At 67.6% G+C, this 55475-nt stretch carries 57 protein-coding genes (2 of these 57 running past the window's edge); 26 read left to right on the top strand and 31 right to left on the bottom strand.

Annotated features, from left to right (window positions below):
- The 7 genes from DVW87_RS01085 to DVW87_RS01055 all read left to right on the top strand — a co-directional run.
- A protein-coding gene (locus DVW87_RS01085; protein WP_114685936.1) for a heavy-metal-associated domain-containing protein crosses the window boundary here: on the top strand, nt 1–1131 show its 3' portion. It extends 132 nt beyond the left edge of the window; only the last 1131 of its 1263 coding nucleotides appear in the window; its start codon lies off the left edge, out of view; the stop codon is at nt 1129–1131.
- On the top strand, nt 1128–1739 hold the full coding sequence (locus DVW87_RS01080; RefSeq protein WP_114685935.1) for an HdaA/DnaA family protein: 612 nt from the start codon (nt 1128–1130) through the stop codon (nt 1737–1739). The genes DVW87_RS01085 and DVW87_RS01080 overlap by 4 nt, the downstream gene beginning before the upstream one ends.
- Before the next feature lies 1 nt (nt 1740).
- Complete coding sequence (locus DVW87_RS01075; RefSeq protein WP_114685934.1) at nt 1741–3912, top strand: RNA degradosome polyphosphate kinase; 2172 nt, start codon at nt 1741–1743, stop codon at nt 3910–3912.
- Nucleotides 3912–5384 carry a Ppx/GppA family phosphatase gene (locus DVW87_RS01070; RefSeq protein ID WP_114685933.1) on the top strand — a complete coding sequence of 491 codons (1473 nt, stop codon included), beginning with the start codon at nt 3912–3914 and terminating at the stop codon, nt 5382–5384. The genes DVW87_RS01075 and DVW87_RS01070 overlap by 1 nt, the downstream gene beginning before the upstream one ends.
- An 86-nt stretch (nt 5385–5470) precedes the next feature.
- Entirely contained in the window at nt 5471–5917 is a 447-nt protein-coding gene (queF, locus tag DVW87_RS01065) for a preQ(1) synthase (protein ID WP_114685932.1), read from the top strand.
- A gap of 128 nt (nt 5918–6045) precedes the next feature.
- The gene (locus DVW87_RS01060) at nt 6046–8313 is read left to right on the top strand and encodes a glycosyltransferase family 4 protein (protein ID WP_114685931.1); all 2268 of its coding nucleotides are present in this window, start codon (nt 6046–6048) and stop codon (nt 8311–8313) included.
- Nucleotides 8314–8358: 45 nt separating this feature from the next.
- Nucleotides 8359–9663: a glycoside hydrolase family 130 protein gene (locus DVW87_RS01055; protein ID WP_114685930.1), complete on the top strand. Its 1305-nt coding sequence runs from the start codon at nt 8359–8361 to the stop codon at nt 9661–9663.
- A gap of 49 nt (nt 9664–9712) precedes the next feature.
- Here the strand turns inward: DVW87_RS01055 and DVW87_RS01050 are convergent, their stop codons facing one another.
- On the bottom strand, nt 9713–10003 hold the full coding sequence (locus DVW87_RS01050) for a hypothetical protein (protein ID WP_114685929.1): 291 nt from the start codon (nt 10001–10003) through the stop codon (nt 9713–9715).
- Nucleotides 10004–10155: 152 nt separating this feature from the next.
- Between DVW87_RS01050 and DVW87_RS01045 the strand changes: the two genes are divergently transcribed.
- Both DVW87_RS01045 and DVW87_RS18570 read left to right on the top strand, forming a co-directional pair.
- Nucleotides 10156–10416, top strand: coding sequence for a hypothetical protein (locus DVW87_RS01045; RefSeq protein ID WP_114685928.1), 261 nt, complete (start codon nt 10156–10158; stop codon nt 10414–10416).
- 405 nt (nt 10417–10821) lie between these two features.
- Nucleotides 10822–11061 carry a DUF2256 domain-containing protein gene (locus tag DVW87_RS18570; RefSeq protein WP_420822307.1) on the top strand — a complete coding sequence of 80 codons (240 nt, stop codon included), beginning with the start codon at nt 10822–10824 and terminating at the stop codon, nt 11059–11061.
- Nucleotides 11062–11064: 3 nt separating this feature from the next.
- Here DVW87_RS18570 and DVW87_RS01030 read toward each other — a convergent pair whose 3' ends face one another.
- Nucleotides 11065–13044 carry an OPT family oligopeptide transporter gene (locus DVW87_RS01030; protein ID WP_114685926.1) on the bottom strand — a complete coding sequence of 660 codons (1980 nt, stop codon included), beginning with the start codon at nt 13042–13044 and terminating at the stop codon, nt 11065–11067.
- Between the two features lie 117 nt (nt 13045–13161).
- Between DVW87_RS01030 and DVW87_RS01025 the strand changes: the two genes are divergently transcribed.
- Nucleotides 13162–14916 carry a DUF885 domain-containing protein gene (locus DVW87_RS01025; protein ID WP_114685925.1) on the top strand — a complete coding sequence of 585 codons (1755 nt, stop codon included), beginning with the start codon at nt 13162–13164 and terminating at the stop codon, nt 14914–14916.
- 122 nt (nt 14917–15038) lie between these two features.
- On the top strand, nt 15039–15227 hold the full coding sequence (locus DVW87_RS01020; RefSeq protein WP_114685924.1) for a hypothetical protein: 189 nt from the start codon (nt 15039–15041) through the stop codon (nt 15225–15227).
- Nucleotides 15228–15264: 37 nt separating this feature from the next.
- Here DVW87_RS01020 and DVW87_RS01015 read toward each other — a convergent pair whose 3' ends face one another.
- Genes DVW87_RS01015 through DVW87_RS01000 form a run of 4 tightly spaced genes read right to left on the bottom strand, consistent with a single transcriptional unit; the run spans nt 15265 to nt 18314 of the window.
- A complete protein-coding gene (locus DVW87_RS01015) occupies nt 15265–16638 on the bottom strand; it encodes a glutamate--cysteine ligase (RefSeq protein ID WP_114685923.1) in 1374 nt (457 codons plus the stop codon).
- A 44-nt stretch (nt 16639–16682) separates the two neighbouring features.
- Complete coding sequence (locus tag DVW87_RS01010) at nt 16683–17105, bottom strand: nuclear transport factor 2 family protein (RefSeq protein WP_239017704.1); 423 nt, start codon at nt 17103–17105, stop codon at nt 16683–16685.
- A 46-nt stretch (nt 17106–17151) separates the two neighbouring features.
- A complete protein-coding gene (locus DVW87_RS01005; protein ID WP_114686986.1) occupies nt 17152–17895 on the bottom strand; it encodes a 16S rRNA (uracil(1498)-N(3))-methyltransferase in 744 nt (247 codons plus the stop codon).
- Complete coding sequence (locus tag DVW87_RS01000; protein WP_114685922.1) at nt 17895–18314, bottom strand: DUF2147 domain-containing protein; 420 nt, start codon at nt 18312–18314, stop codon at nt 17895–17897. The genes DVW87_RS01005 and DVW87_RS01000 overlap by 1 nt, the downstream gene beginning before the upstream one ends.
- Before the next feature lie 93 nt (nt 18315–18407).
- Here DVW87_RS01000 and DVW87_RS00995 point away from each other — a divergent pair, with 93 nt between their 5' ends.
- Nucleotides 18408–18743 carry a DMT family protein gene (locus tag DVW87_RS00995; protein WP_114685921.1) on the top strand — a complete coding sequence of 112 codons (336 nt, stop codon included), beginning with the start codon at nt 18408–18410 and terminating at the stop codon, nt 18741–18743.
- Here DVW87_RS00995 and DVW87_RS00990 read toward each other — a convergent pair.
- The 14 genes from DVW87_RS00990 to DVW87_RS00925 all read right to left on the bottom strand — a co-directional run bounded on the left by DVW87_RS00990 (nt 18740) and on the right by DVW87_RS00925 (nt 30342).
- Nucleotides 18740–19399, bottom strand: a complete 660-nt coding sequence (locus DVW87_RS00990) for a L,D-transpeptidase family protein (RefSeq protein ID WP_114685920.1) — start codon at nt 19397–19399, stop codon at nt 18740–18742. The genes DVW87_RS00995 and DVW87_RS00990 overlap by 4 nt on opposite strands.
- Before the next feature lie 80 nt (nt 19400–19479).
- Nucleotides 19480–21129 carry a thiamine pyrophosphate-dependent enzyme gene (locus DVW87_RS00985; RefSeq protein WP_114685919.1) on the bottom strand — a complete coding sequence of 550 codons (1650 nt, stop codon included), beginning with the start codon at nt 21127–21129 and terminating at the stop codon, nt 19480–19482.
- A 213-nt stretch (nt 21130–21342) separates the two neighbouring features.
- Nucleotides 21343–22611, bottom strand: coding sequence for a glycosyltransferase (locus DVW87_RS00980; protein ID WP_239017703.1), 1269 nt, complete (start codon nt 22609–22611; stop codon nt 21343–21345).
- A gap of 35 nt (nt 22612–22646) precedes the next feature.
- Nucleotides 22647–22970 (bottom strand): Grx4 family monothiol glutaredoxin, encoded by a 324-nt coding sequence (grxD, locus tag DVW87_RS00975; protein WP_114685918.1) that lies wholly within the window; start codon nt 22968–22970, stop codon nt 22647–22649.
- Nucleotides 22967–23215, bottom strand: a complete 249-nt coding sequence (locus tag DVW87_RS00970) for a BolA family protein (protein ID WP_114685917.1) — start codon at nt 23213–23215, stop codon at nt 22967–22969. Before DVW87_RS00970 ends, grxD begins: the two co-directional genes overlap by 4 nt.
- A 5-nt stretch (nt 23216–23220) precedes the next feature.
- Nucleotides 23221–23544: a DUF1476 domain-containing protein gene (locus tag DVW87_RS00965; protein WP_114685916.1), complete on the bottom strand. Its 324-nt coding sequence runs from the start codon at nt 23542–23544 to the stop codon at nt 23221–23223.
- Nucleotides 23545–23717: 173 nt separating this feature from the next.
- Entirely contained in the window at nt 23718–24719 is a 1002-nt protein-coding gene (locus DVW87_RS00960; protein WP_181814666.1) for an NADPH:quinone oxidoreductase family protein, read from the bottom strand.
- Nucleotides 24682–25311, bottom strand: a complete 630-nt coding sequence (leuD, locus tag DVW87_RS00955; protein ID WP_114686984.1) for a 3-isopropylmalate dehydratase small subunit — start codon at nt 25309–25311, stop codon at nt 24682–24684. The genes DVW87_RS00960 and leuD overlap by 38 nt, the downstream gene beginning before the upstream one ends.
- 209 nt (nt 25312–25520) lie before the next feature.
- Nucleotides 25521–26963: a 3-isopropylmalate dehydratase large subunit gene (gene leuC, locus DVW87_RS00950; RefSeq protein WP_114685914.1), complete on the bottom strand. Its 1443-nt coding sequence runs from the start codon at nt 26961–26963 to the stop codon at nt 25521–25523.
- A gap of 249 nt (nt 26964–27212) precedes the next feature.
- Nucleotides 27213–27524 carry a DUF5076 domain-containing protein gene (locus DVW87_RS00945; protein ID WP_114685913.1) on the bottom strand — a complete coding sequence of 104 codons (312 nt, stop codon included), beginning with the start codon at nt 27522–27524 and terminating at the stop codon, nt 27213–27215.
- Nucleotides 27521–28408: an HAD family acid phosphatase gene (locus tag DVW87_RS00940; RefSeq protein ID WP_114685912.1), complete on the bottom strand. Its 888-nt coding sequence runs from the start codon at nt 28406–28408 to the stop codon at nt 27521–27523. Before DVW87_RS00940 ends, DVW87_RS00945 begins: the two co-directional genes overlap by 4 nt.
- Nucleotides 28405–28779 carry a hypothetical protein gene (locus tag DVW87_RS00935; protein ID WP_147276173.1) on the bottom strand — a complete coding sequence of 125 codons (375 nt, stop codon included), beginning with the start codon at nt 28777–28779 and terminating at the stop codon, nt 28405–28407. The genes DVW87_RS00940 and DVW87_RS00935 overlap by 4 nt, the downstream gene beginning before the upstream one ends.
- Nucleotides 28780–28961: 182 nt before the next feature.
- On the bottom strand, nt 28962–29621 hold the full coding sequence (locus DVW87_RS00930; RefSeq protein ID WP_114685910.1) for an HAD-IA family hydrolase: 660 nt from the start codon (nt 29619–29621) through the stop codon (nt 28962–28964).
- 49 nt (nt 29622–29670) lie between these two features.
- Entirely contained in the window at nt 29671–30342 is a 672-nt protein-coding gene (locus DVW87_RS00925) for an RBBP9/YdeN family alpha/beta hydrolase (protein WP_114685909.1), read from the bottom strand.
- 576 nt (nt 30343–30918) lie between these two features.
- Here DVW87_RS00925 and DVW87_RS00920 point away from each other — a divergent pair.
- Both DVW87_RS00920 and DVW87_RS00915 read left to right on the top strand, forming a co-directional pair.
- Nucleotides 30919–32136, top strand: coding sequence for a glycosyltransferase family 4 protein (locus tag DVW87_RS00920; RefSeq protein WP_147276172.1), 1218 nt, complete (start codon nt 30919–30921; stop codon nt 32134–32136).
- A gap of 301 nt (nt 32137–32437) precedes the next feature.
- Entirely contained in the window at nt 32438–33037 is a 600-nt protein-coding gene (locus DVW87_RS00915) for a sugar transferase (protein WP_239017702.1), read from the top strand.
- 30 nt (nt 33038–33067) lie between these two features.
- Here DVW87_RS00915 and DVW87_RS00910 read toward each other — a convergent pair whose 3' ends face one another.
- Nucleotides 33068–33250, bottom strand: a complete 183-nt coding sequence (locus tag DVW87_RS00910; protein ID WP_114685906.1) for a hypothetical protein — start codon at nt 33248–33250, stop codon at nt 33068–33070.
- A 200-nt stretch (nt 33251–33450) separates the two neighbouring features.
- Here DVW87_RS00910 and DVW87_RS00905 point away from each other — a divergent pair, with 200 nt between their 5' ends.
- From DVW87_RS00905 to DVW87_RS00895, 3 genes are all read left to right on the top strand, one after another.
- Complete coding sequence (locus DVW87_RS00905; RefSeq protein WP_114685905.1) at nt 33451–33897, top strand: PilZ domain-containing protein; 447 nt, start codon at nt 33451–33453, stop codon at nt 33895–33897.
- Between the two features lie 488 nt (nt 33898–34385).
- Nucleotides 34386–35372, top strand: a complete 987-nt coding sequence (locus DVW87_RS00900) for an aldo/keto reductase (protein ID WP_114685904.1) — start codon at nt 34386–34388, stop codon at nt 35370–35372.
- A 140-nt stretch (nt 35373–35512) separates the two neighbouring features.
- On the top strand, nt 35513–36130 hold the full coding sequence (locus tag DVW87_RS00895; protein WP_114685903.1) for a trimeric intracellular cation channel family protein: 618 nt from the start codon (nt 35513–35515) through the stop codon (nt 36128–36130).
- Here the strand turns inward: DVW87_RS00895 and DVW87_RS00890 are convergent.
- Nucleotides 36127–37644, bottom strand: a complete 1518-nt coding sequence (locus DVW87_RS00890; protein WP_181814665.1) for an MFS transporter — start codon at nt 37642–37644, stop codon at nt 36127–36129. The two genes, DVW87_RS00895 and DVW87_RS00890, sit on opposite strands and share 4 nt — an antisense overlap.
- A gap of 200 nt (nt 37645–37844) precedes the next feature.
- Between DVW87_RS00890 and DVW87_RS00885 the strand changes: the two genes are divergently transcribed.
- The 7 genes from DVW87_RS00885 to DVW87_RS00855 all read left to right on the top strand — a co-directional run bounded on the left by DVW87_RS00885 (nt 37845) and on the right by DVW87_RS00855 (nt 44158).
- Nucleotides 37845–38072 carry a hypothetical protein gene (locus DVW87_RS00885; RefSeq protein ID WP_114685901.1) on the top strand — a complete coding sequence of 76 codons (228 nt, stop codon included), beginning with the start codon at nt 37845–37847 and terminating at the stop codon, nt 38070–38072.
- 182 nt (nt 38073–38254) lie between these two features.
- The gene (locus tag DVW87_RS00880) at nt 38255–39502 is read left to right on the top strand and encodes a helix-turn-helix transcriptional regulator (protein WP_147276171.1); all 1248 of its coding nucleotides are present in this window, start codon (nt 38255–38257) and stop codon (nt 39500–39502) included.
- 188 nt (nt 39503–39690) lie between these two features.
- Nucleotides 39691–40977, top strand: a complete 1287-nt coding sequence (locus DVW87_RS00875) for a hypothetical protein (protein ID WP_114685899.1) — start codon at nt 39691–39693, stop codon at nt 40975–40977.
- Between the two features lie 73 nt (nt 40978–41050).
- Nucleotides 41051–41425 carry a hypothetical protein gene (locus tag DVW87_RS00870; RefSeq protein WP_114685898.1) on the top strand — a complete coding sequence of 125 codons (375 nt, stop codon included), beginning with the start codon at nt 41051–41053 and terminating at the stop codon, nt 41423–41425.
- Nucleotides 41425–42129 (top strand): C39 family peptidase, encoded by a 705-nt coding sequence (locus DVW87_RS00865; RefSeq protein ID WP_114685897.1) that lies wholly within the window; start codon nt 41425–41427, stop codon nt 42127–42129. The genes DVW87_RS00870 and DVW87_RS00865 overlap by 1 nt, the downstream gene beginning before the upstream one ends.
- Entirely contained in the window at nt 42129–42827 is a 699-nt protein-coding gene (locus DVW87_RS00860) for a hypothetical protein (RefSeq protein WP_114685896.1), read from the top strand. Before DVW87_RS00865 ends, DVW87_RS00860 begins: the two co-directional genes overlap by 1 nt.
- A gap of 38 nt (nt 42828–42865) precedes the next feature.
- On the top strand, nt 42866–44158 hold the full coding sequence (locus DVW87_RS00855) for a transporter (RefSeq protein ID WP_114685895.1): 1293 nt from the start codon (nt 42866–42868) through the stop codon (nt 44156–44158).
- 36 nt (nt 44159–44194) lie between these two features.
- Here the strand turns inward: DVW87_RS00855 and DVW87_RS00850 are convergent, their stop codons facing one another.
- Complete coding sequence (locus DVW87_RS00850) at nt 44195–45724, bottom strand: oligosaccharide flippase family protein (RefSeq protein WP_181814664.1); 1530 nt, start codon at nt 45722–45724, stop codon at nt 44195–44197.
- A gap of 434 nt (nt 45725–46158) precedes the next feature.
- Here DVW87_RS00850 and DVW87_RS17665 point away from each other — a divergent pair, with 434 nt between their 5' ends.
- Nucleotides 46159–46452, top strand: a complete 294-nt coding sequence (locus DVW87_RS17665) for a hypothetical protein (RefSeq protein WP_147276170.1) — start codon at nt 46159–46161, stop codon at nt 46450–46452.
- Between the two features lie 30 nt (nt 46453–46482).
- Nucleotides 46483–47574, top strand: coding sequence for a GNAT family protein (locus tag DVW87_RS00845; RefSeq protein ID WP_147276169.1), 1092 nt, complete (start codon nt 46483–46485; stop codon nt 47572–47574).
- On the opposite strand, the gene DVW87_RS00840 is transcribed toward DVW87_RS00845, so the two are convergent.
- The 8 genes from DVW87_RS00840 to DVW87_RS00805 all read right to left on the bottom strand — a co-directional run.
- Complete coding sequence (locus tag DVW87_RS00840; RefSeq protein WP_114685892.1) at nt 47546–48847, bottom strand: glycoside hydrolase family 5 protein; 1302 nt, start codon at nt 48845–48847, stop codon at nt 47546–47548. The genes DVW87_RS00845 and DVW87_RS00840 overlap by 29 nt on opposite strands.
- Before the next feature lie 414 nt (nt 48848–49261).
- Nucleotides 49262–49798 carry a glycosyltransferase family protein gene (locus tag DVW87_RS00835; protein WP_114685891.1) on the bottom strand — a complete coding sequence of 179 codons (537 nt, stop codon included), beginning with the start codon at nt 49796–49798 and terminating at the stop codon, nt 49262–49264.
- A gap of 11 nt (nt 49799–49809) precedes the next feature.
- Nucleotides 49810–50367 carry a polysaccharide biosynthesis/export family protein gene (locus tag DVW87_RS00830; protein ID WP_147276168.1) on the bottom strand — a complete coding sequence of 186 codons (558 nt, stop codon included), beginning with the start codon at nt 50365–50367 and terminating at the stop codon, nt 49810–49812.
- A 5-nt stretch (nt 50368–50372) separates the two neighbouring features.
- Entirely contained in the window at nt 50373–51605 is a 1233-nt protein-coding gene (locus tag DVW87_RS00825) for a glycosyltransferase family 4 protein (protein WP_181814663.1), read from the bottom strand.
- The gene (locus DVW87_RS00820; protein ID WP_114685888.1) at nt 51595–52251 is read right to left on the bottom strand and encodes a sugar transferase; all 657 of its coding nucleotides are present in this window, start codon (nt 52249–52251) and stop codon (nt 51595–51597) included. Before DVW87_RS00820 ends, DVW87_RS00825 begins: the two co-directional genes overlap by 11 nt.
- Nucleotides 52252–52357: 106 nt before the next feature.
- Nucleotides 52358–53086 (bottom strand): P-loop NTPase family protein, encoded by a 729-nt coding sequence (locus DVW87_RS00815; protein WP_147276167.1) that lies wholly within the window; start codon nt 53084–53086, stop codon nt 52358–52360.
- The gene (locus tag DVW87_RS00810) at nt 53086–54444 is read right to left on the bottom strand and encodes a hypothetical protein (RefSeq protein ID WP_181814662.1); all 1359 of its coding nucleotides are present in this window, start codon (nt 54442–54444) and stop codon (nt 53086–53088) included. The genes DVW87_RS00815 and DVW87_RS00810 overlap by 1 nt, the downstream gene beginning before the upstream one ends.
- On the bottom strand, nt 54438–55475 hold the 3' portion of the coding sequence (locus tag DVW87_RS00805; RefSeq protein ID WP_181814661.1) for an ATP-binding protein. The gene runs 330 nt beyond the window's last position; 1038 of the gene's 1368 nt are visible here — the last part of the coding sequence; its start codon lies beyond the right edge, outside the window; its stop codon occupies nt 54438–54440. The genes DVW87_RS00810 and DVW87_RS00805 overlap by 7 nt, the downstream gene beginning before the upstream one ends.

The following is a 55475-nucleotide window of genomic DNA, read 5'->3' as shown; positions in this document are numbered from 1 at the left end:
GAGGTGGGCGGGGTCCAGGTCGACGTCACCGGCAAGACCGCCGAGGAGGCGCGCTATGCCGGTTGGCGGCTCGCGCAGCGGCGCGGCTGGCAGATGCTGACCAAGCGACTGGGCGGCGGGCCCATGCTGCCGGACGGCGCGCTGAATGCGCTGGTCACCGGCATTGTCGTGGAGCACGAGCAGATCGGGCCGACCCGCTACGTGGCGCGGCTGGGCGTGCTGTTCGATCGCGGGCGGGCGAGCTCGATCCTGGGTGTCGTGGACGGCAGCGCGCGATCGGCGCCGATGCTGGTCCTGCCGCTGGAAGTGTCGGGCGGCGCGGAAACCGTCTTCGAGCAACGCAGCCTCTGGCAGCAGGCATGGGCACGCTTTCGCACGGGAACCTCGGCGGTCGACTATGTCCGGCCCTCCGGAGGCGGGCCGGACGCCTTGCTGTTGAACGCCGGCCAGATCAGCCGGCCGAGCCGCGGCTGGTGGCGCACCGTGCTTGATCTATATGGTGCCGAGGACATGCTGTTCCCCGTGGTCCGGCTGCAGCGGCAATGGCCCGGCGGCCCGGTGATCGGGGTGTTCCAGGCACGCCATGGGCCGGATAACCGGGCGCTGGGCAGCTTCACCCTGCGTGTCTCCGGGCCGGAGGGCATCCCGGCGCTGCTGGACGCAGGCGTCAAGCGGCTCGATGCAATCTACTCCACCGCTTTGTCCTCGGGGCAGCTCGCCGTCGATCCCAGCCTGGCCTATGTGCCGCCGCCCATGCCGGTGGACGAGACGGTGACCGACGAGGCGGGCGACCTCGACAACCTGCTGTCCAGCCTGGGCGCGGATACCGGCACGGCCGCAGTAACGATCACCTTGCAGTACGAAACGCCCGCGGTCGGCGCCGTGACCTCGACGGAAGCGGCGGTTCGCTCGATCCCGGGCGTCAGCGCGGCGACCACGACGAGCCTGGCGCTGGGCGGGGTGTCGGTGATGCGGGTTACCTACGATGCCGACCCGGCCCTGCTGCGCACCTCGCTGGAGCAGCGGGGGTGGACGGTAAGCGGGCAGGGCGCCGCGTTGCGCATCCGGCGCGGAGCCGCGCCCACAATCGACCTGCCGGCCATCCCCGCGGACAACGCGACAGCCGGATGAGCCAGCTCGCGCTGCCGCTGCAATGGCCGGCCGATCCGCAGGACAACGAATTCCTGGTCACCTCCTCCAACGCCGCGGCGGTGCAGTTGCTGGAACATTGGGCGACCTGGCCGGTGCGGGCGGCGTTGCTGGTCGGCCCGCGCAAATCGGGTCGGTCGCTGCTGGCCCGCATCTTCGCCGCCAAGAGCGGGGGGACGCTGCTCGATGACGGCGATCGTGTGGCCGAGGCGACGGTCTTCCACGCCTGGAACATCGCGCAGGAAGGCCGGCGACCGCTGCTGATCGTCGCGGAGGCGCCGCCACCGGAGTGGAGCGTGCGGCTGCCGGACCTGCGCTCCCGCCTGGCCGCCAGTCCCCTGGCGAGGATCGGACCGCCGGACGAGGCGTTGATGGCGGCGTTGTTGCAGCGCTTGTTCCTGCGGCGTGGGCTGGATGCGCGGCTGGATCTCGTGGACTGGCTGGTGGCGCGGATCGAGCGGAGTCATCTGGCCGTCATGCGCGTGGTGGATGCGCTGGACGAAGCGGCGTTGGAACGGCGCCGGCGCTTGTCCATTCCACTGGCACGCACCGCGCTCGGCGCGGCCGGCCTGTTGAATCAAGAGGAATGACGTGACCCGTCCTGCCCATATCGCCCGCCTGGATGTCGACGACGATCCCTTCGCCGGCGCCACCACCACCAATCGCTACTTCAATCGCGAGCAATCGTGGCTGGCGTTCAACCACCGCGTTTTGGAAGAAGCGTGCAATGCGGCGCATCCTCTGCTGGAGCGGGTGCGGTTCCTGTCCATCTCGGGTTCGAACCTCGATGAATTCTTCATGGTCCGCGTTGCCGGCCTGAAGGGGCAGACGTTGCAGGACGTGGACCGCCGCTCGGCGGACGGGCTGTCGGCGACGCAGCAGCTGGCGGCCATCGTAGAGGGCGCCGACCGGCTGGTGCAGAGCCAGCGCAACGTCTGGCGGGACCTGCGCCAGGATCTTGGCGAGGCCGGGATCGACGTGCTCGGCTCGCGCACGATCGACGGCGCCGCCTCCTCTGACGAGATAGAGTGGCTTGAGCGGTATTTCCGCGAGCAGCTGTTTCCGGTCCTCACCCCGCAGGCGCTGGACCCGGCGCATCCGTTCCCGTTCATCCCCAATCAGGGCCTGGCCGTCATCTTCGACCTGGTCCGCCAGTCCGACGGGGAGCCGGTTCGCGAGCTGGTGATGTTGCCCGCGCGCACCCAGCGGTTCGTGCGGCTGCCCGGCGAGCGCGCGCGCTTTATCGCCATCGAATCGCTGGTGAAGCGCTTCGCCCCGGTGATCTTCCCCGGCTATTCGATCAACGGCGCGGCCGAGTTCCGCGTGCTGCGCGACAGCGATATCGAACTGGAGGAGGAGGCGGAAGACCTCGTCCGCTACTTCGCCAATGCCATCAAGCGGCGTCGCCGCGGCAGGGTGATCCGGCTGGAACTGGAGGCCGGCATGCCCGAGGATCTCGGCGCCTTGCTGCGTGGCGAGCTGGGCGGGGATGCCTTTGTCACGGAGTCGGCGGCCTTTCTCGGCGTCAACGATCTGGGCGAGATCGTGGAGGAGGATCGTCCCGAGTTGAAGTTCCTGCCGTTCACCGCGCGCTTTCCGGAGCGCATCCGGGAATTCGGCGGTGACTGCTTCGCGGCGATCCGGGCCAAGGACATCGTCGTCCACCACCCCTACGAGTCGTTCGACGTGGTGGTGGCGTTCCTCAAACAGGCCGCCAACGATCCCGACGTCGTCGCGATCAAGCAGACCCTCTACCGCGCCGGCAAGCAGTCGGCGATCATCAACGCCCTGATCGCCGCCGCGGAGGCCGGGAAGGCCGTCACCGCCGTGGTCGAGCTGAAGGCGCGGTTCGACGAGGAGCAGAACCTCCTCTGGGCGTCCGCGCTGGAACGCGCCGGGGTCCAGGTCGTCTACGGCTTCATCGACTGGAAGACGCACGCCAAGATCTCGATGGTCGTCCGCCGCGAGGGCGGGGCGTTCCGCACCTACTGCCATTTCGGCACCGGCAACTATCATCCGGTGACGGCGCGTATCTACACCGACCTCAGCTTCTTCACCGCCGACCCGCGTCTCGGCCGCGACGCAGCGCAGATGTTCAACTACGTCACCGGCTATGTCGAGCCCACCGACATGGCGCTCATCAGCCTGTCGCCGCGAGACCTGCGCCAGCGCCTGGTCGGGCTGATCGATGCCGAGATCGCCTTTGCCCGCGCGGGCAAGCCGGCGGCGATCTGGGCGAAGATGAACTCGGTGGTCGATCCCGCGGTGATCGAGAAGCTGTACGAGGCTTCGGGCGCGGGCGTTCAGATCGACCTCGTCATTCGCGGCATCTGCTGCCTGCGCCCCGGCGTGCCGGGCATGAGCGAGAACATCCGGGTCAAGTCGATCGTCGGGCGCTTCCTGGAGCACAGTCGCATCTGGGCCTTCGGCAACGGCGCGGCGCTGCCCAACGACGGCGCCAAGTTGTTTATCACGTCGGCAGACTGGATGCCGCGCAATTTCGACCGCCGGGTCGAGTTCATGCTGCCGATCGAGAACCCCACGGTGCACGAACAGGTTCTGGGGCAGGTGATGGTGGCCAATCTGATCGATGACGAACAGAGCTGGGAGCTGCAGCCGGACGGCAGCTATGTGCGCGACACGCCCGGGGACAAGCCGTTCAACCTGCATCGCTACTTCATGACCAACCCGTCGCTTTCGGGTCGCGGGGCACTGGCGGCGAGCGACACCGTCCCGAAGCTCGTGCTGCGCAGCCGCCGCTGATGTTCGGACGCAAGGAACGATCCGGCAAGCGTACCGCGATCATCGACATCGGCTCCAACTCCATTCGTCTCGTCGTCTACGAGGGACCGGAGCGGCTGCCGGCGATCCTGTTCAATGAAAAGGTGATGGCGGGCCTGGGCCGCGGCGTGGCCGAGGACGGGCGCTTGTCCGACGAAGGGCTTGCCGCGGCGCGCGACGCGCTGGCGCGCTTCGTGGCGGTGGCGCGGGAAATGGACGTCGCCGGCCTGCGGATCGTCGCCACCGCGGCGGTTCGCGATGCGGCCAATGGCGAGGAGCTGCTGTCCCATATCCGCGCGCTCGGACAGGAAGTGGAGCTGTTGTCCGGCGAGCAGGAGGCGCTTGGCGCCGGTTATGGTGTCCTGTCCGGCATCCCGGACGCAGACGGGATCGTCGGCGATCTGGGCGGTGGAAGCCTCGAACTGGTGCGTATCGCGGCAGGCACCGTGACGGACCGCGCCTCCTTCCCGCTCGGCGTGCTGCGGCTGCCGGCGATCCGCGAGCGCGGCAAGGAGGCGCTGGAGCGAACCGTTGCGAAGCTCCTGGGCGACGCAGGCTGGAAGGGGCGGGGCGAGGATCTGCCCTTCTACCTGGTCGGTGGATCGTGGCGGGCGCTGGCGCGGCTCGACATGCATCTCACCGATTACCCGCTGCCGGTCATGCACCAGTACGAGATCAACCGCGACGCGCTGTCCCGCCTGCGCCGCACGATCAGCCATGTGCCGAAAAGCGCGCTGCGCACCACCCCGGGCGTGTCCTCGGCGCGCGCGAACAACCTGGACGATGCGACGGCGTTGCTCAGCATCGTGCTGAAGCAGCTGAAATCGCGCACGGCGATCACCAGCGCTTTCGGCTTGCGCGAGGGCCTGTTGTACGGCGCCCTGGACTCGCGAACCCGGCAGCAGGATCCGCTGATCGTCGCCGCGCGCGAGGAGGGGCGGCAGCTGGGCCGCTTTCCGGAACATGGCGACCTGCTCGAACGGTGGATCGCGCCGCTGTTCGCGGGCGAGACGGCGGAAATGGCGCGTCTGCGGCATGCGGCGTGCCTGCTGGCGGACGTGGGCTGGCGCGCCAATCCCGAATTCCGGGCCGAACGCGGCATCGAGGTCGCGCTGCACGGCAATTGGGTGGCGATCGATGCGGCGGGCCGCGCGATCCTTGCCCAGGCGCTGTTCACCAGCCTGTGCGGAGAGGCGCGCAGCCCCGATCCGCTCGCCCGGCTGGCCGCCGCCGAGGATCTGGCACAGGCGGCCGCCTGGGGCTTCGCCATGCGTCTGGGGCAGCGATTGTCGGGCGGCGTGGCAGGCCCGCTGGAGCGGTCAACGGTGGCGCGGACGCAGAGCACGCTGCACCTCGATCTCACGAGCGGCGACCGCGCGCTCTACGGCGAGGCGGTGACCCGCCGGCACAAGGCGCTCGCAAGCTATCTCGGGTTGGAGCCGGCGGTAGGCTAAGCCGGCGGTGATGGATAACGCCACCACGCCTGTAACGCGGGTGCGAGATGGATGACGGACGCGCTCGCACTTCCTATGTGCCCCTCATGACACCGATGCATCTAGGCCAGCCCAGCGCGCTTCCTTCCTCGCCGGAGGAAGCGGTCCTGGATTATGTTCCCAATCCCCGCGCCGGGCAGCTGTACCTCGTGCGCTTCACCGCGCCGGAGTTCACGTCGCTGTGCCCCGTCACGGCGCAGCCCGACTTCGCGCACCTGGTGATCGACTATGCACCGGGCGAGACGATCGTTGAGTCGAAGTCGCTGAAGCTATTCCTCGGGGCGTTCCGCAATCATTGCGCATTTCACGAGGATTGCACCGTGGGCATCGGCGAGCGGCTGTTCCGCGAGATGGCCCCTCGCTGGCTGCGGATCGGCGGCTATTGGTATCCGCGGGGCGGCATTCCGATCGACGTCTTCTGGCAATCGGGCGCACCTCCGCAGGGTCTGTGGCTGCCCGATCAGGGTGTGGCGCCGTATCGCGGACGCGGTTGATCGCAGCTCCGCACCTTAACGCCGCATGAAGCCTGTTGCGCTGCAACATAGCTGCAACCATATTCCTCATGGATAGTTGCGTTGGCGAGGGTCGGGGTTCGCCGGCTTTCCCGAACAAGGATGGGCACATGGCGCGAGGGGCAAAGCAACCGGTGGAACACATTGCGCTGATCGGAAACTTCCTGCCGCGCAAATGTGGGTTGGCGACCTTCACGACCGACACGTATACCGCACTGCGGCATCGCTTTCCCGACGTGAAGGTGGATGTCTATGCCATGGACGACCACGCCGCGCCTTATGCGTATCCCGCCGAGGTGACGGCCAGCATCGCCGAGCAGGACCTGGCGGCCTATCTCGACACCGCCCGCCGGATCGAGGCAAGCGGCGCGCAGGCGGTGTGGGTTCAGCACGAATACGGAATTTACGGCGGCGCGGCGGGGGAGCACCTGCTGGCGCTGCTCGATCGGCTGACCCTGCCGGTGATCGTCACCCTGCACACCATCCTTGAAAAGCCCAATGCCGATCAGCGCCGCGTCATGGAGGGGCTGCTCCGCCGTGCCTCGCGCGTGATCGTCATGGCCGTGAAGGGCCGCGAGATCCTCCAGCGGGTATATGGCGCGTCGGCCAAGTCTATCGTGATGATCCCGCACGGCGTGCCGGATCGCGCGCTGGTGGACCCGGACACGCGCAAGGCGGCGTTCGGCTGGAAGGGCCGCAAGACCCTGCTAACCTTCGGCCTGCTTGCCCCCAACAAGGGCATCGAGACGATGATCGAGGCGCTGCCCGCCGTCGTCGCGCAGCATCCGGAAGTGCTCTATGCCGTGCTGGGTGCAACCCACCCCAATCTCGTCGCGCACGAGGGCGAGGCCTATCGCGACCGGTTGAAGGCTTTGGCCGCCGATCTTGGCGTGGCGAACAACATCGAGTTCATCGACGCCTTTCTCGAGCATGACGAACTGCTGTCCTACCTTGAGGCGGCGGACGTCTATGTGACGCCGTACAACAATCCGGCGCAGATCACCTCGGGCACGCTTTCCTATGCGATCGGCATCGGCAAGCCGGTGGTCTCGACGCCATACGTGCATGCCACCGAGATCCTGGCGGACGGCCACGGCGTGCTGGTGCCATTCGGCGACAGCGCCGCCTTTGCGCGCGAGATCAACACGCTGCTCGGCAACGATCGCGCCCGTCGGCGGCTCTCCGACCGGGCCTATGCCCGCGGACGGACCATGATCTGGCCGCACCTGGCCGAGGTGGCGATGCGGGAAATCGCGACGGTGGTCGCGGGCCGTCCCGCACGGCTCTCCGCCGGTGCCCTTGGTTTGTCGGCGCTGAAGCCGGATTTCGCGGCCGTGGAGCGGATGAGCGATTCCACCGGCATGCTGCAGCACTCGATCTATTCGGTGCCCGATCGTCGCCACGGCTATTGCATCGACGACAATGCCCGTGCGCTGATCCTGGTCACCCAGATGCGCGACATGCCCGAGGCGCAAGTCGACAAGTGGCTCACCGTCTATGCCTCGTTCCTGCAATATGCTTGGAACCCCGAGGCGCGGCGCTTCCGCAATTTCATGAACTTCGACCGTACCTGGTGCGAGGATTTCGGCTCAGAGGACTCGAACGGCCGCACGCTCTGGGCGCTCGGCATCTGCGCGCGCGATGCGCAATTGCGCAAGCACCGCGACTGGGCGATCGCGCTGTTCGACGCGACCGCCAGCCTGGCGCTCGAACTCGGCAGCCCGCGGGCGCACGCCTTCGCCATGCTGGGCGCGGTCGCCGTGCTGGAGGCCTTCCCCGGCCATGCGATGGCCCGCACCATCCTGGAGCGGTTCAGCGAGGAGTTGCTGACCCTGCTTGCCGAAGCGCGCCGTCCCGAATGGCAGTGGTTCGAAATCGTGCTCGCTTATGACAATGCGCGCCTTCCCGAGGCGATGATCCGCGCCGGTCGCGCGCTGGGGCGAAAGGATGTGGTCGCTTGCGGGCTGGAGACGCTTGCCTGGATCGTCGGACGGCAGACCTCGCCCGAGGGGCGGTTCCGGGCGGTAGGCACCGAAAGCTTCGGCCGGGTCTATGCCGATCCGCTGCCCTTCGACCAGCAGCCTCTTGAGGCGCAGGCGACGGTGGATGCCTGCGCCGCCGCGTTCGAGGCGACGGACGATCGCCGTTGGCTGGAGGAGGCGCAGCGCGCCTATCGCTGGTATCTCGGGCAGAACGACCTGGATCTTCCGCTCGCCACGCAGGCCGATGGCGGTTGCTTCGACGGGCTGATGCCGGGCGGGCTGAACCGCAACCAGGGCGCTGAATCGATTTTGGCGCTGCAATTGGCTTCATGCACCATTTCAGGGCTTTCAAAGCGCGCCGAAACCGTGAATGGACCGCGCAGCGCCGTCGCCTAGCCTGCTTGCGGCGTCACTTCCCGATCGTTCAGCGAAGGCCCACACGTGATCGACTTGTTCCACCACGCGCTGAGGCTGCACGCCGATCCCTCGCGGGTCGTGGTGCGGCCATTCCACCTTGCTTATTCCGGCAATGGCGGCAGCCGCACGGAGCGGCTCCTGCGCGAGGTGATGGCGCTGGATCGTGAGGAAACCCGCCGTGAGCTGGAGGTGGTCCTGCGCGACTTCGAGGCGCGGCACTGGCAGACGCGCCGCGTGTTCATGACCCGCTATGACGAGCTGGAGGACCAGCTCGGCCTGGACGGGACGGAGATCGGGGACGAGAAGCGGCAGCTGATCGGCGCCTATTTCTGCCACGAATACAGCTACGCCGCCGCCGCGCTGATGAACCCCAGCACGGTGCCGCATCCGGACCAGTCGGGCATGCCCGAAGGCTCCATGCGCATCCTGATGAGCCTGCGTGCGGTGGGCGAGGGGCACATCTCCTCCGTCGCTTTCCGCGAGGGGATCATCACCGAGGAGAACCAGCTGAAGCTGGCGCCCGAGCCCCCGTTCGCAACCGCGACCGACATGGTAGGCCGGATCGAGAACGAGATGCCCGAGGGGCCGGTGACGGTCTATCGCCATCGCGACTCCACGCTTTCCGGCACCGTGATCTTCCCCATCACCGGCGCGCAGTCCAAGGGGCTGGAGGACCTGCGCCTCGTTCACTTCACGCACGAGGATGGCCAGGTCGAGTGGCTGGGCACCTATACCGCCTATAATGGCTCGACCATCCAGTCCGAACTGCTGCGCACGCGCGATTTTCGTTCGTTCGAGCTCGTGCCGATGACCGGACCGGCCGCACGCAACAAGGGCATGGCGCTGTTTCCGCGCAAGGTGAACGGCCAGTACATGATGATCGGCCGGCAGGACGGCGAGAACGTGTTCCTGCTCAAATCCGACACGTTGACCCACTGGGAAGAGGGCGAGCGCCTGCTCACGCCGGTCTTCCCGTGGGAGCTCGTGCAGCTGGGCAATTGCGGCTCGCCGATCGAGGTGGACGAGGGCTGGCTGCTGCTGACGCACGGCGTGGGAGCGATGCGCAAATATTCGATCGGCGCGGTGCTGCTGGACAAGGACGATCCCTCGCGGGTGATCGGCCGCACGACCGAGCCGCTGCTCGCCGCGGCGGATCAGGACCGCGAGGGCTATGTTCCCAACGTCGTCTATACCTGCGGCGGGCAGCGGATCGGCGACAAGCTCTTCGTGCCCTATGGCGTAGCGGACAGCAGCGTGGCCTTCGCCTTTATCGGCATCGACAGCCTGGTGCAGGACATGCTCGCGGCAGGTCCGGGCCCGACGGCATAAGCAAAGGGCGCCGCCGGCGGCGACGCCCTTCTGCGTTCTTCTGCTCCGATCAGCCGCAGACGCGCACGCGGTGGTGGTAGCGATACTCGGTCCAGCAACGCTGCCTGCGGCCGCGATAGCCGTTCCAACCTTGGCGGCGCCCGCGATCCCAGCCGTAGTGGGGGCCGCGGTCCCCGCGATAGTCACGGTAGCCGCGATCCCCGCTCCGATCATAGCCGCGGTAATCGCGATCGTAGCTGCCGTAGCGATCCCCCCGCCAGTTCTGCGCCTCGGCAGCGGTGGCGGCACCCAGGCTGGCGACGACCAGGCCGGCGGCGGCGAACATCTGCATGATCTTCATGTCGTATCCTCTCTCCCGGACCATCCGGTATGCCGCCTTGTATTCGGGCCGACCAGCATCGGGCCTGAACCGGCTTGTAGGCTGCCGTACAGGTAGCGGAGCAACGGACCGTGCCGGTGCGCGTTTCTCCTCCACAGCGGAAAGGATGAAACATGGCGGACAGCGACGGCACTCACATCTATGGCGGCCCCGATCCGAAGGACACGGGCAACCCGCCTGTCGAGGGCTTGCGCGGCGAGCAGGCAGGAGCGGGCGATCGGCCGGATCTGCGCCGCACCACCATGTTGAGCGACGGGCGGACCGTGGAGATCGAGGAGACGTCCGGCGTGGCGGCGGCCGAGGAGAGGGGCGCCGGACAGGATGCGAACGCCGCCAACCATGGCGAGCAGGCTGCGGGCAAGTCGCAAGTCTGACTGCGGGGAGCCGGTGCGAGCGGTTGGGCTGATCCCGTGACGCTGTGCACACCGGAATGGCGGTGCCACAACCGGGCGCCGCGTGCGCCCGAGCGGCCCAGCGACGAGGCGTCCCTGGCTCAACGCAGCAAGGCCGGGTGGAGGCCGGCATCGAACATCAGGAGGGCGGCCGCCAGACAGCGGGTCTCTGCCGGGGTGCGATAGAGGGAGAGCTTGGTCGAACGCCCGTCGCGCACACGCGATCAGTTTTGTCGGAGGGCATAGCCTTGCTTGACGGACACCTTATCCGTCTCAAGCAGCAGCTCTCCATTCGTCGAGCGCGCCCAGCTCGATTGACCGGAGCGAGGGCGTTGCGCGCTCCACGCTGGCGATCCACGACGGCAAGAGCCCGTTCCATGGGTCGGTATGGACGGGGCGAGGCACCGCGGCGCGCCTGTCCGATCCAGGCTCATCCACGATGGTGCCTGGATCGGTCGCCGGCGCGTTGTGCGCTGCATGGTCCACAAGAAGCCCAACCTGCCTACCAAGATATGTGCGACCTGCGCACGTCCCTTTGCCTGGCGCAAGAAATGGGCGCGCGACTGGGAGGCGGTTCGTTTCTGCTCCGATCGATGCCGCGCTAACCGGTCGAAGGGCGGCGGCTGATGCTCAGCCGCCGCGCACCATCGCTCGCGTGCGCCCGTACAGCCACAGGATGCCGGTGAAGAACACGGCCGGGCCGGCCACCTCCGCGACGGTAGCGAAGCCGGACCCTACCACCGCGAGCGGCGCATCGATCGGCGGGGTAGGGGAGCCGCGATTGGCCCAGGCGACGATGCCGGCGAAAACGACGCCGAACAGGCTTTCGCCGACGATAAGGCCGGTCGCCGCCAGCACGCCCATCCGTTCCGCAAAGTCAGGCCGCGAGGAGCGCGCCGCCCAGCGATCATACAGCCGCCCGACCAGCGCGCCGATCGGGATCAGCAGCGTCAGGCTCATCGGCAGGTAGATGCCCATGCCCACGGCAAGCGGCGGCAGGCGCATCTTGCCCGCGCGGCCCAGCGCCTCATCCACCGCGATCACGACCGCGCCGATCGCCGCACCGGCGCCGATCATCGACCAGTCGATATCGCCGCCCAGCACGCCTTTGGCGAGGCTGGAGATCAGCGCGGCCTGCGGGGCGGACAGCGCGTTCGGGCCGGCGTTCGGCATGCCGACGAAACCGAGCGTGTTCTTGAGGAGATCCAGCACCAGCGGGATCACCAGGCTGCCGAACGCCACGCCCAGGATCAGCGCCACCTGCTGCTTCCACGGCGTCGCGCCGACCAGCTGGCCGGTCTTGAGGTCCTGAAGATTGTCGTTGGAGATCGTCGCCACCGAAAAGACGATGGCGGTCGTGAACAGCGCATAGGCGACCAGCGCGTTGGTCCGCGCCGGATCGTCGCTATGCCCGAAGAACGCCGCCAGCAGCAGCGATGCGCCCAGCACCGCCAGGATGCCGACGCCCGAAACCGGCGAGTTCGACGCGCCGATCAGTCCGGCCATGTAGCCGCAGATCGCGGCGATCAGCACGGCGGCGACCATCAGATAGACCACCGTGCCGCCGATCACCGCCACCGGGTTCTCGTGCACCGGTCCGCCGGCGGAGAAGCTCCACAGCAGCCAGGCGATCGGCAGGATCAGAAACACCGAAACGCCCGCCACCACGCCGATCGGCAGGTCGCGCTCGGTCAGTTCCAGAAGGCCGCCGCCGGCCCGCGCGCGCGAGGCGGCCATGGCAGAGCGGATGCCGCCGATGATCGGCCCGATGATGCGCAGCAGCGACCACAAGGCGGCCACGCCGATCGCGCCTGCACCGATGAAGCGGGATTGCTCGCGGAAGGTGGTGGAAACGAGCGCATCCACCGTGTCGGCCACGCCGTTGGCGGTCAGCACCGGCATGAGCCCCACCCAGGTGATGAGCAGGCCCACGAACATCGCCGCGCCGACCGATACGCCGACCAGATGCCCCACGCCGATCAGCGCCATGGACCAGCTCGCCGACACGCCGGTTGCGCCCGGGCCGATGCGGAAGTTGCGCGAGAACTCGGCGGCGACCAGCTTCATGGCGGCAAGCAGCGCATAGCCGGCGGAGATCAGCGAACCGATGATGATGACGCGCAGGCCGCGGGCGTTCTCCGCATCGCCTTCCCGGCCGTGTGCGCCCACCTTCAGCACCTCGGCCGCGGCGACGCCTTCGGGATAGGGCAGGTCCGATCCCGTCACCAGCGCACGGCGCAGCGGCACGGAGAACATCACGCCGAGCACGCCGCCGACGGCGCATACCGCAACGGTGGTCCAATAGGGAAAGCCGCTCCACCAGCCGACGAGGATCAGGCCGGGCAGCACGTAGATGATCGCCGCCAGCGTGCCCGCCGCGCTGGCGATCGTCTGGACGATGTTGTTCTCGAGGATGTTTGCCCCGGGAAAGAGCCGGAGCACCGCCATCGAGATCACGGCCGCGGGGATCGACGTCGCGAAGGTGAGCCCCACCTTCAGTCCCAGATAGACGTTCGCCGCAGTGAACAGCACGGTGATGACAGCGCCGAGGAGAACCCCTCGGACGGTAAGTTCGGGGAGCGGTCGGGCGGCGGTACGCGTGTCGGTCATCGGCGGGTGGTGCCACCGGCGGGCAGGTGTTGAAAAGCGAAATGTTGCGCCGGCATGCTTGCCACGTGCCGTCCGGCGTCCTTACCGTGCGGCGGACAGGGATATCGGGGGGTGACCATGCGAACGATGATGTTGACGGTGCTGCTTGCCGGAGTTTCCATTCCGGCGGTTGCGGCGCCGGAGCCGCCGCGCGCCTGGGTGGCGGCGAGCAACGCCAACACTCGTCTCGTGGTGGAGAGCAACGCGCAGTTCTCGCCGGAAGATGCCTCGCAATCCGGCCTCTCGCAATATGACGGGCTCGCCAGCGATCTCGGGCCGCGGCTCGACGAGCGCAAGGCGGCTGCGGCGGAGAAGCTGCTGGCGGAGCTGCGCCGGCGCGCCGCTGCCGAGAAGGACGCCAATGTGCGGCAGGACCTAGCCATTCTCATCCGCTCGGTCGAGGAAAGCATCGAAGGGCGCCGATTGCGGGGCAAGTATTTCGTCGCCTGGGTGGATGCGCCGGAGGCGATCTATTCCGGCCTGACAAGCTTGCTGGACGACCAGATCGCGCCCGCTCGCCGCAAAAAGGCGGTGGAACTGCTGCAGCGCTATGTCGGCGACTGGCCCGGCACCACGCCGCTGACGCAGTTGGCCAAGGCGCGCTTTGCGGAAACGAACCGCCCCGGACTGCTCGGCCCCGACAAGGTGGCCGTGGATGACGCGCTGAACGATGCCGCCACCTATGTGAAGGGCGTCCGCGAGCTGTTCGCCAAGTACAGGATCACCGGTGCGGACGCCGCCCTTGCCAAGCTGGACGCGCAGGCCGCCGATTATGTCGCATGGGAGCGGGCCAATGTTCTGCCGATCGCGCGCGCGGATTTCCGCCTGCCGCCGGAGGTCTATGCCTTCCGCCTCAAGCAGGTGGGCATCGACATTCCGCCCGAAGAATTGATCTCGCGCGCGCAGGTGGAGTTCGCGGAAACACGCGCCGCGCTCGCGGCGCTGGCGCCGCAAGTGGCCAGGACGAAGGGCTGGACCGAGATGGGCTACCCAGCGGTGATCCGCCGGCTGAAGCAAAGCCCGGTGCCGAACGACAAGCTCGAGGCAAGCTATGCCGAGGTGATCCGCACCCTGGAGACGGTGATCCGGCGCGAGCGTATCGTGAACCTTCCCGATCGCCCGATGCAGATGCGGCTCGGCACGGCCGCCGAGTCCGCGGCGAGCCCGGCGCCGCACATGGATCCGCCGGCCTTGCTCAACAATCAGGGCGAACACGGCACCTTCGTGCTGCCGATCGGCGTTGCTGGAAAAGGTGCCGCGGCCGCCTATGACGACTTCAACTTCCCGGCCGCCGAATGGACCGTGGCCGCGCATGAGGGGCGTCCGGGGCACGAACTGCAGTTCTCGGCGATGATCGAGCGCGGGGTCAGCCAGGCACGTGCGCTGTACGCCTTCAACAGCGTGAACGTGGAGGGCTGGGCGCTCTACGCCGAGGCGGAGGCCGCGCCGTACCACCCGCTGGAAGGGCAGATGATCGTGCTTCAGATGCGCCTGCTGCGCGCGGCCCGGGCGATGCTGGACCCCATGCTCAATCTCGGCCGCATCTCGATCGACGAGGCGCGGCGCGTGCTGCTGGAGGAGGTCTGCACCTCGCCGGCCATGGCGAAGCAGGAGCTGGACCGGTACACGTCCCGCTCGCCGGGACAGGCGGGCAGCTATTTCTACGGCTATACCCGGCTGCTGCAGCTGCGGGTCGAAACGGAACTGGCGCTGGGGCCGAAGTTCGACCGGCTGGCCTTCAACAACTTCGTGATCGATCAGGGACTGCTGCCTCCGGAACTGCTCGCCAAGGCGGTGCGGGAGGAGTTCGTGCCGGCACAGCGCGCCCGCTGACGGCTTCGCTTCGCCGCATCTCCTTGTCTTAACCACTTGATTGCGAGCGGCCGCTACGCTTTGGCGCTGCGGTGCGGCACGGAGGCGGGGGCGTCCGGCGAGCCGCACCTCTGGGGTGGGAAATGGCCGAGTTCGCGATCTTCACATATGGAATGCTGGCGACGTTTGTCCTGTCGGGGGCGTCGCGGAACAAGAAGCTGCAGCGCCGCAATCCGGCGGTGCTGGAATATCTCGGCTACCTGCTGTGCGGCGTCTCCGCCGGCGCCGGGATGTTGCTGCTCGGCTATGCCGCGGTGAGATCGGTTCTGTGATCCGGAGGGAGCGGGCGACCTGCCCGCTCCTCCACCGTCAGAAGGTCATCTCGCCGTAAACGCGCGAGATGTCGCCGTTCCAGGCAGTGTTGTAGCGATCGAGCAACAGCTCCGCCGGCGTCTTGCCGGAGCGGACGACCTCCCGCAGCGGATCGAGAAAGCCGGTTTCGTTGGAGCCGCCGGCATCCAGCCGGGCGCGGGCGGCAAGCCCGGCATGCGCGATCTCCAGTGCCTCGCCCGCCACGTCGCGCAGCCGCCGTCCGCCGGCGATCGGCGCGTCGAGGCCGAGTTTAGGCACGGAAGCGCGCAGCGTCTCGCGCTCCTCCATGGTCCAGTTCTTCACCACGTCCCACGCCGAGTCCAGCGCCGCGCCGTCGTACAGCAGCCCGACCCAAAGCGCGGGCAGCGCGCAGATCCGGCCCCACGGGCCGCCATCGGCGCCGCGCATCTCCAGGAACGTCTTCAGCCGCACTTCCGGAAAGGCGGTGGACAGATGGTCGTTCCAGTCGTCCAGCGTCGGCTTCTCGCCGGGCAGGACCGAAAGCTCGCCGCGCAGGAAGTCACGGAAGGAAAGGCCCGCCGCGTCGATGTACCGGCCGTCGCGGTAGACGAAGTACATCGGCACATCGAGCGCATAGTCGGCATAGCGTTCATAGCCGAAGCCGTCCTCGAACACGAACGGCAGCATGCCGGTGCGCGCCGGATCGGTGTCGGACCAGATGTGGCTGCGAAAGGAAAGGAAGCCGTTCGGCTTGCCCTCGGTGAACGGCGAATTGGCGAACAGGGCGGTGGCCAGCGGCTGGAGCGCAAGGCCCACGCGAAACTTCTTCGCCATGTCCGCCTCGCTGGCATAATCCAGGTTCACCTGGATCGTGCAGGTGCGCAGCATCATGTCCAGGCCCAGGCTGCCGACGCGCGGCATGTGCCGCAGCATGATGGCATAACGGCCCTTGGGCATGACGGGCAGTACATCGCGCGTCTTGTCCGGCCAGAAGCCCAGGCCGAGGAAACCGAGACCGAGCCGGTCGCCGATCGTCTTCACCTGCTCCAGGTGGCGGCCTGTTTCGGCGCAGGTCTGGTGCAGGTTTTCCAGCGGCGCGCCGGACAGCTCGAACTGCCCGGCGGGTTCCAGGCTGATCGATCCGTCCGCCCCGCTCATGGCGATGACGTTGCCGCCTTCCATCACCGGCTGCCAGCCGAACTCGGTCAGGCCGTTCAGCAGATCCCGGATGCCGCCGGGCTCGTCATAGGACGGCGCCGCGAAGTCTGCCGTGCGATAGACGAACTTCTCGTGCTCGGTGCCGATCCGCCACCGCTCCGCCGGCTTCTCGCCGCGCGCGAAGCTGGCAACGAGCTGGTCCTGCGACTCGATGACCGGGGAAGAGGTGTCCGAAGCGGTCTTGGTCGTCATTCCGCGCCCTTACGCGCGACGGAGCGGCCCTGCTAGAGGTTTGATTACTGCGCCGGCGGCGTGCGCACCGGAGTGAACTGCGCCGAGACGAGCCGCCACCCGGCCTTGTCCTTGTGCGCGACATAGCCGGCCCGCACCGCGCGAGGCCCGATCGCCAACCGGGCCGTGACGATGGCGGTGTCGCCGAGCATCACGACCTCACGCTCCGACACGGTGATCTCCGGCACCGGCTGCTTCTTGTCGGCCGCGTAGAAGCCGAGCATCTTCTCGCGCGGATCGAAGTCGCCGAGCGGCGAGATCTCGACATATTCCGGCGCGGTAAGGCGGGCGAGGGCCGCCTGATCGAAACTGCGCTGCGCCGCGATAAAGGCGTCGACGAGCTGTGCCGGGTCGCTGGCCTTCGCTTCCGCGGCAACGGCGGGGGAGGCGGCAAGCAGGGCAAGCGAGAGCGAGGCGGCGCGAATCACAGGCAATCTCCCTTCGAGGTGCTGGCGTGCTACGCAAATAACACACTCATCGCCAGTCCCCCGCCGCGGCCATCCACAACGACACGGCCGCCGCCGCCGCCGTGTCCGCGCGCAGGATGCGCGGGCCGAGGCTGACGCCCACCGCCTGCGGCAGCGCGCGGATCGCTTCCCGCTCTTCGGCATCGAAGCCGCCCTCTGGTCCGATCAGCACCGCGGCCGGTCCCGTGCGCTCGCGCATCGCCTCCATTGCCGGCTCGCCGCCGGTCTCGTCGGCGAAGAACAAGCTGCGCTCCGTCGGCCACTCGCGCAGCAGGGCGGGGAGCTTCACCGGATCGGCAAGGTCCGGCACCGCGGTGCGTCCGCATTGCTCCGCCGCCTCGATCATGTGCGCGCGCAACCGCTCATCCTTTGGCTTGTCTACCACCGTGCGGCGGGTCACGACCGGCACCAGCCGCGCGACGCCGAGCTCGCAGGCCTTCTCCGCCAGCCAGTCGATGCGTCCCTTCTTCAGCGGCGCGGCGCAGAGCCAGAAATTCGGCACCTGTTCCAGCGGGCGCAATTGCTCGGTCACGTCCAGCACCAGGTCGCGCTTGCCGACCGCCGCCGCCACGCCGAGCCATTCGCCGGACGCGCCATCGAACAGCTTGACGGGATCGCCCACCTTGGTGCGCATCACGCCGACAAGATAATGCGCTTGCGGCCCTTCGATCCTGCGCTGGCCCGGGCCGAGCGGGCCGTCCACGAACAGGCGCGGCGTCGATTGCGGGGGCCAGGCCGGCGTGGCGCCCATCAGCGCTTCTTCGGCGGCGCGCCGGCCACCCGCGTCCAAACCTGCGTCTTGCAGCCGAAATTGGCGAACAGGCAGCCGGTGCCGACCAGGGTGTCGGGGCCACGCTGCTCGATCGAGCCGGAGAAGCTGCGGTCGAGATCGGGGACGTAGACCTCGCCATACCAGAGCCCGTCGTCTTCCTGCTCGAACCCGGAGAACAGCTGCGCGCCGATCAGCGACCGTCCGCTGCCGGCCTCGGCATCGGCACGCGCCTTGGCGCTGGCGGAGGTGACGGTGCCGCACAGGCCGGGGCCACGGCATGGGGCGATCCGGATGCGCACAGAATCGGAGGCATTGCGCCAGGTGCCGGCAAGGCCCGGCCGAGGCCCCGGGGGATTAGGAGTGGCAACAAGCGCCGCCAACACGAGAAGTCGGATCATGAAAACGTCTCCAGCAGGGCCGAAGGACCATAAGGCCCGAACGTGGCGAAAAGGCGATGGCTCCGCGCCAGCGACGATGGCAGACCGGGCGCCATGCCGACCATCGCGCTGCTCACCCTGTCCAACCTGTTCATGACCACCGCCTGGTACTGGCATCTGAAGGGCGGCATGGCGCGCCCCCTGCCGCAGGTGATCGCAATCAGCTGGGGGATCGCCTTGTTCGAATATTGCCTTGCGGTGCCGGCCAACCGCCTGGGCTATGCCAGCGGCTGGAGCGCGGGGCAGTTGAAGGTCGTGCAGGAGGCAATCGCTCTCCTGGTGTTCGGAGGCTTTCTCGTCGCCGTTCTGGGCGAGCCGCTCACCTGGCGCCACGCCGGCGCCTTTGCCTGCCTGATGGGGGCCGTCGCGTTCCTGTTCGCCGGACGCTAGGCCGCGGTGATCTTCTGGCCGGGGGAGACCATCTCGCCGCGGGTCACGATCACCTTGTCGCCCAGCTTCGCCACCGCGAACAGCTTCTTGGCGAAAGCGGTCGGCACGCCGATGCAGCCGTGGGTGGCGCGGTCGATCGACACTTCGCTGCCGTGAATGGAGATGCCGTCATTGGTCAGGCGCAGCATGTACGGCATCGGCGCCCCGCCATAGAGGTTCGACCGGTGATCCGCATCCTTTTGCGTGATCGGAAACACACCAAGGGGCGTGGGCTTGTCCTCATAGCCGTCGATCATCGCCGCAGTGCCGATCTCGAAGCCGTCGCGAAAGACGGAGATCACGCCCGCCGCCAGGTCCACCGTGATGACCGTCTGACCCGAAGACGGCGCACCGCGTTCGTCCCAGAACCACTTGCCATAGGGGATCGGTCCGCCGGTATCGAGCACCGCCTTGACCACATAGCCGACATCCGCCGGCGGGGGCGCGGGCACTGCGGGGTGAGGGGCCGTGCGCGGGGCCGCGCGCGGCCTGGTCGGCGGCTTGGCCGCGAGTGCCGCCTTGGGCACGGGCGGGGTGAGCATGGCGCCGATCGCCGAGACGCCGGCGACCGTGGCGACGAGCAGGCCGGCAAGGCCGAGGATGCGAGGGCGAAGCATCCCCTGCGTCTTGCCTATCGCCTCCGGCTTGAGAACCCCCGGATGTGGCCCTGTTCCGTGCTGGGACGGCGCAGCGGCGGTTAACCTCCGGCGATCGCGCTGAGCGTGGTGCCTGCCGTGATCTGCTCCACATCGGTCTTCAGGTGCAACAAGCGCACGCCACCCCGTTCCTGCGCGCGGGCCAGCGCCGGGGCGAAGTCCTCCGTGCGCTCCACGGTTCCCGACCAGGCAGCGAAAGCGCGGGCGAGCGCCGCAAAATCGGGATTGGACAGCTGCGTCGAAGCACCCACCCGGCCAGGGAACTCCCGCTCCTGGTGCATGCGGATCGTGCCAAAGGCGCCGTTGTCGATCACCAGCACCAGCAGCGACACGCCCGCCTGCATCGCCGTCGCGAGCTCCTGTCCGTTCATCAGGAAATCGCCATCGCCGGCCAGCACCACCACCTGCCGCTCGGGATGGCGCAACGCCGCGGCGATCCCGGCGGGCAGGCCATAGCCCATCGCCCCCGCCGTGGGCGCCAGCTGCGTGCCCGGCCCGGCATAAGGCCAGTAGCGGTGCCACCAGCTGGAGAAATTGCCCGCGCCGTTGCAGATCACGCTGTCCGCCGGCAGCGCGGCGCGCATCGCGGCGACGCATGGGCCGAGATCGAGCATCACCCCGGCGCGCGGCTGCGGCGTGGACCAGGCGCGATAATCCGCATGCGCTGCCGGACCCGCCGCATGGGGCGGCCCGTCGATCGAAAGCAGGCTTTCGGCAAACTCCGCCATGCCCGCGCAGACGGCGAGGTCGGCGGCATAGGTGCGGTTGAGTTCGCTCGGGTCCGGATGAACATGCACCAGGCGCTGCCCGGGATGATCGGGCGTCACCAGCGTGTAGCCGTCGGTGGTTGCCTCGCCGAGCCGCGCGCCGATGACGAGCAACAGGTCCGCGTCCCGTACGCGCGCCACCAGCTTCGGGTTGGGGCCATAGCCCAGATTGCCGGCAAAAGCAGGGCAGCCGTTCGGCACCGCATCCTGCCGCCTGAACGCGGCAACGAGGGGCACGCCCGTGCGGGCGCCCCAGTCGGCGAGCGCGGTGGCGGCCGTGCCGTCCCACCCGGCGCCGCCGACGATCGCCAGCGGCCGCTCGGCCGTGGCCAGCATGTCGGTGAGGAGCGCCATCGCGTCAGGATCGGCAGCCTGGGGCAGGCGGTCGATGCGGGCACGGTCCACCGCCTCCACCTCGTCCAGCAGCATGTCTTCCGGCAGCGCGAGCACCACGGGTCCGGGCCGCCCGTTCATCGCCGTGGCATAGGCGCGGGCGATATATTCCGGAATGCGCCGAGCATCGTCGATGCGCGCCGCCCATTTGACGAGCGGCGCGAACATGGCGGCAAAATCCACCTCCTGGAACGCTTCCCGGTCCCGCGTGGCGCGATCCACATCGCCGACGAACAGGATCATCGGCTGCGAGTCCTGCTGCGCCACATGGACGCCGATCGCGGCGTTGGTGGCGCCCGGCCCGCGCGTGACGAAGGCGACACCCGGCCGATGCGTGAGCCCGCCGTCCGCACATGCCATGAACGCCGCGCCGCCTTCCTGGCGGCACGGCACCAGTTCGATCGCGGGCACATCCACCAGCGCGTCGAGCACGGCGAGAAAGCTCTCGCCCGGCACCGTGAAGATGCGGTCGCAGCCCTGCGCCAGGAGATTGTCGACCAGGATGCGGCCGCCGGTGCGTGTTGTCGTCATGCTGCCGGGTGTAACCCCGGTACGACCAGACGCCAAATGTCGAAAACTCTTACAAGGCGGCAGTGCGCCGTTGCGCCGTTAACCAGCGACGGCCGCAGCAAAGGGCGCTTGCGATGAAATGGCATGGCGCCTGCACCTATGCTGGCACCGCGAGGCGTTGCGACGCTTCAGCAGGACGGGCCTTCGCTTCTCCGATCTCGCGAAGGCCCGTCCTCACCCGGCCTTGGACAGCATCGTTCCGACCGGCGGCGATCCCGCCTGCGATGCCTGGCGCCGCGCCGCACTGGCCAGCGCCTTGGGATAGATCTCGCCCAGTAGCCGCTCAAACGTGCGCCGCCAGCTGAAGTTCGCATCGACATGCGCGCGTGCCGCACGGCCGATCCCGTCATGGTCGGAGCGCCACATCTGTAGAACGTTGTCGGCCATGGTGGCCATGTCGTCCACCGGCCCGAGCAGGCCAAGGCCCGGCGGCACTCGGTCCGGCATGGCGCCGCTCGCCACGCCGATCACGGGCAGGCCGGATGCCTGCGCCTCCAGCACCGAGATGCCGAAGGTCTCGTCGGCCATCGCCGATACGTAGAGGTCGGACGAGGCGAGCGCGCGGGCAAGACCGGCGCGGTCCTGCTCGAAGCCCGGCCAGGCGATCGGCAGGTCCGCGCTCTCGGCCACCAGTTGCTCGCGCAGCTTGCCATCGCCGATCATCACCAGCGAGGCGCCGAGTTCCGGGGGCAGGCGCCGCATCATCTCGACCAGCCGATCGGCCCGCTTCTCGTTGTCGATGCGACCGGCATAGACCAGCAGCGGCCCGTCTCCAGGCAGGCCCAGGCCGGCGCGATATGCGGGGTCGCGCGCCTCGGGAGTGAACACGTTGGTGTCCACGCCGAGCGGAAGCACCTCCGTGTGGCGGATGCCGCGCCGGCCCAATGCCGCACGAGCCTCCTCGCTAAGGGTATAGACCCAGTCGAATTCGCGATAGGTAAGCTCGGTATACCCGTAGCTCAGCCACTGGAAGCCGCGCCCGATCAGGTCGCCGAACAGGTGTTTGGCGACGCGATAGACATGCGCGTTGGGGAAGTCGGTACGATAGCCGGCGATCAGCGCAGTGTGCGGAAAGCGCCGCCGGTGATGGATCGCCGCCCACGGCAGAACCCAGGGGCAGAGCGATTCGATCGTCTGCGGCTGATATTCCTCCAGCAGGCGCCGCACCGCGCGCGTGCGCAGGATGAAGCGGTAATTGGGGCTTCCCTTCACCTGATCGGACGCGACCTCGGCGAAGATCTGCCGGCCGTTCACCGTCACCCTGTCCTCGGGACCGGGCACGATCTGCAACAGGGTGTGCGGCGTATGCTGCTGCACATAATCGCGCTTTTCACGCAGATAGGTGCTGATGCCGCCGCCGCCCGAGGGGGAATAGCTTTGCGTGAGGTCGCACAGCACAAGGGGCTTGGCGTCGCGCATCGCGCCGCCCTGCGTCATCAGCATCGTCCTGCCCCTGTTTGCGCGTACCGGCCGCGAGCTTACGCGGCCGCCTGGCCCTTCAGCACGTCGGCAAGCTCGCCGCTTTCGTACATCTCCATCATGATGTCCGAACCGCCGATGAACTCGCCGTTCACGTAGAGCTGCGGAATGGTCGGCCAGTCGGAGAACTGCTTGATGCCCTGGCGCACGCCCTGGTCCTGCAGCACGTCCACCGACTCGAACTCGGCACCGAGATGGTTGAGGATCGCCACCGCGCGGCTGGAGAAGCCGCATTGCGGGAACAGCGGCGTGCCCTTCATGAAGAGCACGACCGGGCTCTTCTGCACGATCTCGGCGATGCGGGCCTGGGTGTCGTCGGTCATCGGGTAACTCCTTGTTCGGGCGTAGCCGTGGTCAGTTGCAGCGCGTGAAGCTCCCCGCCCATGCGGCCGCCGAGCGCCGCATACACGCGACGCGTCCGTTCCACGCGGGTGATGCCGCGAAAGCTCTCCGCCACGACCCGCGCGGCATAGTGATCGCCGTCGCCGGCAAGGTCGGTGATCTCCACCCGGGCATCGGGGATGCCCGCCACGATCAACGCCTCGATCTCGGTCGCCGCCATCGGCATTGCGGTTACTTCGCCTCCAGGAGCTGCCGGCGCGCTTCGATCATCCGGTCGTCCAGCGCGCGACGCACGGCCGCCTCGTCGATGTCGACACTGGCCGCCGTGAGATCGCCCAGCAGCTTGCGCACCACGTCCTCGTCGCCCGCTTCCTCGAACTCAGCCTGCACCACCGCCTTTGCATAGGCGTCGGTTTCCTCCGGGGTCAGCGACATCAGCCCGGCCGCCCATTGGCCCAGCAGCTTGTTGCGACGTGCCGTGACGCGGAACGCCATCTCCTCGTCGAGCGCAAACTTGGTCTCAAAAGCGCGTTCGCGGTCTTCGAAGGTGGTCATGCAGGCTCCCCAGCGTTTGTCGGCAGCGGAGATAGGAGGGGCAGGGGCCGATGGCAACGGTCGGATACCGAACGCCCACGCGCCGCGCGGACTTGGTCCGGGGTCCGCCGGCCTGCGCGCCAGACGTACAATTGCCTGTCGCGCGGTGGACGGCGGAACGACAGTCAGGGAACCTAGGCCGAGACTTCCACCACGAGCTTCCCGATCGCGCCGCGTGCGGCCATCTTGGCGATCGCCTCGCCCCCGCGCTCGAACGGGAAGGTTTCCGTTACCCGCGGCGCGATCTTGCCCTCCCGCCAGAACGCGAACAGCTGTTCGACATGCGCTCGGTTCGCCTGCGGGTCGCGTGCTGCGAACGCACCCCAGAATACGCCGCAGACATCGCAGCTCTTCAGCAAGGTAAGGTTGAGGGGAAGCCGCGGGATTCCGGCGGGGAAGCCCACCACAAGGTAGCGGCCCTCCCAGCCGATCGCGCGGAGCGCCGGCTCGGCATAGTCGCCGCCCACCGGATCGTAGATCACGTCCGCGCCGTTCTTGCCCACCGCGGCCTTGAACTGCTCCGCCAGGGCCTTGGACTGCTCCTTGTCGAACGGCGCGCGGCCATAGATCACCACCTCGTCCGCGCCGGACTGACGCGCCGCAGCGGCTTTTTCTTCGGACGACACCGCGGCGACCACGCGTGCGCCAAAGGCCTTGCCCAGCTCGATCGCGGCCAGTCCCACGCCGCCGGCTGCGCCCAGTACCAGCAGCGTCTGCCCGGGCTTCAGACGCCCGCGATCCACCAGCGCGTGGATGCTCGTGCCATATGTGAGGATCAGCGCGGCACCCTCCGCGAAGCTGCGTTCGTCGGGCAGGCGGTACATGCCGGCGGCGGGGACGGCCATCTTCTCGGACAGGCCACCGTTGCCGACCGTGCCCAGCACGCGGTCACCGACCTGCCAGCCGCTCACGCCGTCGCCGATCGCTTCCACCACGCCGGCGATCTCGCCGCCCGGCGCGAAGGGGCGGGGCGGCTTGAACTGGTATTTGTCCTCGATGATGAGAACGTCGGGATAGTTGATCGAGCAGGCCTTAACCTGCACCAGCAACTGGCCCGGCCCGGCGACCGGATCGGGCAGCTCCTCCAGAACCAGAGTTTCAGGTCCGCCCGGTGCCTTCGACAGCAATGCCCGCATTTGCCCGCTCTCCCGCCATCCAGGGCCGGTGCTGCATGACGCCGGCCTCGTAATTCGAAATCGCGGTATCCCTTGCCAGTGTCAGGCCCACCTCGTCCAGCCCTTCCATCAGGCACTGGCGGCGGAACGGATCGAGCGCGAATTCGAAACGATCCTGAAACGGCGTGGTGACCGTCATCGTCTCGAGATCAACGGTGATCGGGTCGGTGCGGGCGACCTCCAGCAGCCGGTCCACCGCCTCCTGCGGCAGGACGACCGGCACGATGCCGTTCTTGAACGCATTGCCGGAGAAGATGTCGGAAAAGCTGGGCGCGATCACCGCCGTGATGCCCATGTCCCCCAGCGCCCAGGCGGCATGTTCCCGGCTGGAGCCGCACCCGAAATTGTCGCCGGCGATCAGGATGGGCGAGCCGGCAAAGCGTTCGTCGTCGAACAGGTTGCCGGGCTGGGCGCGCACCGTCTCGAACGCGCCGCGGCCCAGCCCTTCGCGGGTTACGGTCTTGAGCCAGTGGGCGGGAATGATGACGTCGGTATCGACGTTCTTCGCGCCCCACGGATAGGCGGTGCCGGTGACGGTGGTGACGGGGTTCATGCGATCCATCCCGTTCGCCCTGAGCGAAGGCCGAGGGCAGGTTGGCGAGAACCGTCGCTCGCTAAGCGGAGCGGGGCCTCACCTTCGCTCAGCCCGAAACGGTTGTGACTACTTGCTGGCCCGCACGGGCGGCTTCGCCGTGCTCGTCGCGGCATAGGCGGCCACGCCGCTGACAAGGGTGCCGAGCACCAGCAGGACAAGTACACGCTTCATTGCGATTGAGACCCCATCAGTTCGCGAACATCCGCCAGCCGCCCGGTCACCGCCGCCGCCGCCGCCATGGCGGGAGAGACGAGGTGGGTTCGTGCGCCCGGCCCCTGCCGCCCTACGAAATTGCGGTTCGAGGTGGAAGCGCATCTTTCGCCCGCCGGCACCTTGTCCGGGTTCATTGCTAGGCACATGGAGCAGCCGGGTTCGCGCCATTCGAAGCCGGCCGCGGTGAAGATCCGGTCCAGTCCTTCCGCCTCCGCCTGGCGCTTCACCAGGCCGGAGCCGGGCACCACCATGGCGCGCACGCTGTCGGGCACCCGGCGCCCGTTCGCCACCGCCGCGGCGGCGCGCAGATCCTCGATGCGGCTGTTGGTGCAGCTGCCGATGAACACATGTTCCACCGGCACGTCCTGCATCGCCGTGCCCGGGGTCAGCCCCATATAGTCCAGCGACTTACGCGCCGCCTCGCGCTTGGATGGATCGGCAAAACCGTCGGGATCGGGCACCTTTCCGGTGATCGGCACCACATCTTCCGGGCTGGTACCCCAGGTCAGGGAGGGGGCGATCTCATCCGCATGCAGCATGACCGTGTGATCGTAGCGCGCGCCCGGGTCGCTGGGCAGCGTCCGCCACCAGGCGAGGGCCTGGTCCCAGTCCTCGCCGGCCAGCGCCATCGGCCGGCCCTTGAGATAGGCAAAGGTAGTCTCGTCCGGCGCGATCAGGCCGGCACGGGCGCCGCCTTCGATCGACATGTTGGCCACCGTCAGGCGGCCTTCCAGCGACATGGCGCGGATCACCTCGCCGGTATATTCGATCACATAGCCGGTGCCGCCCGCCGCGCCAATGCGGCCGATGATCGCCAGGATCACGTCCTTGGGGCTGACGCCGAAGCCAAGCGTGCCGTCCACCCGCACTTCCATGGTCCTAGACTGTTTCAGCAGCAGCGTCTGCGTGGCGAACACATGTTCCACCTCGCTCGTGCCGATGCCAAAGGCCAGTGCGCCCAGCGCGCCATGCGCCGAGGTATGGCTGTCGCCGCAGACGAGGGTGGTGCCGGGCAGGGTGAAGCCCTGTTCCGGACCGACGACATGGACGATCCCCTGTTCGGGTGCGACCTCGTCGATATAGCGGATGCCGAACTCGGCGGTGTTCGCCGCCAGCGCCGCCAATTGCTGCGCGCTTTCCGGATCGGCGATCGGCAGACGGCGCCCGGCTGCGTCCATCCGCGCGGTGGTGGGCAGATTGTGGTCCGGCACCGCCAGGGTGAGGTCCGGCCGGCGCACCCGGCGCCCTGCCGCGCGCAGGCTGGCAAACGCCTGCGGACTGGTCACTTCATGGATGAGATGCCGGTCGATATAAAGGAGTGACGTGCCGTCGGGACGCTGCTCCACGACGTGCGCATTCCAGATTTTCTCGTACAGGGTGAGGGGACGGGAGGCCATGATGGCGCACCCCTTAGCGCGTTCATCCGCGCACGCAAAGCATAGTAAACATTGCCTCGCGTGAAATCTTCTGTCGTTCAGCGCGTGTGTTCATAACCGGCATCGGCCCGCCGCGCAGCGGTCGCCCGAGAAGGGCCGCCGAACAGCGTCGCTTGCTTGCGCGTAGCTGCAGCTACGCGACGGCGCTACGCTCCTCGTGGGCGGCCCTTCCCGGGCGATCACGACCATTGCCGGTCATGAGTACACGCCCTAGCTCGCTCCCCCGTCCTGCATGGTGACGATGTCGCCGTCCTGATCGCGCAAACCGTCGCTCAGGCCGCCTACGATCGCCTGCAGCATGTCGCGTTCGTCGCCGTCCCAGGTGCCGGCATAGGCGACCGCGGCATGGCGGACGACATCGGACATCAACCGTCCGAAGATCGCCGGATCGTCGAGGAGGTAGGCGGCAATCAGCACGCTCGCGCGGCCCTCGTCGTTGATCCACACGCGGGCGACCTCGGCTGCTTCCGAGCCGAGCGGCAGCCCTGGGTCGAGCAAGATGGCGCGGGGATGGTCGCTCATTTTCCTGCCTCCGGATCGGCCCAGCGCCGGTTGGCCGGGAACACCTCGTGATAGCCGCCCTTCAACTGCGGGCCATAGATCGGATTGGGGAGCATGAACCAGCGCGTGCCCCACATTGCCGCGATGGCCGGCGTCTGCACCGCTGCGCGCCGCGCAACCGGCAAGGCTATGGCGTTGAACTGATCGGAAAAGTCGCCAAGCTGGTCGCCCGCCATCGCCACCACGCAAAAACGGGCGGCGATCGCCGCACGGCGCGGGTCCTTGGCGGAGCCGGGCGCCACATCGCCCTTCAGGAACAGGGTCTGGCCCGGAACGAAGTCGCCCAATCCCGCTGCCTTCAGCGCGGCAACGGTGGCGGCGGCGTTCTTCGTGTCCCGGTTCGAGTTGACCACCACCGTCGCCCCTGCGCGGCGGATCGCCGCCACGGCCTCGACCGCGCCGGGAACGGCAACCACGGCATTGCCGCCGGTCTTCTCCCACCGGTCCCACTGCGCCGCGTCGAACGGCCCCGGGCGGCGCGCGGCCAGTTCCTCGATGCCGAGATTGAGGATCAGGGTTTCGTCTGCATCGAAGACGACCGCATGCGGCTTGTTGCCGCACGGCACCCATTGCGGTGCGGCGAGCGTGGCCGTGGACGCGAGCACCGCGCTGTTGCCGCCTTCGCGCGCGCTTTCGTTGGCGGCAACGAAGCCGAGCAGGCGATACGCCTGCACGCTGATCGCCGCGGCTTCGCCCGATCCATAGAGATATTGGAAGGGCGCCGCAGGCTCCGGGCCGCCCGCCGGGGCAGGTCCGGCCGACATCGCCGTCTTGACCGGGCCCGGCGCCGCGCAGGCTGACAGCAGGAGCGCGACCGCGGCCGCCAATAAAGGTCTATGTGTCATCGGTTCGCCCGCCAGAAATCGTCCGCCGCCGCGCCCGTCAGTGTCGCGGCGATCGTGCGGCCCGCCATTTGCGCGATCTCGGCGCCGGTGAACAGCCTTTGCGGCTCGCCGGCGAGCAACGCCGCCAATCCGTCCCAGCCGGCCGGATAGGGCTGCGCCTCCCGTGCGAGTTCGAGCGGCACGCGCCATCTTCGGCTGCGCCAGCTGTTGGGCTTGGTAAAGGCATCCGCTCCGATCAACGGCGACAGGCGCAAAGGCATGCGCAGATCGAAGCCATCCCGCGGGTTGGTCACGCGCAGGTTGGCGAGCGAGGCCGCCAGGATGCCCAACTGGAGCTGGGAGCATGGACGTTCCGGGTGCAGCAGGATCATGCCGTCTGCGACCTCGGCTCGCACGTGCGATGGGATTGGCGCCGGCCGGAGCCGAGCAAAGCGGGCCTGCCAATCCGCCCCCACGCCGGCACCTCGCAAAGCTCCGCATTGCGCATGCGGAAAAGGGCATAGCGTCCCACGGGGTAAGCTCGTGCACCTTTCGCCAACGGACGTCCGCCATGTCAGGGCAAGGTGCCGGCCGGCAGGTCCAGCGCCCGCTCCAGTTCGGCGAGCGCCTGGTCCGCACCCGTGACCTTGATCGCCGCCATCCCCATGGCCGCCGCCGGCTTGCAGTTGATGCCGAGGTCATCGAGGTACACGCAGTGTCCGGGTGCCTTGCCGAGCGTCTCGCACGCCAGAGCATAGATGCGCGGATCGGGCTTGCGTAGGCGGACCTTGCTGCTTTCCACCACATGGGAAAACCGATCGAGAACCGCGCGGGTGGCCTCGGCGCGTTCCTCGTCCGTCGACATCTGGGCGCCGTAGCCCGCAGGGACGTTGTTGGTGATGCAGGCGAGGGTGAAGCCGTGCGCCGTCAGCCAGTCGAGCGCCGCCACCATGCGCGGGCGGATGTCGCCGCCGAGCAGAGCGATCACGTCGCGGCCGGCCAGTTCGTGTCCCAGCGCGCGCGCTTCTGCGGCAAACAGCGCATCGAAAGCACCCGCGTCGATTTCGGCGCGTTCGAACCGGGCCCAGGCATTGGTGTCCGGTTCCGCCGCGTTGATCCTGCGGATAAGGCCGTGGGGCAGCCCGCGCTGTGCTTCGAGCCTGTTGAAAGCCTCAAACGGCGACGAGGTTATCACCCCGCCGAAATCGAAGATCACCGTGTCGCGCGCCGCCATGTCGGGGACGGTGGCGCAGGCGACCGTAAGAGGCAACAGCCCTGAGAGATCAGCGACGGAGATGAGGAGAGGGCGCCGCAGCCGCCGCAGGCACCGCCAGCAGCGCACGCGCCTCGCCGGGAGTGCGCGGGCTGCCATGGCCGTCCCCCGATGCATGGATGACCCGTTCCAGGAGCTCGCTGCCTTCCGCCCACCTGCCGAGCCCGCTTGCGGCATTGAGATGGCCTTGCGCACCGGCGTCAACGAAGTGGCTGCCCCAGCCCGCCGCCAGGCTTCGCGCCCGGTCGATGGCGATCCAGGGATCGTCCCGGCTCGCCACCAGCACCGAGGCGAACGGCAGCGGTGCAGCGGGCGTGGGGGCGAAGCCGCGCAGCTCGTCGGGCGCATTCTCCCGATCCACGTCGGCCGGCGCCACCAGCAGCGCGCCGGCGACCGGCCAGCCGAACGGCTGCGGGCTCATCTGCGCCCACCAGGCAACCGCCAGGCAGCCGAGGCTGTGCGCGACAAGGATCACCGGCGCCTGCGCCCCGCGGATCGCCTGGTCGAGCTTCGTGACCCAGCCATTGCGATGCGGCGTGTGCCACATGCCGAGCTCCACCCGCACCGTGTCGGGCCGGGCCTGTTCCCACAAGGTCTGCCAGTGCGAAGGCCCGGAGCCGCCGAGGCCGGGCACGGTCAAGATCGTCGGCTGCACCGCTTCGAACGGGGGAAAGCTGCCCATCGTCTCTCTCCACAAGATGGCGGAAGGAGTGGCCCGCGGCGCTCTAGGGAGGGCACGCCGCATAGCCACGCCTCCCGGAAGAGGAAGCTATGCCGATCAGTTTCCAGGGCAATCGCTTCTGCGCCGAGGTGAATACCCAGCGCGCCAGTATGAATTGGGCGGAAGGTTCCACTCACATGGTCGGAACCGCCATGCGCCTGAGCGCTCTCCCGGTGCGAAAGCGAAAGGCTGGGCGACATCGGCCAAGCCGCGATGCGGCGGATCGGAGGTCGCGGCCGAGTCGGGCCAGCAGGTCGGGCGCGCGGTTGCGCTGGCGGCACAGGCCGCGCTCGGCAAACGCGATTTCGGGACGGATCGGAGCCTCTTCCACATCCGCGACGCCCCCAGGCCGATCGGGACGACCAGCACGCCATCGGGCCGGCGTGTCTGTGCTGACAGAAGCGATATCGCCTCGGGGTTCATCGGCGCACGTCCGACGGTCGCGACCAGGACCGGGATCGCTTTATTCGACGTGTTCTCGCCCGATGCGTCGACCGGCTCTTGCTGCGGGCGGCCAACCCCCCGAGCCATACCTTCGTGCGAGAGCGGGACATTGCGCATCCGCGCGCGATTGACCGTTCTGCAACGATCAATTGCTTGCTAAGCGACCGCTGCCAGGGGGAGCATGTGGCGGTCGATCGATACCATCTTGTCATCAACGGCCGCTTCCTCACGCAGCCGACAACCGGCGTTCAGCGGGTTGCCCGTGAACTGACGCGCGAAATCGACCGCATGGTCGCGCGCGGCGAGGTCGACATGCGCGTGCGGCTGGTCTGCGAGCAGTTGGCGGACTTCACCGACATGGAGCTCGAGGCGGTGGAGGTGGAGAGGGTCGGCGCTAGCAGCGGCCACCTTTGGGAGCAAACGGTGCTGCCGCGTCATGTCGGCGATGCGCGTCTGCTATGCATGGGCAACACGGCGCCGATCGCGTCGCTGCTCGGCGGCGTGCCCGTCGCGCTGATGATGCACGACCTTTCCTATCGGCTGTTTCCCGACGCTTACACCCGGCGCTATCGCCTGGGCCATTCGCTGCTCATGCCGCTGCTGCTGCGACGAAGCGATCCGATCTTCACCGTGTCGGCGACGGAGAAGGCGATGTTGTCCAGCCTGGTGCCGGCCAGCCGGTCACGCATCGTGGTTGCCCAGAACGGCGGCTGGCGCGACGACCATGTCGCGCGCTTTGCCACGGACAGCGCTCGCCGGCGCGAATACGCACTCTATGTCGGCTCATTTTCGCGGCGGAAGAATTTCGACGGCGTGCTGGCGACGGCGATCCGGCTGGCGCGCGAGGACGGGCTGCCCACCCTGCTGGTGGGTGCTTCCGGCCACTTCCTGGCGCCGCCCGACGGCATCATCCCGTCCGATGTCGCCCCATTGATCCGCATGGTCGGCCAGGTTGAGGATATCGACGTCCTGGCCCGGCTCTACCTCGATGCGGCCTGTCTTATCTTCCCGTCCTTCTACGAAGCGTCACCCCTGCCGCCGGTCGAGGCCATGAGCCTGGGCTGCCCGGTGGTCGCGTCGGGGATCCCGTCCCTGCGCGAACGATGTGGCGAGGCGGCGGCGTATTGCGACCCCCATGACCCGGAGGACATGCTGCGCGCGGTCCGGCGTGTGGTCCACGACGAGGCATTTCGCGCGCAACTCGTCGCGGATGGCTACCGGCGCGCCGCGCGTTATTCGTGGCGCGAGCAGGCGCGCGTGATCGTGCATGCGCTCCTCAACCAGGATCGCGGCGGCGTTGTACAGAAATGATATATGCCCTGAGTTCAACGTGCTGTACCGACGATCGCACCGCGGGGGGCGGGCGGGCGCCTGTGCCGAAACAGGGCAGGAAGCGGCGAAGCTTCCGTGTGGGCGCACGGTAATCAACTTTGCGACGATGCTAACGTTCGTGTAACCAACGAACGCCACAAGGCGTCACATCGCTCTGACAAACAGGCACGGGGTCATGTCGGTAGAGCAGAATCAGGGGCATGCTATGCCGGCATTCACTTTGGCTCCAACGGGTCCGGACTCGATCGAGGGTCCGCTGGCGGCGGTACGAGGCGGTGCCTTGATCCGCACCTGCGACGTTGTGTTGTCCCTGGTCGCTTTGATCTTCTTCGGGCCGATCATGGTGCTGGTCGGCATTGCGGTGTTTATCGGCGATCCGGGGCCGATCTTCTTCGGCCACTCGCGCGTCGGCCGCGGGGGACGCATGTTCAAATGCTACAAGTTCCGCTCCATGGTGGTGGATGCCGAGGCGCGGCTGAAGCACCTGCTGGAACATGACGAGGCGGCCCGGGCGGAATGGGCACGCTTTCACAAGCTGTCCGTCGATCCGCGCATCAACCCGCTGGGTCGCTTTTTGCGCCTGTCCAGCCTGGACGAGCTGCCCCAGCTCTGGAACGTGCTCCGCGGCGACATGAGCCTTGTCGGGCCCCGTCCCGTGGTTCAGGCGGAACTGGAGCGGTATGGCCGATATGCTGCGGATTATATGGCGATCCGCCCCGGCGTCACTGGCCTGTGGCAGATCAGCGGTCGCAGCGACACGAGCTATCGTCGGCGAATCGCGTTGGATATCGCCTATGCGCGATCGCTGACGTTCGGCCTGTACCTGAAGATCATCGTACTGACCGTGCCCGCCGTGCTGCTGGCCCGCGGCTCGCGCTGACCCTTTCATCGTCGCGAGCCGCCGACGCGGTCATCTCACGACGAGGAACACGCCGGCCCAGAGCAGGGCGCTGACCGGAGCAGCGAGGATCGCCACCCGGCGGAAAGCCTCAAGGCTGCGGTTGCCGGCCGACGCGAACTTGCTCGCGTCCAGCAGGCGAGGGCTACCGACGACGTTATGGTGGCGCAGCTCGAAGCTGACAAAGTAAGCCATTCGACCTCTCTCTCCTGTTATTTTCTATTGCCGATTATGCTCAGGACGATTTGCAACGCAAGTTGGTTAACGAGCGCAATTGTAAAAAAATTGACGCTCGGCCACCGTGCGGTGCTGCAAATTCGTTCCTGAACAGCCGGCATTAGCAATTCAGTCACTCCCAACGCCCTAAATCTGCTTCGGTTGCAGAAGGATACGCGATGCGCTCGGCCCTGGCCTCGATTACCGTTGACTTTGACCGCCGCAGTGCGGAGCGGGGGGAAGTGCGCTGTTCCAGCACCGTGCGCAGCACCGCTGGCGTATCTCACGACGTCGTCGTCCACGACCTTTCCGCCTCCGGGCTGTCGTTCACTTCGGAACAGAGCTTTGCCGTCGGCACGCCTGTCACCGTGGGCCTGTCGGGCAGTGGAAGTGTTCCCGGCACGATCATCCGGCACGAGCGCACGCTGTATGGCTGCGCGTTCGATCGTCCGCTCACGACTGCCCAGCTTGTGGATGCGTTCTCCTCCCCGGGCGTCCTTATCGGCGATTTCGGCGGGGAGGCACGTCGGCCTGCTCCCGTGGCCGACCGCAAGCGAGCGGGAGCCCGATTGCTGGTCGTGCTCGCCGCCGCTGGATTGTGGGCGGCGATTTACGCGTTGATCTGATCGCGTCGTCTAGTCGCTCGCCGTCGCCCCTCCGGGCAACGTAGCATAAGCGACTGCCCGCGCCGCTCGACCAACGCTGTGCCTGACGATGCGCTATCCCCGGCATCGAAAGCGGCGACGCGCACCGATCAAGGCGCAAAGGCAGCGCTAAAGGCCTCCCCGCTTGCGCAGGCTGGTAATTCAAGCAAGTCCGGCCTGATAGCCGTCCAGCATCAGCTTCTCTCAGAGAAGCCCGGCCATCATGCTCGGGCACGCCCCATTCGGAGTCGCCGCGATATTCCGCCAGCAGCGAGTCGCCCTGCCTAAGGCAGCGGCGGCGGATGAGGAGATCGCAGCGCGTCCATGCGGCAGACCCTACCCGCATGTGCTGATCTGCAGAGTTCCTGCCCTCGCCCCGGGGCGGTACTGCAACCGTTCGCGCCGCGGGGAACCGCAGTCAGCTTCAACCGCTTTCCGGCAATCGGTTTCTCCAGACAGGATGTCCGGCAATGGAAATGCGCAAGCTCGGCTCGCAAGGGCTCGAAGTGTCCGCTCTCGGCCTCGGCTGCATGGGCATGTCCGAATTCTATTCCGGACGGGACGACGCGGAATCGGTCGCCACGATCAACCGCGCGATCGATCTCGGCGTCACCTTCCTGGATACGGCCGACATGTACGGCGTTGGCCGCAACGAGGAACTGGTCGGCCGCGTGGTGCGGGAGCGGCGCGAGTGGATCATCGTCGCCACCAAGTTCGGCAACGTGCGGGGGGCGGACGGGAGCTTTCAGGGTATCAACGGCCGGCCCGACTATGTCCGCCAGGCCTGTGACGCCAGCCTGAAGCGCACGGGACTCGACGTGTTCGATCTCTATTACCAGCACCGCGTCGATCCGGATGTGCCGATCGAGGAAACGGTTGGCGCCATGGTCGAGCTCGTGGCGGCAGGCAAGGTGAAGTATCTCGGCCTGTCGGAAGCCGGCCCGGAGACCATCCGCCGCGCGCATGCGGTGCACCCGATCACCGCGCTGCAGACCGAATATTCGCTTTGGAGCCGCGATCCGGAAGACGAGATCCTGCCCACCGTTCGCGAGCTCGGCATCGGCTTCGTGCCTTACAGCCCGCTCGGGCGGGGTTTCCTGACCGGCCAGTTCCGCACGCCCGACGACATCCCGGCCGACGATTACCGGCGCAACAGCCCGCGCTTCCAGGGCGAGGCCTTCGCGAAGAACCTCGAGCTCGTGCAGGAGATCGGGAACATGGCGCAGGAGAAAGGCTGCACTCCGGCCCAGCTCGCCCTTGCCTGGGTGCTGGCCCAGGGCAGCGACATCGTGCCGATCCCGGGCACCAAGCGCCGCAAGTATCTGGAGGAGAATGTCGGCGCGCTGGAAGTGACGCTCAGCGAGGACGACCGGGCGCGCATCGACCGGATCATGCCGCCGGGTGCTGCGACGGGCACGCGCTATGCCGCCCCGCAGATGGCGGCGCTCGGGCGGTAAAGCGGCGCTTGCCGGTGCAGCTTGGCGATCTTCGCTCTGATTGCCGGAATGAAGCGGGCGCGGCCGTGATCATCGCGCCGGCATGGTGCGATCGGCCGTCGACGGAGGACAGCCGCGTTCCGCGACGCTAAGCCGGCTGCATGCCGTTCTCGCTTTCTGCTGCGCTCCCCTGGCTGGATATCGCCGGCTTGTCCGTGTTTGCCGTCAGCGGCGCGCTCGCTGCGGCACGCCGCCGGCTCGATTTCGTCGGCGCGTGTTTCTTCGCCCTCGTCACGGCGACGGGCGGCGGGACGCTGCGCGACGTGCTGATCGGCACGCCCGTCTTCTGGATGACGAGCCCCGCGCCGGTGATCCTGTGCGTGGTGGTCGCCATCGCAACCTGGTGCGTTCCGCTTCGCTGGTGGCCCGAGCGCGCGCTCGACTGGTTCGATGCGGTCGGACTGGCGGCCTATGCCGTTTACGGTGCGGCAAAGGCGCTCGGTGCGGGCGTGCATCCGGTTCCTGCGATAGCCGCCGGAGTCGCGACAGCCTGCGTCGGCGGCGTCATGCGGGACGTGATCGCCGGGGCGCCTTCGGTGATGATGCGCCACGAACTCTACGTCACCGCCGCTCTGATCGCGGCGGCCACGTTTGTCTCGCTTGCCGGCTTCGGGCTGGCCGCGCCGGGGCCTGCGCTCTTCGGTTTCCTTGTCGGCTTCGCGGCGCGCGCGGCGGCCATCCACTGGCACCTTACCCTGCCGCCACACCGCGGACGCTAGGAGGTCGGGCGCCGGCGCCGTGCCTTCGCTTCCTGCGCGCGGCGCAGGCGTTTGCGCAGGCGCGCATCCCGCAGGAGGGACACCGGCAAATCCGTTGCGGCGCGCAGGCCGGCGACGCTGGAGATGTTGCGGATCGTGCGCCGCGCCTCCGCCAGCACCTGTCCCATCATCTCGCGCCGCTCGATCTCGCCATGTTCCTCGACCAGCGACAGCCGGTGGATCGCATAGGTCCCGATCAGGCCGGCGATGAGGAAGTAGAAATCCCATTGCGCCAGCACGACCGGCAGCACGAAGCTGCCGCCCGGCTCCGTCCAGCGGACGATCACCTCGAACTGGCGCACCGCGAACACCTGCGCGAGCAGGCCGCCGAGGATCGGTGCCAGCCCGGCGGCGATCGCCGTCACCAGGGCGTTGGTGGCGACATAGGCGGTGGCCGATCCCTTGGGCGACAATTTGAGGGCGATGTTGGTGCTGGTCAGCGTCACGCCGGCAATCGTCGCGCCCATCACTCCATGCAGCAGCACCAGCCACAGCTTCACGAGCGAGCGGTCGCCGATCTGCGACGCGCCGATCATCGCCACGATTGCCAGGATATAGGCCGGGGCGCAGACCGCCAGCACCGACTTGTTGGCGAAACGGTCGCTCAACGTCCCCCAGAGGCGCAATGCCAGGATGTTGGCCACCTGACTGACGACGCTCAACACCATGACGAAGCTGATGTTGAAGTGCAGCTGGCGGACGATGAACACGGTGAAGAAGGGCGTTGCGAAGTTCACCGCGAACTGCCAGCTGGCCACAAAGACGAGCAGGCGGGCGAAGTTCAGGTCGCCAAGCGGCTGACGCAGCAGTTCGAGCAGTCTGATCGGCCCCGTCGCCGGCGGCATCAGCGGCTCCGGCATCGCCGCGACGATGCGGGCGCTGACAAGGCCGGTAACACAGCCGGCCGCAAACATGCCCGCAAAGACGAGATCGCGCCCAAACGAGCCGGCGGGCGTGAGGTCCAATGCGAGGGCCGCCGCCAATCCCAGGACGAGGCTGATGCCCGTCAGCCAGATCGATCGCCGGGCAAAAACCGCGCCCAGCCTTTCCTCGGGCGCGAGGTCCCGCATCCAGGCGTTCCAGGCGCAGGCGCCGATCGCGCCCAAGCCGCACAGGATCAGCTGCGCCACAAGGAAGATCAACAGCGGGCCGGTGCCGGCGAAGAAGGCCAGCGCGGCCATCACTCCCAGCATCGCGCGTCCGGCCAGGCTGGTGAGCACCGCGATCCGCTTGCGGGTGCGCCACCGCTCGACCATGCCGATGGCGGGGAGCTGGACCAGCTGGGTCAGGAACGGCACGCTGGCCAGGACGCCCACCATCACGTTCGACGCGCCAAGGTGCAGCGCGAATGCCGTCAAGATGACGCCGGTGGTCAGCGCGGCCGTGCCGCCGGAAAAGGCGGCCTCCAGGACGAGCAGGCGCAGGCCATGCTCGCGTTCCTCACCGGTGACGGTCGCTTGCGGCTGTAAACTCATCGCGCCCGCAACGTGCGGCCGGTCACCCCGGTTTCGGCGAGCGGCACGCCGGGGCGGAAAAGCTCGTCCGCAGATCATGCCGGTACGTGCGTTCCGCATGTCGGCTGCTGCCCAGGGTTTGATACTGGCGGGGTAGGAGTAACTTACGTGATGGCGGCCCTGGCAGAGAAGACGTAGCGAAGGCCTGGGAAAGGTCTTCCATGCCGATGAGTGACGAGCAGTATTTCCTGGGCCGTGCGCAAACGGAACTGAGGATGGCACGCGCCGCGGGCGACCAATGCGCCGCCTGGTCGCATCAGATACTTGCTGCCCATTATCTCGACCGTGCGTCGATGAGCCAAGCTTCGGGCGTGGCGTCGAGCGTTCCGGCCCGCCGTTCGGTGCCCAACGCTCGACAACCGCTCCATCGGATCGACCGGGCCGGCTGATTCGATAGCCTGCTGCGGGCCCCGCCGCCTCACCGGGCCAAGACTTGCGGCTGACCGGCTGATAGCGACCCGAAGAGGCGAAGCTTTCCGTCCGTGGCCTTTGGCGCCGCTTAAAGCGACTCGGTCCGGCCGTCATGGGTACATCTTCGGGGCAGGGGGTTTCGGGGTCGAATACTCCTTAATTGGCCAGAGCAACCGCCGCGCTTTGTGGCAAACAGCCACCGCGAATCCTGAAAAATACAGAACGCCTGGCACAGGTGTTCGGGGAACCGTCGAGAGAAGCAAGGCCGGGTCAACACGGCAAACGGGGGAGAAGCATGGCAGGGATCACCAGCAACCCGGTTGTGACCTTGGTTCCGCCGGCCAAGGTCCCCGCCAGTCTGCCGCCGATCGCCAGGGATCGTCTCGTTTCCAGGCCGGAGCAGCAGGCGCTGCAGGCGCTTTCCGCCGTGATGCAGGCAAGTGGCATCACGATCCTCTCCCGTTCCGTGCAGGATGGAACGCTGGAAACCATCACGTCCAGCTCGGACGAAGCGGAGGGGGAGGAGACGCTCCTTTCCGCGGACGAGCACGGCTTCGTCGCGTTGCGGGAGCTGCGGTGGTTCGATCGCGGGCACGAGACGGCCGCCCTGGTCAAGCTAATCGAACGGCGCGAATTCGATGTCTGGGCCGTGCTCTCCTTCGCCGTGCCGATCGGCAGCATCCGGAGCGCCCTGATCGTGCAGATGCCGGCGTTCGTCTCCATGCTGGCGGCGCATGCCGCCATGCTGATGGACCTTGCGGAGGAGCGCACCCGCGCCCGGGCCGTGGCGGCCGCACTGGATCAGCAGGACGGCGCGGTGTTCGTCCTTCGCCGCGACCACACCGTCCTGTTCGCCAACAGGAGCGCGCACCTGCTGCTCGAGCGCAAGGCGGGGCTGCAACTCAGCCGGGCGAAGTTGCGGCCCCTGGGCTACAAGGAGGCCGTGCGGTTCGAAACCGCGGTTGACTGCGTGGTCGACGCTGCACACGCCGGTCCGTCCGCTGCACGCTCGGCAGCCATGCTCCTGCTGTTGCCGGTGTCCGGTGGCGAGCGGCGGCTCGCCGTTACGATCGCGCCCGTCGATCGGGGCGCGCCGGGCATGCTCCCGGACAAGGCAGCCGCCATCGTCTGCGTCCAGCCCGACGGGGAACAACTGAACCACGGCGTCGAGGCGATCTGCCAGGCTTATGCGCTGTCGCCGGTGGAAGTGCAGCTTGTCTGCCACCTTGCCGCCGGGTTGAGCGTTGCGGACACCGCCTCGCGGATGAAGGTCAAGATCGACACGGCGCGTGCCTATCTGAAGCAGGTGTTCGCCAAGACGGGCACCAACCGCCAGGCATCGCTCCTGCAACTGATCGTGCGGCACCAGGGCGTGATCCAGGGCGATCACCTGTTCAGCGCGGCCTGAGCGGAACGCCGTCGTGCCGATCCTCGCCCGCCTACCCATCCGGGAGTGGATCGACCTTCATCCGGTGCGGCGATTTCTCCCCGCCGGGTGGGCCGGGTCCGACATTAATCCCATATGAACAAGGCCGCCCGGGAGGAGCGGCGCTCATGCCGCGATCATGGCCTCGGCTTTATAAAAGGATCGAAGCAATGAAGACGAAGCTGATTGTGACAACGTCCGTGGCGGCGGTGCTCGCGGCGACGAGCGCGCACGCCCAGACGACCCAGCGCTCCGCCGCCGGCACGTCCGCGTCCGCCGCTTCCGATGGCAGCCTGGCGGTGGGCGATGTCCGCAACAACGGCAACAGCACCGTGCGTGATGTCACCACCACCGACAATTCGATGAGCGGCGGCCAGAACGGCAACAACTCGAACACCAGCAACGCCAACGACCAGCGGGACAATTCCACCACGCTCGGCGACATCGACGTGGCGGTATCCGGCGCCGGTAACGAGGACTCGTACAACGCGTCGAGCACCACCAACGTGACCAACAACAACGCCAACGACCAGCGCGACAATTCGGTGACCGTAGGCGACGTCTCGCTCGCGGACAACACGCGCAGCGGCGGCCAGAACGGCGACAACATCAACACCGCGACGAACACCACCAATTCGAATGACCAGCGCGACAACTCCACCACGGTCGGCGATGTCGACGTGGCGGTTGCCGACACCGGCAACGAGGGCAGCTACAACACCGACAATTCGATGAGCGGTGGTCGCAACGGCGACAACATCAACACCACCACGAACAACACCACCACGAATTCGACCGACGAGCGCGACAATTCCACGACGGTCGGAGACGTGGACGTGGCGGTTGCCGATACCGGCAACGAAGGCAGCTACAATGGCGGCAACACCGACAACTCGGTGGGTGGCCAGAACGGCAGCAACTCGACGACGACCACCACCAACAACAACGCCAACGACCAGCGCGACAATTCGGTGACCGTGGGCGACGTGTCGCTCGCCGACAACTCGATGAGCGGCGGCCAGAACGGCGACAACATCAACACCACCAACAACAACACGACCAACAACTCCAACGACCAGCGCGACAGCTCGACGACGATCGGCGACATCACCACCAACAACAGCGAGGTGGCCGACAATTCCGATCGCTCGAACAACGCCAGCTTCAACACCACGACGGAAACCGCGGGTGATGCTGCCGTGATCACCAGCCCGACCTTCGGCGATGGCGCCGTGGTTGCGGCGTCCACGCTGTCGAATTACGTCTCGGGCGTGAAGGTCAGCTTCTCCGGCACGGCCGGCCAGGAAGCGACCACCAACAACAGCATGACCACCGGAGACACGGCGTTCCAGAACTTCGCCGGCATGCAGTCGCTCAACATGAACACCGGTGCGGGCGCGTCGCAGAACGCGAACGTCAGCGTCGCGGTGTCCACGGGCGACGTCACCAGCCGCTGAGCGGACAGGATGGTGTCGGGGCGTCGCCCCGGCACCATTTCGCCGCGCTGCTCCAGTTCGAGGAACAAGAGCCATGAAACCCCCCGTGATCGCGCTCCTTTCCTGCCTGATCGGCACTCCCGCCGCCGCGCAGAGCATCGCTGCGGTGCCTGCGGCGGAGGCCGCTTCCAAGGCCGATCCGTTCTCGGACGCGGCCGCGGTGGATGACGGCGCGCTCGGCCGCATCGCCGGGCGGGAGGATACCGGGGCGCAGATCGCGATCGCCGACCAGCGCAACACCGTCAGCGGCAACAGCGTCAGCGGCCAATCGGTCACGGGCAACATCGTGATCGACGGGAATGCCTTCCAGAACCTGCAAGGCTTGGCGGTGATCAGCGCGAACAGCGGCAACAACGTTGCCATCAACTCCGCAATGAACGTCACCGTGAACCTGGCGCCGCGCCCGTGATGCGGCTTGCGGGTATGCTGCCGGCGCTGGTGCTCAGCCTGGGCGGCTGCTCGCCCAAGGTGTCCGGCGGCAATCCGCAGTTCGTGACCTCTTCGGCGCTGGGCAGCGGCTATTCCGTCCCGGTCGCCTCCATGCTCGCCCGCAAGTTCAACACGGTGGTGCGCCAGCAATACGACTTCAGCTGCGGCTCGGCCGCGCTCGCGACCTTGCTCCGCTATCATTACGGCATGCCGCGATCGGAAACCGACGTGTTCATGGGCATGTGGCGCGACGGCAACCAGGCGCAGATCCGCCAGGTGGGCTTCTCCCTGCTCGACATGAAGCGCTATCTCGCCACCTCCGGGCTGCGCGCGGACGGCTACAAGGTGTCGCTGGACGCGATCCGCGGGCGCGGGTTACCGGGCATCGTCCTCGTCACCGTTCGCGAATATCGCCATTTCATCGTGCTGAAGGGCGTCGGCCCGACCGATGTACTGGTGGGCGATCCCTCCACCGGGCTGCACCGCCTGCCACGGGCGAAGTTCGAGGAGATGTGGAACGGGGTCTATTTCGTCCTCAACTCGCAGGCCGAGGTGGGGCAGCGGACCTTCAACGGCATCGATCAATGGCGATTGCTCGCTCGCGTGCCCGGCGATGCCCCCTTTCTCGATCCCCTCAGCACCCAGGCGCTTTCGCTGAGCGCCCCCTTCTATCGAGACTTCTGATGCCCCATGCAGCGCTGTTCGCTCTCCTGCTTGCCGCCGCACCGGTAGATGCCTGGGAGGCGGTGCCTTTGTCGGACGAGGAGCTTGCCGGCATGACGGGCAAGTTCCTGCTGCCGAGCGGCGCCTCCATCGCCATGTCGGTGACCAGCGACACCCTGGTGGACGGGCAGCTCGTGCTCCGCAGCGTGCTCAACGTCACCGACCGGGCGAACCTGGCGGTGTTCGGCGGCAGCGGCGAGCATGCGGACGCACCGCACAGGCCGGCCAACGCGCCTGGCATGACGGCGAACGGCGTAACGGTGCTCTTCGACCGGCAGTCCGGCATGCGCACGATCATGCCTACCTATGCCGCCCCCGCCGTGGCGGTGAACGTCGGGGCGGCGGCAGGAGGCGAGCAGGCGAGCGTCGTTGCGCCCTTGTCGCTCGCACCGGGCATGACGATCCAGACGCCGGCCGGGATGGTGTCGCTCGCGCCCTCCGGGAACAACGTCTCCCTGCACGGCGACGGGATCGACGTGACGCACGTGATGGGGCCGGCCTTCGCGACGGCGATCGCCAACACCGTGAGCGATCGGACGATCGATACCGTCACCTCCATTGACCTCGACCTCACCCAGATGACGCCGCTGACGCTGGGCGGCGCGCGGCTGGGCGCGGGAGAGTTGGCGCTCGATGCAACGCGGGGACTGATGCGATGAAGCTTTTGGGGGTGGGGTGTTGCGCACTGACGGCATTGATGACGTCGCCGGCGGCAGCGGTGCAGGCGCAGATGCGGGCGGGCGACGCCAACGGGCAGATGCGCGCCGAACTGGAGCAGGCGCGCGCGCAGATCGCGGAGCAGCGTCGCCAGATCGAGGCGCAGGAGCGGCGATTGCAGGCGCTGGAGGCGCGCATGGCGCAGGCCGGAGCGCCGGGCCTCCCTGCTTCCGGGTCACCCCCTGCCGCCCTGGCGCAGCAAAGCTCCGCCAGCACGCCGGGCGATCCGTCCACCATTCAGCAGTCCACATTGTCCGCTGCGCCTGTCGAACGCGTGGGCAAGGCCCCTCCCGGTAGCGATCGGCCGCCGGAAGTCGCCGTTCTGGGTCAGGAGGGCAGCGTCGTGACCCGCCGTGGCCAGCTCACGGCCGAGGTCCAGGTGGATTACGCCCGGGCCGACCGCAATCGCGCGCTGTTCCGCGGGATCGAGGTGGTCGAGTCGGTGCTGGTGGGCGAGTTCAACATCAACGAGAACCGGCAGGACATCATCACCAGCTCCGCGTCCCTGCGTTACGGCCTTACCGATGCGGTGGAAATCGGGGTGCGCGTGCCGTTGGTCGCCCGCTGGGATCGCAGCGTGCTCGTGCCGGTGCAAGGAAGCACGAACAACGACGCCGCGCGCGAGATCGACAGCTCGGCCAGCGGGCGGGGCCTGGGCGACGTCGAGCTGTCGGCGAGGTACCAGTTCCTGACGGGGCGGCCCGGTCTGCCCTTCCTTGTCGGAAACCTTCAGGTAGTGGCGCCGACCGGGTCCAATCCGTTCGCGGTTCGCCGCACCGGATCGGGCGCGGCGCTTCAGGCGGCAACCGGGGCAGGGTTCTGGGGTGTGTCGCCCAGCGTCACGGCGGTGTTGCCCAGCGACCCGGCGGTGCTGTTCGGCACGATCGGCTACACCCGCAATTTCGGGCGCAGCGTGGATGCGGTGATCGCGCCCGTGCGGATCGACTATGTGAAGCCGGGCGACGCCTTGTCGTTCAGCGCCGGCATCGGCATCGCCTTGAACGAACGCACTTCGGTCAATTTCGGTTACGCCCACGCCTGGGCATTCGGCACGCGCACCCGCACGCGCCTTCTCGAACCAAGCCCGAACGGTCCGGAGTTCCTGGAGGACACCTCGCGTGACCTCCAGATCGGGCGCCTGCTGTTCGGGGTGACGTACCGGGTGACGGATCGGTCGAGCATCAACTGGTCGGTCGAGGTCGGCGCGACCGACGACGCCGCGGACGTGCGCAGCGTGTTGCGGATTCCGCTGGTCCTTCTTTCCGGAAGCTGAGCGCAAGGCCGGCCGGACGCTCCGGGCCTGTCCGGCTCAGGCCTCCGCGGACGTAAGCGGTGCCGTGCCTGTCGGAACCGATGCAGCGGGTCCGCGCTTCCTGCCGGTCCTGACCATCGCGCGGAGCAGGGCGCGATCGTCGCGCGGCAGCAGGAGCCGCAGGCACGCGGCATAGGTGACGATCCCGGTGAGCACGCCCACTATCAGCGTCGCCAGCGGGCCGGCCGATGCCGGGATCTGCAGCTGCACGATCCATACGGCGCCCGCCATCAGCCCGGCGGCGGCGAGCGGCGGCCAAAGGGCAAGCACCTCCGGCAGCCGCGCGCCCGCGATGCTGCTCGCCCGGTAGAGGCGCGCCGGCAGCACGACTGCGGTGGCCAGCGAAAAGGTGAGCGCCAGGGCCTCCAGGCTCGCTCTCCCGAACAACAGCAATGCCGCCGAGACGAAGAACGCGCTGAACATCGCGATCCTCGCCTCGCTGTCCGGCCGGTCCGCCGCGATCATCGTCGCGCCGGCCACCTGCGAGAGGGCCAGCGCGATGCCGCTGACCGCGAGCGCCGAGAGCACCGCGGCGCTTGCCTCCCAGGTCTCTCCCATCAGCAGCCGGATGACCGGATGGGCGACCACGGCCAGGCCGGCAAAGGCGGGCGCGGTGACCAGCAATGCCCAGCGCAGCGCACCGAGAAAGCCGGCCCGCCGCTGATCTTCCTCGCTGATGTTGGCAAAGGCTGCGATGCTGAGGTTAGAAATCACGTCCACGAGCATCATGTTCGCGGCGAGCAGGATGCGCTTGGCGGCGTTGTAGAGCCCCGCGCCCGCCGGCCCGAAAAAGGCCGTGGCCAGGAACAGGTCCACGTCCGCCGCCAGGAAGTTCCACGCCGCGCTGATCGACAGGTGGCGCGCGCGCTCCAGCATGTGCCGGGCGGTGGCCCAGCGCAGCCGGCCGCGCGGACGGAATCCGCTCGCCAGCCATAAAGTCGCGCAGTTGACGAGATTGATGGCGAGCTGCTGGGCGATCAGGCTGGCGAGGCCGTATCCGGCCAGCGCCAGGGTAAGGCCGACCGCGCCGCCTGCACAGACGGACAGCAGCGCGCGCAACGCCAGCGAGCGGAAATGGATCGATCTTGCCAGCCGCATCCCCGGCGTCGCCGTCAGTCCCATGAGCAGCAGGATGACGCTGAACACCCGCAGCACCCCGGCGAGGCCGGGCGTGTCCAGCAGCGCGGCGAGGAGGTCGGCGCCGGCAAACACCGCCACGGCCGCGACGAGCCCGGTTGCGGACGTGATCGCAAGACAAATGGCATCCCTTTCCTCGGGATCACGGGAACCCTGGGCGAGTACCGCCGTCGCCACGGAGTCCAGAAAAAGGCGGCGAACCAATTCGACGGTGGCGAGACTGACGGCGACGAGGCCGAAGCTCTCCTTGGAAACGTAGCGGGCAAGAACCAGGAAGATGCAAAGCGACAGGATCTGGCTGCTGCCCTGGCCGAAGACGGCCCACAACGCATTCACCTTGAGCCGCTCGCGCACGTCCGCGCGCGCGCCGGAAGGAACGTCGCCCGCCACTCTCGCCTCTGCTCGGTCGGTTGTGACCTGTTCCGACGGGGGAGGCAGTGGTCCTGTCGGCGGAGCGGCTGCGGCGACCGCCGCGCGGGGGCCGGACCGGTCGCGCTCGGCATCATGGTTTTGCGTCACGGCAACTCCTGTGGGGCGACGCTGCGGCGAAGCCGTGTCCGATCGGGAATGGCGGCAAAGTGGCGATGCCGAACATGTCGAGCGGCAATCTCAATGTGGTTTTCATTTCAACACAGCAAGATCCAGCCGATTTGCCGAGATCTCACAAAGAATGACTACCCCCTTTGCAGTAAGGCAGGTCTAGCAGATTCGTGCTATCGTTCACCGGATCGATGCGGTGCCTCACTGATGTCAATCCCGCTCCGTTCGTTGTTGCAATCATCGCCTCAAAACAGGTCGCGTCCACTCCCATTCAGAATAGGTCCATGGCACTTCCTAATTACGACTTTCTTCAGTATATCCTCACCACCTCAGACATCGTCATTCAGGATTTCGTTCGCCGGCTGTGCATGGCGGCGATCAGTGATGATGATGCGGCGGTCTTCGGCTGGAGCACGGTTCTGCAGCTGGTAAAGGCGGGCTGGGTGCCAGCGGCTGATCTTCCGAGCAATGATATCGCCTGCGTCATCGCCAATCTATGCTTGGCGCCAACTCAAACGGATGATGCCGACATGGCTAATTGTCCTGATCGCGGTGACGGGCGACTGATACCGCATTGAGCGGGCATCGCGGGCAATCGGGAGGGGAGGGTGGCCGTATTGGAAGGTCTGTTCGACCCGGCCACGCGCCGGGTGGGCGTGCATGCACCTTTGACGCCTACCATCTTTCATGAGGATTGGTGGCTCCAGGCGGCGTCGGGCGGGCGGATCGAACAGGTGGAGGTGCGCTCCGGCAACGTCGTGGTGGGTCGGCTACCCTATCTGCGGCGTCGCCATTTCGGGCTGCTCGAATGCGTGATGCCGGAACTCACGCCGTATCTGGGGCCGGCCATCGCGCCGCCGCTCGCCAAGCCCGCGCAGATGGCGCAATCGCAACGTTCGATCACGGCCGACCTGATCCGGCAATTGCCGACGTGCGACCGCTTCCACCAGTGCCTGCACAGCGACGTGCCCGACGCTCTGGCCTTCGCGTATCGCGATTTCGCCAGCGAAGCACAGTTCACGATGGACGTGGAGCCGGCGCCGGAGCCCGAACTCTGGAAATCGCTGCGGGACAAGACGCGCAACGTGATCCGTCGCGCCCGTGAAACCCACCGCCTCGTGTCGCTGGAGCCCGGGTCCTTTGTCCGGCTGTACGACAGGAACCTGCACGCGCAGGGCCGCGGGTACAATTACATGTGGCGGCAAACGGGTGTCCCCGTGATGCAGGCCGCGGTGGAGCACGGACAGTGCCGGATCGACGCCATCGCCGACCTGCAGGGGCGCGTCGTCGCAGCCTCGGTCTGTGTGTGGGACATGTCCCGTGAGTACCTCCTGCTGACCACCCGCGACCCTGGCTCGCATGCCGGCTGCGTCAGCTGGCTCATCTGGGAGTCGCTGGCCCGTGCGAGCCGTGCCAACCGGGTGTTCGATTTCGGCGGGATCGGCACACCGGGCAGCGTGGCCTTCTACACGAGTTTCGGTGCGACCGTGCGGACACGATTTGCCGTACACCGCACCAGCCGGCTGTTCCGAACGGTCGACTTCGGGGCGCGCAAGGCCCGCGCTGCCTGGGAGCGGGCGCGGCGCCACCTGCTCCCGGACTGCGCGCGCACGACAATCCTGTCGCCCGCCGCCGAGCCAGCCGCCGTCGTCGTCCCGGCGGCGCGGCCGATCAATACGCTTGCGCTGCCAGTTTCGTGACGGCGAACCGGTCTGCCCCGACGATCGCGCCGGACGCGTTGGTCTGCGGGAACAGGTTCATCGTGTACGGATCGTTGGTGTATGGCACGTCCTGGTGGATGGTGAGCGGCAAGCCGGCGCCCGCCGCCTTGGCGATGAAGTTCCCCATCACAGGCTGCCATTCGGGCCGGTCCGGTGCGCCGAATTCGCCGACATGGCCGCGATCGGAAAAGCCGCGCTGCCGCAGCCAGTCGATGAACGGCTGAAGCCGCTGCACGCCCAGCTGCGCGTTCGACGGCGCGGCCTCGCTGCCGCCGCCATAGATGCCGCTGGAGTTCGCATCGAAATACTGGTGCGCGCTCCAGTAGAGCCGGTCGGAAGGGTCGGCCAGCGTATGGATCGTCGGATTGCGGCTCGGCCAATATTCCGCGCTTGCCCATCCATAACCGTCGATGAAGATGGGGAGGGTCGCGTTGACCTTGCGAATGGCGTTGATCGCCTGCTGGCATGCTTCGCGCCAGCCGGCCTCGCCGACTGCCAGGTCGTGCGGTTCGTTCATCAGCTCGATGCCCAGCACGGCGGGGTGGGCACCGAACTCGGTCACCAGCCTTGCGCAATAATCGGCAAAGGCGGCAAACGGCACGTCGGCGGAGCCGAGTTGCGCCTTGCGCTTGTTCGCCCAATTGCCGTTATAGCCGACATAGCGCTCGCCATAATTGTGGCAGAGATCCAGCAGAACCTTGAGCCCCGCCGCCTGCGCGCGATCAAGATAGTGGCGCACGAGATTGACGGGATTGCGTAACGGGTTCTGCGCGTCGCTGTAATGATCGAGCAGCTGCTCTCCCAGTGGGCCGAAGAGGCGCGGCTGAAGACGCTCCCAGCTTCCCTCGAGGCGGATGTGATCGAAGCCTTTGGCCGCGTAATAGGTGAAGTGGCTTTGCGGCGTGACGAACACATGGCCGGCGAGGGTGCCCGGCAGCGTATCGGCCGAGCCCTCGATGGTGGAGAACGACACGCCCTTGCGCAGCAGCTGGCGAGACGAAAGTGCGGGGCCGGCTCCGCTTGGGGTCGGTGAGGGCGCTGCGGTGGCCGTGGCGCTCGGCGTCGGGCTGGGCGTCGGGGAGGCGCCGCCGACGCCGGAGACGACGTCGAGCCCCTTGGAGCCCGCTTCCGATCCGCCGCAGCCGATCAGCAGCAGCGACGTGCTGCCCGAAAGCCAGGCCAGTGCCCGCCGGCGGCTCATGCCGAGGGCGAGGAGGCCGGGGGCTGCCCCGGTCGACTTGCCCCCGCTCATCGGCGACGGCTCCGGCGGGAGGGAAGAGGGCTTGTCAGTGTTACAGGCACGATGTTGATTCCATGGTGAGCGCCCGCAGCAAACCGGGTTTGCTGGCGTTGAAGTGGCGGGATTGTCGAAAGATGCTGTAGCTCGGCGTGCAGGGCGGCGCTCAGGCGCGCCGAAGCAGCACAACTCCCATGAAGAGCCAGCAAGGAAGGCTGAGCAGAAGGGCGAAGAAGATGCCGCGACGCAGCGACGGGCGTCTTCGTTCCGCGTTCTGACCTGTTGCTTTTGACATCGAAACGGGAGGCACGTGTAACTCCGTGGGCTACCCTCATCGATTGAGGCTAATCCACGTTGGGGGCAATCATCCAAACGAGGTAGCAGGGGCGCGAGCCGCTGCTTTGGTCGCCCTTCTGCGTCGCCTCGTCGCTACAACACGCTACCCCAATGCTCGATCCGCTCGTCCGCGGCCACGTTCGGCCACTGCGCGATGCAGCGATGCGCCAGACGCTTGGCAACCCGGCCGGAAGTGGACAGGTGTTCCGAATTTGCCACGCTGTCGATCCACAAAGTGCGTGCACCGTTCAGCCGGCCGAGAAGCACGAAGGCCAGCATCGGCGCCGATCCTGTGGTGACCACAAAGGCCGGACGCTCGCGCGCGATGATCCAGGCGGCACGCAGCATGTTGGGAACAAGGCTGGCGAGGTCGAAGCGCGAGGTGTCCGGAACGCAATGGTACCGGTTGCCGGGCACCGTCTCCGCATAGGTCGGCAGGGTGGAGACATAGGTCACCTCCAGTCCGCCGAATGCCGGACGCAGGCGGCGCAGCTCGATCCAATGGCCTCCGCCCGAAGCGCAGGCGAGCAGGCGCTGCCGACGGGGCGCGCGGCGGGCCGCGGCCGGCCGCGGCCGCGCTTCCCGGTGTGGAGGAGGGGGCTGGCGCAGGAACGCGAGCACGCTGTTCATCGCGATCCCGTTCAGAACAGGCGTTCGACGACGCGGATCGTGTCCCCCGGCTGCACCGGCGTGGCGGCGCCGATGACGACCTCCTCCTCGCTGTTGGTGCCGGCATGGCGGATGAAGACGCGCTTGGTGTTGGCGCGATACGTGAAGCCGCTCGCCACCGCCACGGCGTTCAGGACGGTAAGCCCGCTGGTGAAGGGATACTGGCCCGGCTTGGATACTTCGCCCAGGATGTTGAACGGCCGATAAGCGATGACCTCGGTCGACAGGCGCGGTGCGCGGACGATCTGGCGGTCGGTAAGCAGCGCCGTAAGTACGGTGCTTACCTGATCGGGGGTGCGCCCGCCGACCTTCACCGCGCCCAGCGACGGAAAGGCGATCGACTCATCGGCCGAAACAAGGAATTCTCCGCTCAGATCCTCGAATCCGAAGGTCGTGATCCGCACCTTGTCCCCGGTGCTGAGCGTGTATTCCTGCGGCTGCCAGGCGCCGAGCGTCGGCGCCAGCGGCTTGGCGGCGCAGTTCGCCAGCGACAGGCCGATGGCTGAGGCCAGAACAAAACGAACGATCATGAGCTTCACTCCCCCGCAGAAATGGATGGCGCGGTTCCAGGCGTCATCAGTCCGGCCGAAACGAGCCGCTGTCGCGCCTGCGCGGGCGGATCCTTGGGTCCGGCAGCGAGCGCGCGGACATAGACCGCATTGATCTGCGCCAGCACGCTGTCCCAGCCGAAGCTGCTGACCCGCTCGGCCGGCGTGGGGCCGTCAGCCCGCTCGTGGCGGGCGAAGTCCTCGAGGAAACGGTCGACGTCCTCGTCGGGCAGGAAAGGAATGGCCATGCCGCAGCCCACGCGATCCAGCGTGCGGGCGAAGGCGGGGATGGGCGAGAGCAGCGGGTAGAGGCCGGCCGATACCGCCTCCACCGCGGCTATACCGAACCCCTCGTAGCTGGACGCGCAGACATACACGCTGCTGCGAGCGATCAGTGTGCGCAGCACGGCGTCGTCGGGCTCCACGAACAGTTCGCAGGCGCTGGCGACGCCGTGGTCGGCCATCATGCGCCCGATCTCGTCCGGACCGAGGCCGGCAGGACGGCCGGCCAGGATCAGCGTCCATTCGGGCGCGCGGCGATGCAGCGATGCGAACCAGGCGATCACGCGATCGACGCCCTTGTGGCGGGTGAAGCGACCGAAATAGATCATGGTCCGCGAGCCCGGCCGGGCGAGCCCGGCGAACTTCTGGAGATCCACGCCATTTTCCACGGCGAGCACCTTGCCGCCGCCAATCGGGCTGAACAGTGCAGCATCCTGCTCGCTTGAGGCGATCACGGCGGCATAGCCGCGCAGGGTGCGCGGGGTGACCGTGCGGAAGAACCATTGCTTCAGCCGCCGGGCGAAATCCGTATGGAAAAAGCCGCCATGGGTGGACAGCACCAGGGGGCAGTGATGCAACCAGCGCGTCGCGGCCAGGAAGTCGGCGAAGAAATCCACGCGGTGCACATGAACCAGGTCCACGTCCGACAGGTGGCGCAGCACCGTCGGGGCGACCGCGTAGCGAGTGGAGCCGACATAGGGAATGCGGATCACATCCACGCCGTTCAGGCGCTCATAGGCAGGCAGTTTCTGCTGCGCCCCGTCGACGATCCTGTTGAGCGTGATGACGCGTACCAGGTGGCCCTGTCGCGCCTGAGCTTCGGCAAGCTGCGACACGAACGCTTCCACCCCGCCGATGCCGGGCCGGTACTGGCGCACGACATGCACGATGCGCAGCCCGCGGGAAAACGATGCTGATGGAGCGCGCCTAATAAGCATGGCGATCATACATCATGCGCGGGATCGTGCGCAGCAGGATCGCCGCGTCGAAGATCGGCGTCCAGCGCTCGATATATTCGCGGTCGGCAGCCACCCTGTTCTCCATGCAGGTCAGGGTGCGGATCTCTCCGCGATAGCCGCGGATCTGTGCGAGGCCGGTGATACCGGGGCGCACGCAGAAGCGATGCGTGTAGCCGTCGATCAGCTTGGCGTAATGCTCGTCATGCGCGATCGCATGCGGGCGGGGCCCGACCAGCGACATGTCGCCGATCAGCACGTTGAACAGCTGCGGCAGCTCGTCCAGGCTGGTTGCACGCAGGATGCGGCCGATCGGGGTGACCCGCGCATCCCGCTCGCGCGCCTGCTCCACGACCGGTCCGTCCTCGCAGACGTACATCGTGCGGAACTTGAAGATCTGGAACACCTGCCCGCCGCGTCCCGTCCGGTTCTGGCGGAAGAGGATCGGCCCCGGGCCGCTCAGCGCGACGAGAGCGGCGACGATCAGCATTGCCGGAGAGATCACGATCAGCAGCACGAAGACAACGCTGCAGTCGCAAAGTCTCTTTGTCCGGGAGTCGCCGATACGGCGCTCTGGCTGCCCTGTTCCGAACGTGACAAGTCTCCCCGGAGGTGGATCATTTTGCATGATTCAGACACCCTTTAACCTGTCCTTTGACAATGACCGCCCATGCTGTGCTTCGCTACTGCGCGTGAGGTGTACGCCGTTCGGGGTTACTGCTGTTCCGTCCGGTTCAGTCCGCCACGATTACCCCCAGCAGGTGGGTGTCGAGCTGGCGCAGCCGCTCCGTCGCCTGGCGGATGATCTGGAGTTGCGTGACGTGCCGCTGCACCACCAGCACCGCCGCATCAATCGCTGCGCAGAAGGCAGGGACCTCGTGGTGGTGAAGCGAGCCGCTGACGATCATGATGTCGAAGGTTTCGAGAAGTGGCACGATGCGCCGGTGGAAGGGCGCGGCATCGAGCGAGGCGGCGGTGTCGGCCAGCGATCTGCCGGCGGGCAGGACACTGAGATGACGAACGGCGGTTGGCCGAACGAACTGCATGGCCGGCGCGCTGGCGATCAGCGCTCCCGTCAGCCCCTCCGACGGTGCCGTGGCGAACAGGTCGGCTTGCGTCACCTTGCCGGCTGCCGCATCGACCAGGAGCGTGGGGCTGCCGGCCTGGGCATAGACGACCGCGAGATTGGCGGCGAGTGCGGCTGCCTTCACCGGAGCATCGACGCCGAGCAGCGCCACCGACCGGATCGGCATGTCCCCGTCCGCAACGGCCGCCGAGGTGCGCAGCGACCGCGCCAATCGGGCAAGGGGAGCATCGTGATCGAACGCGGCCTCCACAAGCACGCTGATCCGCGACGGCTCGTCCACGGGTGCGCGGACTTCTCCCCGCGCGGTGCCTTCGTCATTGGCGGGGGGCTCGGGCCCCAGAACGGGAGCAAGTGTTTCCGTGGATCGGATGCGCATCAGAACCTCCCCTTGCTGTGCGACGCCGTGGCGAGCGCGAAAGAACCGAGAACCGGGACGCCGAGCGCATCGGCCAGTCCCCCGCTCGTGCGGACCAGCGGGCGAGCGAGCTCGAGCAGGATCACCAGCACGATCCCCAATGCCGTGCCGCCCAGCAGGGCGAACAGGAGAAGCAGGGGCACGACCGGGCTGGCCGGCAGCAGGGGAGGCGTCGCGCGATCGACCTGTTGCACGTTGGTGGTGGGCAGGCCGGTCTGCAGCCGCATGATGTTGAGGCGCTGGGTCACCGCTTCATAGGCGCGCTGCGCGGTGTTGACCTCGTTTTGCAGCTTCTCGAGCTGCGCCTGGTTGCCGGTCATCGCCAGCATGCGCCCGCGCTGCTGCCCGACCAGCCGCTTAAGCTCGCCTTCGCGCGAGGAAGCGGCCGCGCTGGCGACCCGCAGCGAGCGGCCGGCCGCCGCCGTCTCGCTCGTCAGCTTGGCGCGCAACGTGTCCCGCTCGTTGCGAAGGGCGACCAGCGCGGGGTGCGCATCGCCATGCGTTGTCGCAAGCTCGTTCACCTTGGCGTCGGCAGTGGCCACCTGCTGGCGCAGCGCCTCGATCACACCGGCGGACTGGACGTCGGGCGATTGCAGGACCTGCGTTCCGGCGCGGGCGCGCAGATCCGCCGCGCCGCTTTCCGCGCTGGCCAGCTGCGTGCTGAGCGAGCTCAGCCGGTCCGCTTCGAGGGCAAGGGCATTGCCGTCCACCATGCCGTGGCTGTTCTGGAACGCCGTTACCGCCGACTGCGCGCGCTCCAGATTGCGCCGCACTTCGTCGGTTCGCTGCTGGAACCAGGCGGCATATTGCTTGGCCGGGCCGGTGCTGATCTCCAGCCGCATGGCAACGAACGCGCTGGCGAACGCATTGGCCATGCGCGCGGCAAAGACCGGGTCGTCGGACCGGAAGCGGATGGCCAGGACGTTGGTGTCCTTTTCCGGCTGCACGTCCAGCTGGGCGAGCAGCTTGCTGGTCAACCAACGCTGGATCGAGATGCCGGCCGGCGCCTGTTGACGCCATTCGCGGCGAAGGCGCGGATCGTCGGTCAGGTTCTGGTCGCGGATGACCCGCCGGGCGACCGCCTCGCTGCGCAGGATATCGGCCTGCGTGCCGACCACGGCGCGCGAATCCTGGTTGACGGGGGTGTCCTGCAACGAGCCGCTCGGCCCGCGATCGTCGAACAAGAGCGAGGAACGGGCGATATAGGTCCGCTCCGCCGTTGCCAGCCAGGCCAGCGCGAACGCGAGCACCACCACCAGCGTCGCCAACACCAGCTTCCACCGCGTCCGCAGCGCGATGAGCATGTCCCGGCTTACCATCGTGCATCCCCTCCCTGATAGATCCTGGCGCCCTGCACCGCGAAGGTGTTGAAGGACGCGCCGTCCTGTTTCCCTGTCTTGGCCCGCTCGATCGCGATCAGGGCCAGAAGCATCTGCGGCGCGACGGCGTCGCGGAAGGCCAGCCGGTTGCCGGCCCGGCCGGCCTGCCGCAGGCTTTCGCCCAGCAGCGCGGCGACCGGCGGCGACGCGGCGAAGCTGTCGTGCATCGCGGCGCTGCGTGCGGCATCCTCGATCAACGTCAGATCGGGGGCGGACCGGGCGACCGCCGACCGGAAGAGGGCCGCATCGTCCGGGTTCAACAGCTCCCAGGTGGCGAAGGCGCGATCCAGGCTGCCGATCAGCAGCGGCAGGTCGATCCGGCTGTCGCGCCGTTGCACGGCCTCCAGCGCTGCGACGTAGCAGAAGAGCTGCGCATGATATGGCGAGCCGCGGGCAACGCGCACGATCTCGGCCCGACTGGCCGCGTCGAAGACGACGGAGGCGCGGCCGGCACCGTCGTCGATGATCGCGGCGATATCCTCGTCCGCGATGCGGCCGATGGGAATGGGAGCCATGTGCCGACGCAGCGAGGGATGGCATTGCAGCAGCTCGTCCAGCGTATCCGCAATGCCGACGATGAGCACGGATACCGGAAGTTGCGCATCCGACAGCAGCTTCAGGAAGGTGGCCACCTGGTTGGCGACATGGGCGTCCTCTACACGGTCGAACTCGTCGAAGATGAAGATGATCTGGCGGTCCGGCAGCAGCGGCGCCAGCGCATCCACCACGACCCGCGGCGTGGAGGCGTTCTCGACTTGCGCGACCCAGCGCTCGAAATGCCCGCGTTCCTGCAGGGGAACGCAGGAGGGCGGAATGTGGCCCAGATAGGGTGCGATGAGCTCGGAGAAGTTCGTGCTCGCCTCGCATGCGGTGTAGATCACCACGGCGCCGCGCTGATCGGCATGGTCGCCGAAGATCTGCGCAAGCGAGGTCTTGCCGGAGCCACGGGCGCCGTAGACGAGCGCATGCTG

Source organism: Sphingomonas aracearum, assembly GCF_003345355.1.
Taxonomy (GTDB): Bacteria; Pseudomonadota; Alphaproteobacteria; order Sphingomonadales; family Sphingomonadaceae; genus Sphingomonas; species Sphingomonas aracearum.
This window is presented reverse-complemented; position numbering and strand designations above follow the sequence as displayed.

Bases quoted from the DNA above. Each gene is read 5' to 3' on its own strand.
- DVW87_RS01080 (WP_114685935.1), top strand. From the start codon at position 1,128: ATGAGCCAGCTCGCGCTGCCGCTGCAATGGCCGGCCGATCCGCAGGAC.
- DVW87_RS01070 (WP_114685933.1), top strand. From the start codon at position 3,912: ATGTTCGGACGCAAGGAACGATCCGGCAAGCGTACCGCGATCATCGAC.
- queF (WP_114685932.1), top strand. From the start codon at position 5,471: ATGACACCGATGCATCTAGGCCAGCCCAGCGCGCTTCCTTCCTCGCCG.
- DVW87_RS01060 (WP_114685931.1), top strand. From the start codon at position 6,046: ATGGCGCGAGGGGCAAAGCAACCGGTGGAACACATTGCGCTGATCGGA.
- DVW87_RS01050 (WP_114685929.1), bottom strand. From the start codon at position 10,003: ATGAAGATCATGCAGATGTTCGCCGCCGCCGGCCTGGTCGTCGCCAGC.
- DVW87_RS01045 (WP_114685928.1), top strand. From the start codon at position 10,156: ATGGCGGACAGCGACGGCACTCACATCTATGGCGGCCCCGATCCGAAG.
- DVW87_RS18570 (WP_420822307.1), top strand. From the start codon at position 10,822: ATGGACGGGGCGAGGCACCGCGGCGCGCCTGTCCGATCCAGGCTCATC.
- DVW87_RS01030 (WP_114685926.1), bottom strand. From the start codon at position 13,044: ATGACCGACACGCGTACCGCCGCCCGACCGCTCCCCGAACTTACCGTC.
- DVW87_RS01025 (WP_114685925.1), top strand. From the start codon at position 13,162: ATGCGAACGATGATGTTGACGGTGCTGCTTGCCGGAGTTTCCATTCCG.
- DVW87_RS01020 (WP_114685924.1), top strand. From the start codon at position 15,039: ATGGCCGAGTTCGCGATCTTCACATATGGAATGCTGGCGACGTTTGTC.
- DVW87_RS01015 (WP_114685923.1), bottom strand. From the start codon at position 16,638: ATGACGACCAAGACCGCTTCGGACACCTCTTCCCCGGTCATCGAGTCG.
- DVW87_RS01005 (WP_114686986.1), bottom strand. From the start codon at position 17,895: ATGGGCGCCACGCCGGCCTGGCCCCCGCAATCGACGCCGCGCCTGTTC.
- DVW87_RS01000 (WP_114685922.1), bottom strand. From the start codon at position 18,314: ATGATCCGACTTCTCGTGTTGGCGGCGCTTGTTGCCACTCCTAATCCC.
- DVW87_RS00995 (WP_114685921.1), top strand. From the start codon at position 18,408: ATGCCGACCATCGCGCTGCTCACCCTGTCCAACCTGTTCATGACCACC.
- DVW87_RS00990 (WP_114685920.1), bottom strand. From the start codon at position 19,399: ATGCTTCGCCCTCGCATCCTCGGCCTTGCCGGCCTGCTCGTCGCCACG.
- DVW87_RS00985 (WP_114685919.1), bottom strand. From the start codon at position 21,129: ATGACGACAACACGCACCGGCGGCCGCATCCTGGTCGACAATCTCCTG.
- DVW87_RS00980 (WP_239017703.1), bottom strand. From the start codon at position 22,611: ATGCTGATGACGCAGGGCGGCGCGATGCGCGACGCCAAGCCCCTTGTG.
- grxD (WP_114685918.1), bottom strand. From the start codon at position 22,970: ATGACCGACGACACCCAGGCCCGCATCGCCGAGATCGTGCAGAAGAGC.
- DVW87_RS00970 (WP_114685917.1), bottom strand. From the start codon at position 23,215: ATGCCGATGGCGGCGACCGAGATCGAGGCGTTGATCGTGGCGGGCATC.
- DVW87_RS00965 (WP_114685916.1), bottom strand. From the start codon at position 23,544: ATGACCACCTTCGAAGACCGCGAACGCGCTTTTGAGACCAAGTTTGCG.
- DVW87_RS00960 (WP_181814666.1), bottom strand. From the start codon at position 24,719: ATGCGGGCATTGCTGTCGAAGGCACCGGGCGGACCTGAAACTCTGGTT.
- leuD (WP_114686984.1), bottom strand. From the start codon at position 25,311: ATGAACCCCGTCACCACCGTCACCGGCACCGCCTATCCGTGGGGCGCG.
- leuC (WP_114685914.1), bottom strand. From the start codon at position 26,963: ATGGCCTCCCGTCCCCTCACCCTGTACGAGAAAATCTGGAATGCGCAC.
- DVW87_RS00945 (WP_114685913.1), bottom strand. From the start codon at position 27,524: ATGAGCGACCATCCCCGCGCCATCTTGCTCGACCCAGGGCTGCCGCTC.
- DVW87_RS00940 (WP_114685912.1), bottom strand. From the start codon at position 28,408: ATGACACATAGACCTTTATTGGCGGCCGCGGTCGCGCTCCTGCTGTCA.
- DVW87_RS00935 (WP_147276173.1), bottom strand. From the start codon at position 28,779: ATGATCCTGCTGCACCCGGAACGTCCATGCTCCCAGCTCCAGTTGGGC.
- DVW87_RS00930 (WP_114685910.1), bottom strand. From the start codon at position 29,621: ATGGCGGCGCGCGACACGGTGATCTTCGATTTCGGCGGGGTGATAACC.
- DVW87_RS00925 (WP_114685909.1), bottom strand. From the start codon at position 30,342: ATGGGCAGCTTTCCCCCGTTCGAAGCGGTGCAGCCGACGATCTTGACC.
- DVW87_RS00910 (WP_114685906.1), bottom strand. From the start codon at position 33,250: ATGGCTTACTTTGTCAGCTTCGAGCTGCGCCACCATAACGTCGTCGGT.
- DVW87_RS00905 (WP_114685905.1), top strand. From the start codon at position 33,451: ATGCGCTCGGCCCTGGCCTCGATTACCGTTGACTTTGACCGCCGCAGT.
- DVW87_RS00900 (WP_114685904.1), top strand. From the start codon at position 34,386: ATGGAAATGCGCAAGCTCGGCTCGCAAGGGCTCGAAGTGTCCGCTCTC.
- DVW87_RS00895 (WP_114685903.1), top strand. From the start codon at position 35,513: ATGCCGTTCTCGCTTTCTGCTGCGCTCCCCTGGCTGGATATCGCCGGC.
- DVW87_RS00890 (WP_181814665.1), bottom strand. From the start codon at position 37,644: ATGAGTTTACAGCCGCAAGCGACCGTCACCGGTGAGGAACGCGAGCAT.
- DVW87_RS00885 (WP_114685901.1), top strand. From the start codon at position 37,845: ATGCCGATGAGTGACGAGCAGTATTTCCTGGGCCGTGCGCAAACGGAA.
- DVW87_RS00875 (WP_114685899.1), top strand. From the start codon at position 39,691: ATGAAGACGAAGCTGATTGTGACAACGTCCGTGGCGGCGGTGCTCGCG.
- DVW87_RS00870 (WP_114685898.1), top strand. From the start codon at position 41,051: ATGAAACCCCCCGTGATCGCGCTCCTTTCCTGCCTGATCGGCACTCCC.
- DVW87_RS00865 (WP_114685897.1), top strand. From the start codon at position 41,425: ATGCGGCTTGCGGGTATGCTGCCGGCGCTGGTGCTCAGCCTGGGCGGC.
- DVW87_RS00860 (WP_114685896.1), top strand. From the start codon at position 42,129: ATGCCCCATGCAGCGCTGTTCGCTCTCCTGCTTGCCGCCGCACCGGTA.
- DVW87_RS00855 (WP_114685895.1), top strand. From the start codon at position 42,866: ATGACGTCGCCGGCGGCAGCGGTGCAGGCGCAGATGCGGGCGGGCGAC.
- DVW87_RS17665 (WP_147276170.1), top strand. From the start codon at position 46,159: ATGGCACTTCCTAATTACGACTTTCTTCAGTATATCCTCACCACCTCA.
- DVW87_RS00840 (WP_114685892.1), bottom strand. From the start codon at position 48,847: ATGAGCGGGGGCAAGTCGACCGGGGCAGCCCCCGGCCTCCTCGCCCTC.
- DVW87_RS00835 (WP_114685891.1), bottom strand. From the start codon at position 49,798: ATGAACAGCGTGCTCGCGTTCCTGCGCCAGCCCCCTCCTCCACACCGG.
- DVW87_RS00830 (WP_147276168.1), bottom strand. From the start codon at position 50,367: ATGATCGTTCGTTTTGTTCTGGCCTCAGCCATCGGCCTGTCGCTGGCG.
- DVW87_RS00825 (WP_181814663.1), bottom strand. From the start codon at position 51,605: ATGCTTATTAGGCGCGCTCCATCAGCATCGTTTTCCCGCGGGCTGCGC.
- DVW87_RS00820 (WP_114685888.1), bottom strand. From the start codon at position 52,251: ATGCAAAATGATCCACCTCCGGGGAGACTTGTCACGTTCGGAACAGGG.
- DVW87_RS00815 (WP_147276167.1), bottom strand. From the start codon at position 53,086: ATGCGCATCCGATCCACGGAAACACTTGCTCCCGTTCTGGGGCCCGAG.
- DVW87_RS00810 (WP_181814662.1), bottom strand. From the start codon at position 54,444: ATGGTAAGCCGGGACATGCTCATCGCGCTGCGGACGCGGTGGAAGCTG.